Source organism: Lysinibacillus sp. BSL11 (assembly GCF_052928325.1).
This window is the reverse complement of the sequence record NZ_JAVGCX010000016.1, coordinates 57,672-115,342: the sequence shown is the minus strand read 5'-3', so window position 1 is coordinate 115,342 and position 57,671 is coordinate 57,672. Positions and strand designations below refer to the sequence as shown.

61 protein-coding genes and 1 riboswitch (2 of these 62 cut by a window edge) are annotated in these 57,671 nt (G+C 37.3%); of the genes, 21 read left to right on the top strand and 40 right to left on the bottom strand.

Going from position 1 to position 57,671, the window contains the following annotated elements; translation table 11 throughout:
* The 7 genes from RCJ95_RS18830 to mutY all read right to left on the bottom strand — a co-directional run.
* Positions 1–853, bottom strand: partial view of an ABC transporter substrate-binding protein gene (locus RCJ95_RS18830; RefSeq protein WP_257520547.1) — the 5' portion only. Its footprint begins 764 nt before the window's first position; only the first 853 of its 1,617 coding nucleotides appear in the window; its start codon is at positions 851–853; the stop codon falls past the left edge of the window.
* 30 nt (positions 854–883) lie between these two features.
* The gene (locus RCJ95_RS18825; RefSeq protein ID WP_221682838.1) at positions 884–1,864 is read right to left on the bottom strand and encodes an ABC transporter ATP-binding protein; all 981 of its coding nucleotides are present in this window, start codon (positions 1,862–1,864) and stop codon (positions 884–886) included.
* The gene (locus RCJ95_RS18820) at positions 1,839–2,852 is read right to left on the bottom strand and encodes an ABC transporter ATP-binding protein (protein WP_221682837.1); all 1,014 of its coding nucleotides are present in this window, start codon (positions 2,850–2,852) and stop codon (positions 1,839–1,841) included. The genes RCJ95_RS18825 and RCJ95_RS18820 overlap by 26 nt, the downstream gene beginning before the upstream one ends.
* A 295-nt stretch (positions 2,853–3,147) precedes the next feature.
* On the bottom strand, positions 3,148–4,893 hold the full coding sequence (locus RCJ95_RS18815; RefSeq protein ID WP_306828119.1) for an ABC transporter ATP-binding protein: 1,746 nt from the start codon (positions 4,891–4,893) through the stop codon (positions 3,148–3,150).
* A 179-nt stretch (positions 4,894–5,072) separates the two neighbouring features.
* Positions 5,073–5,624: a nucleoside tri-diphosphate phosphatase gene (ntdP, locus tag RCJ95_RS18810; protein ID WP_004230486.1), complete on the bottom strand. Its 552-nt coding sequence runs from the start codon at positions 5,622–5,624 to the stop codon at positions 5,073–5,075.
* Between the two features lie 318 nt (positions 5,625–5,942).
* Positions 5,943–6,122, bottom strand: a complete 180-nt coding sequence (locus RCJ95_RS18805) for a gamma-type small acid-soluble spore protein (RefSeq protein WP_004230485.1) — start codon at positions 6,120–6,122, stop codon at positions 5,943–5,945.
* Between the two features lie 78 nt (positions 6,123–6,200).
* Positions 6,201–7,250: an A/G-specific adenine glycosylase gene (mutY, locus tag RCJ95_RS18800; RefSeq protein ID WP_257520548.1), complete on the bottom strand. Its 1,050-nt coding sequence runs from the start codon at positions 7,248–7,250 to the stop codon at positions 6,201–6,203.
* Positions 7,251–7,447: 197 nt separating this feature from the next.
* Between mutY and RCJ95_RS18795 the strand changes: the two genes are divergently transcribed.
* Positions 7,448–8,434: a metal-dependent hydrolase gene (locus RCJ95_RS18795; RefSeq protein WP_313150624.1), complete on the top strand. Its 987-nt coding sequence runs from the start codon at positions 7,448–7,450 to the stop codon at positions 8,432–8,434.
* Positions 8,435–8,469: 35 nt separating this feature from the next.
* Here RCJ95_RS18795 and RCJ95_RS18790 read toward each other — a convergent pair whose 3' ends face one another.
* The 3 genes from RCJ95_RS18790 to recX are packed head-to-tail and all read right to left on the bottom strand — an operon-like array spanning position 8,470 to position 9,870.
* Positions 8,470–8,739 (bottom strand): YfhJ family protein, encoded by a 270-nt coding sequence (locus RCJ95_RS18790; protein WP_016995383.1) that lies wholly within the window; start codon positions 8,737–8,739, stop codon positions 8,470–8,472.
* Position 8,740: 1 nt separating this feature from the next.
* A complete protein-coding gene (locus RCJ95_RS18785) occupies positions 8,741–9,070 on the bottom strand; it encodes a YfhH family protein (protein ID WP_036076977.1) in 330 nt (109 codons plus the stop codon).
* Positions 9,067–9,870: a recombination regulator RecX gene (gene recX / locus RCJ95_RS18780; protein ID WP_036219262.1), complete on the bottom strand. Its 804-nt coding sequence runs from the start codon at positions 9,868–9,870 to the stop codon at positions 9,067–9,069. Before recX ends, RCJ95_RS18785 begins: the two co-directional genes overlap by 4 nt.
* Positions 9,871–10,075: 205 nt before the next feature.
* On the opposite strand from recX, the gene RCJ95_RS18775 reads away from it, so the two are divergent.
* From RCJ95_RS18775 to RCJ95_RS18755, 5 genes are all read left to right on the top strand, one after another.
* Positions 10,076–10,984 (top strand): TIGR01777 family oxidoreductase, encoded by a 909-nt coding sequence (locus tag RCJ95_RS18775; RefSeq protein WP_221682833.1) that lies wholly within the window; start codon positions 10,076–10,078, stop codon positions 10,982–10,984.
* Between the two features lie 67 nt (positions 10,985–11,051).
* The gene (locus RCJ95_RS18770) at positions 11,052–11,876 is read left to right on the top strand and encodes a polysaccharide deacetylase family protein (RefSeq protein ID WP_009371550.1); all 825 of its coding nucleotides are present in this window, start codon (positions 11,052–11,054) and stop codon (positions 11,874–11,876) included.
* Positions 11,877–11,913: 37 nt separating this feature from the next.
* A complete protein-coding gene (gene rlmD / locus RCJ95_RS18765; protein ID WP_221682832.1) occupies positions 11,914–13,302 on the top strand; it encodes a 23S rRNA (uracil(1939)-C(5))-methyltransferase RlmD in 1,389 nt (462 codons plus the stop codon).
* Positions 13,303–13,535: 233 nt separating this feature from the next.
* Positions 13,536–14,219: a Crp/Fnr family transcriptional regulator gene (locus RCJ95_RS18760; RefSeq protein WP_221682831.1), complete on the top strand. Its 684-nt coding sequence runs from the start codon at positions 13,536–13,538 to the stop codon at positions 14,217–14,219.
* A 135-nt stretch (positions 14,220–14,354) separates the two neighbouring features.
* Positions 14,355–15,014, top strand: coding sequence for a peroxiredoxin-like family protein (locus tag RCJ95_RS18755; protein WP_312129519.1), 660 nt, complete (start codon positions 14,355–14,357; stop codon positions 15,012–15,014).
* Positions 15,015–15,520: 506 nt separating this feature from the next.
* Here the strand turns inward: RCJ95_RS18755 and RCJ95_RS18750 are convergent.
* Entirely contained in the window at positions 15,521–16,156 is a 636-nt protein-coding gene (locus tag RCJ95_RS18750) for a hypothetical protein (protein WP_257520600.1), read from the bottom strand.
* A 239-nt stretch (positions 16,157–16,395) separates the two neighbouring features.
* Entirely contained in the window at positions 16,396–17,580 is a 1,185-nt protein-coding gene (locus RCJ95_RS18745; protein WP_221682828.1) for an MFS transporter, read from the bottom strand.
* A gap of 374 nt (positions 17,581–17,954) precedes the next feature.
* Here RCJ95_RS18745 and RCJ95_RS18740 point away from each other — a divergent pair, with 374 nt between their 5' ends.
* A complete protein-coding gene (locus RCJ95_RS18740) occupies positions 17,955–18,140 on the top strand; it encodes an SE1561 family protein (RefSeq protein WP_004230471.1) in 186 nt (61 codons plus the stop codon).
* Between the two features lie 40 nt (positions 18,141–18,180).
* Here the strand turns inward: RCJ95_RS18740 and RCJ95_RS18735 are convergent, their stop codons facing one another.
* Positions 18,181–18,981: a YwqG family protein gene (locus RCJ95_RS18735; RefSeq protein WP_405026510.1), complete on the bottom strand. Its 801-nt coding sequence runs from the start codon at positions 18,979–18,981 to the stop codon at positions 18,181–18,183.
* Positions 18,982–19,169: 188 nt separating this feature from the next.
* Between RCJ95_RS18735 and RCJ95_RS18730 the strand changes: the two genes are divergently transcribed.
* Together RCJ95_RS18730 and RCJ95_RS18725 are read left to right on the top strand one after the other, a co-directional pair.
* Positions 19,170–20,708 (top strand): fumarate hydratase, encoded by a 1,539-nt coding sequence (locus RCJ95_RS18730; protein WP_221682826.1) that lies wholly within the window; start codon positions 19,170–19,172, stop codon positions 20,706–20,708.
* A gap of 272 nt (positions 20,709–20,980) precedes the next feature.
* Positions 20,981–22,885, top strand: coding sequence for a heavy metal translocating P-type ATPase (locus RCJ95_RS18725; protein WP_312129518.1), 1,905 nt, complete (start codon positions 20,981–20,983; stop codon positions 22,883–22,885).
* Between the two features lie 175 nt (positions 22,886–23,060).
* On the opposite strand, the gene RCJ95_RS18720 is transcribed toward RCJ95_RS18725, so the two are convergent.
* Together RCJ95_RS18720 and RCJ95_RS18715 are read right to left on the bottom strand one after the other, a co-directional pair.
* Entirely contained in the window at positions 23,061–23,978 is a 918-nt protein-coding gene (locus RCJ95_RS18720; protein ID WP_004225576.1) for a YihY/virulence factor BrkB family protein, read from the bottom strand.
* A 22-nt stretch (positions 23,979–24,000) separates the two neighbouring features.
* A complete protein-coding gene (locus tag RCJ95_RS18715; protein WP_004225578.1) occupies positions 24,001–24,327 on the bottom strand; it encodes a hypothetical protein in 327 nt (108 codons plus the stop codon).
* A 177-nt stretch (positions 24,328–24,504) separates the two neighbouring features.
* Here RCJ95_RS18715 and RCJ95_RS18710 point away from each other — a divergent pair, with 177 nt between their 5' ends.
* Positions 24,505–24,726 (top strand): DUF1128 domain-containing protein, encoded by a 222-nt coding sequence (locus RCJ95_RS18710; protein WP_004225580.1) that lies wholly within the window; start codon positions 24,505–24,507, stop codon positions 24,724–24,726.
* Positions 24,727–24,792: 66 nt separating this feature from the next.
* Here the strand turns inward: RCJ95_RS18710 and motB are convergent, their stop codons facing one another.
* Both motB and motA read right to left on the bottom strand, forming a co-directional pair.
* Positions 24,793–25,545 (bottom strand): flagellar motor protein MotB, encoded by a 753-nt coding sequence (gene motB / locus RCJ95_RS18705; protein WP_004225581.1) that lies wholly within the window; start codon positions 25,543–25,545, stop codon positions 24,793–24,795.
* On the bottom strand, positions 25,529–26,332 hold the full coding sequence (gene motA / locus RCJ95_RS18700) for a flagellar motor stator protein MotA (protein WP_004225583.1): 804 nt from the start codon (positions 26,330–26,332) through the stop codon (positions 25,529–25,531). Before motA ends, motB begins: the two co-directional genes overlap by 17 nt.
* 191 nt (positions 26,333–26,523) lie before the next feature.
* On the opposite strand from motA, the gene RCJ95_RS18695 reads away from it, so the two are divergent.
* The 3 genes from RCJ95_RS18695 to RCJ95_RS18685 all read left to right on the top strand — a co-directional run bounded on the left by RCJ95_RS18695 (position 26,524) and on the right by RCJ95_RS18685 (position 28,783).
* Positions 26,524–27,765, top strand: coding sequence for an aminopeptidase (locus RCJ95_RS18695; protein ID WP_369578303.1), 1,242 nt, complete (start codon positions 26,524–26,526; stop codon positions 27,763–27,765).
* A 140-nt stretch (positions 27,766–27,905) separates the two neighbouring features.
* Positions 27,906–28,040, top strand: coding sequence for a hypothetical protein (locus RCJ95_RS18690; RefSeq protein ID WP_004225590.1), 135 nt, complete (start codon positions 27,906–27,908; stop codon positions 28,038–28,040).
* Between the two features lie 179 nt (positions 28,041–28,219).
* Positions 28,220–28,783, top strand: coding sequence for a beta-class carbonic anhydrase (locus tag RCJ95_RS18685; protein ID WP_004225593.1), 564 nt, complete (start codon positions 28,220–28,222; stop codon positions 28,781–28,783).
* A gap of 72 nt (positions 28,784–28,855) precedes the next feature.
* On the opposite strand, the gene RCJ95_RS18680 is transcribed toward RCJ95_RS18685, so the two are convergent.
* Both RCJ95_RS18680 and RCJ95_RS18675 read right to left on the bottom strand, forming a co-directional pair.
* On the bottom strand, positions 28,856–29,443 hold the full coding sequence (locus RCJ95_RS18680; protein ID WP_312129516.1) for a GNAT family N-acetyltransferase: 588 nt from the start codon (positions 29,441–29,443) through the stop codon (positions 28,856–28,858).
* A gap of 147 nt (positions 29,444–29,590) precedes the next feature.
* On the bottom strand, positions 29,591–30,415 hold the full coding sequence (locus tag RCJ95_RS18675) for a polyphosphate kinase 2 family protein (protein ID WP_004225596.1): 825 nt from the start codon (positions 30,413–30,415) through the stop codon (positions 29,591–29,593).
* Between the two features lie 199 nt (positions 30,416–30,614).
* On the opposite strand from RCJ95_RS18675, the gene RCJ95_RS18670 reads away from it, so the two are divergent.
* Entirely contained in the window at positions 30,615–31,328 is a 714-nt protein-coding gene (locus tag RCJ95_RS18670; RefSeq protein WP_312129514.1) for a hypothetical protein, read from the top strand.
* A 29-nt stretch (positions 31,329–31,357) separates the two neighbouring features.
* Here RCJ95_RS18670 and map read toward each other — a convergent pair whose 3' ends face one another.
* Complete coding sequence (map, locus tag RCJ95_RS18665) at positions 31,358–32,113, bottom strand: type I methionyl aminopeptidase (RefSeq protein ID WP_004225600.1); 756 nt, start codon at positions 32,111–32,113, stop codon at positions 31,358–31,360.
* A gap of 162 nt (positions 32,114–32,275) precedes the next feature.
* On the bottom strand, positions 32,276–32,836 hold the full coding sequence (thiT, locus tag RCJ95_RS18660; protein ID WP_009371558.1) for an energy-coupled thiamine transporter ThiT: 561 nt from the start codon (positions 32,834–32,836) through the stop codon (positions 32,276–32,278).
* Positions 32,837–32,970: 134 nt separating this feature from the next.
* A riboswitch (TPP riboswitch) is annotated at positions 32,971–33,078 on the bottom strand.
* A 125-nt stretch (positions 33,079–33,203) separates the two neighbouring features.
* On the opposite strand from thiT, the gene RCJ95_RS18655 reads away from it, so the two are divergent.
* Entirely contained in the window at positions 33,204–33,527 is a 324-nt protein-coding gene (locus RCJ95_RS18655; protein WP_009371560.1) for a DUF4870 domain-containing protein, read from the top strand.
* Between the two features lie 55 nt (positions 33,528–33,582).
* Positions 33,583–33,705 carry a hypothetical protein gene (locus RCJ95_RS18650; RefSeq protein WP_255601705.1) on the top strand — a complete coding sequence of 41 codons (123 nt, stop codon included), beginning with the start codon at positions 33,583–33,585 and terminating at the stop codon, positions 33,703–33,705.
* Between the two features lie 30 nt (positions 33,706–33,735).
* On the opposite strand, the gene RCJ95_RS18645 is transcribed toward RCJ95_RS18650, so the two are convergent.
* From RCJ95_RS18645 to RCJ95_RS18605, 9 genes are all read right to left on the bottom strand, one after another.
* On the bottom strand, positions 33,736–36,816 hold the full coding sequence (locus RCJ95_RS18645) for an AAA family ATPase (protein ID WP_446722621.1): 3,081 nt from the start codon (positions 36,814–36,816) through the stop codon (positions 33,736–33,738).
* Entirely contained in the window at positions 36,813–37,970 is a 1,158-nt protein-coding gene (locus tag RCJ95_RS18640; protein WP_312129508.1) for an exonuclease SbcCD subunit D, read from the bottom strand. The genes RCJ95_RS18645 and RCJ95_RS18640 overlap by 4 nt, the downstream gene beginning before the upstream one ends.
* 141 nt (positions 37,971–38,111) lie before the next feature.
* Positions 38,112–39,014 carry an SGNH/GDSL hydrolase family protein gene (locus tag RCJ95_RS18635; protein ID WP_446722620.1) on the bottom strand — a complete coding sequence of 301 codons (903 nt, stop codon included), beginning with the start codon at positions 39,012–39,014 and terminating at the stop codon, positions 38,112–38,114.
* Positions 39,015–39,044: 30 nt separating this feature from the next.
* Positions 39,045–40,274: an aminopeptidase gene (locus tag RCJ95_RS18630; protein ID WP_446722619.1), complete on the bottom strand. Its 1,230-nt coding sequence runs from the start codon at positions 40,272–40,274 to the stop codon at positions 39,045–39,047.
* A gap of 1 nt (position 40,275) precedes the next feature.
* Entirely contained in the window at positions 40,276–41,424 is a 1,149-nt protein-coding gene (locus RCJ95_RS18625) for a DEAD/DEAH box helicase (protein WP_004225614.1), read from the bottom strand.
* Between the two features lie 216 nt (positions 41,425–41,640).
* On the bottom strand, positions 41,641–42,342 hold the full coding sequence (locus tag RCJ95_RS18620) for an aspartate/glutamate racemase family protein (RefSeq protein WP_004225616.1): 702 nt from the start codon (positions 42,340–42,342) through the stop codon (positions 41,641–41,643).
* Entirely contained in the window at positions 42,339–43,571 is a 1,233-nt protein-coding gene (locus RCJ95_RS18615) for a carboxylate--amine ligase (RefSeq protein WP_004225618.1), read from the bottom strand. The genes RCJ95_RS18620 and RCJ95_RS18615 overlap by 4 nt, the downstream gene beginning before the upstream one ends.
* A gap of 55 nt (positions 43,572–43,626) precedes the next feature.
* On the bottom strand, positions 43,627–44,664 hold the full coding sequence (locus RCJ95_RS18610; RefSeq protein ID WP_255601704.1) for a C39 family peptidase: 1,038 nt from the start codon (positions 44,662–44,664) through the stop codon (positions 43,627–43,629).
* A gap of 172 nt (positions 44,665–44,836) precedes the next feature.
* The gene (locus RCJ95_RS18605) at positions 44,837–46,333 is read right to left on the bottom strand and encodes a class I adenylate-forming enzyme family protein (RefSeq protein WP_337976723.1); all 1,497 of its coding nucleotides are present in this window, start codon (positions 46,331–46,333) and stop codon (positions 44,837–44,839) included.
* Between the two features lie 244 nt (positions 46,334–46,577).
* On the opposite strand from RCJ95_RS18605, the gene RCJ95_RS18600 reads away from it, so the two are divergent.
* Positions 46,578–47,171, top strand: a complete 594-nt coding sequence (locus RCJ95_RS18600; RefSeq protein WP_446722618.1) for a metallophosphoesterase family protein — start codon at positions 46,578–46,580, stop codon at positions 47,169–47,171.
* A gap of 40 nt (positions 47,172–47,211) precedes the next feature.
* On the opposite strand, the gene RCJ95_RS18595 is transcribed toward RCJ95_RS18600, so the two are convergent.
* The 6 genes from RCJ95_RS18595 to RCJ95_RS18570 all read right to left on the bottom strand — a co-directional run bounded on the left by RCJ95_RS18595 (position 47,212) and on the right by RCJ95_RS18570 (position 50,897).
* Positions 47,212–48,963 (bottom strand): methyl-accepting chemotaxis protein, encoded by a 1,752-nt coding sequence (locus RCJ95_RS18595; RefSeq protein ID WP_446722617.1) that lies wholly within the window; start codon positions 48,961–48,963, stop codon positions 47,212–47,214.
* Positions 48,964–49,244: 281 nt separating this feature from the next.
* Positions 49,245–49,829 carry a DUF305 domain-containing protein gene (locus RCJ95_RS18590; protein WP_004225628.1) on the bottom strand — a complete coding sequence of 195 codons (585 nt, stop codon included), beginning with the start codon at positions 49,827–49,829 and terminating at the stop codon, positions 49,245–49,247.
* 102 nt (positions 49,830–49,931) lie between these two features.
* Entirely contained in the window at positions 49,932–50,105 is a 174-nt protein-coding gene (locus RCJ95_RS18585) for a cysteine-rich CWC family protein (protein ID WP_255601707.1), read from the bottom strand.
* 92 nt (positions 50,106–50,197) lie between these two features.
* Positions 50,198–50,395 (bottom strand): gamma-type small acid-soluble spore protein, encoded by a 198-nt coding sequence (locus RCJ95_RS18580; RefSeq protein WP_446722616.1) that lies wholly within the window; start codon positions 50,393–50,395, stop codon positions 50,198–50,200.
* Between the two features lie 14 nt (positions 50,396–50,409).
* On the bottom strand, positions 50,410–50,619 hold the full coding sequence (locus RCJ95_RS18575) for a hypothetical protein (RefSeq protein ID WP_221682809.1): 210 nt from the start codon (positions 50,617–50,619) through the stop codon (positions 50,410–50,412).
* Positions 50,620–50,663: 44 nt separating this feature from the next.
* A complete protein-coding gene (locus RCJ95_RS18570; protein WP_446722615.1) occupies positions 50,664–50,897 on the bottom strand; it encodes a hypothetical protein in 234 nt (77 codons plus the stop codon).
* Positions 50,898–51,032: 135 nt separating this feature from the next.
* On the opposite strand from RCJ95_RS18570, the gene RCJ95_RS18565 reads away from it, so the two are divergent.
* Complete coding sequence (locus RCJ95_RS18565; protein ID WP_274770277.1) at positions 51,033–51,527, top strand: L,D-transpeptidase family protein; 495 nt, start codon at positions 51,033–51,035, stop codon at positions 51,525–51,527.
* Positions 51,528–51,566: 39 nt separating this feature from the next.
* On the opposite strand, the gene RCJ95_RS18560 is transcribed toward RCJ95_RS18565, so the two are convergent.
* Positions 51,567–52,334 (bottom strand): DUF2935 domain-containing protein, encoded by a 768-nt coding sequence (locus RCJ95_RS18560; protein WP_257520612.1) that lies wholly within the window; start codon positions 52,332–52,334, stop codon positions 51,567–51,569.
* A gap of 178 nt (positions 52,335–52,512) precedes the next feature.
* Here RCJ95_RS18560 and RCJ95_RS18555 point away from each other — a divergent pair, with 178 nt between their 5' ends.
* Positions 52,513–54,186 (top strand): ribonuclease J, encoded by a 1,674-nt coding sequence (locus RCJ95_RS18555; RefSeq protein WP_257520613.1) that lies wholly within the window; start codon positions 52,513–52,515, stop codon positions 54,184–54,186.
* Positions 54,187–54,230: 44 nt separating this feature from the next.
* On the opposite strand, the gene RCJ95_RS18550 is transcribed toward RCJ95_RS18555, so the two are convergent.
* The gene (locus RCJ95_RS18550; protein ID WP_446722614.1) at positions 54,231–54,884 is read right to left on the bottom strand and encodes a hypothetical protein; all 654 of its coding nucleotides are present in this window, start codon (positions 54,882–54,884) and stop codon (positions 54,231–54,233) included.
* 211 nt (positions 54,885–55,095) lie between these two features.
* On the opposite strand from RCJ95_RS18550, the gene RCJ95_RS18545 reads away from it, so the two are divergent.
* Positions 55,096–55,485 carry a helix-turn-helix domain-containing protein gene (locus tag RCJ95_RS18545; RefSeq protein ID WP_004225641.1) on the top strand — a complete coding sequence of 130 codons (390 nt, stop codon included), beginning with the start codon at positions 55,096–55,098 and terminating at the stop codon, positions 55,483–55,485.
* Positions 55,486–55,526: 41 nt separating this feature from the next.
* Here the strand turns inward: RCJ95_RS18545 and RCJ95_RS18540 are convergent, their stop codons facing one another.
* Positions 55,527–56,402, bottom strand: coding sequence for a radical SAM/SPASM domain-containing protein (locus RCJ95_RS18540; protein ID WP_221682804.1), 876 nt, complete (start codon positions 56,400–56,402; stop codon positions 55,527–55,529).
* 196 nt (positions 56,403–56,598) lie between these two features.
* Between RCJ95_RS18540 and RCJ95_RS18535 the strand changes: the two genes are divergently transcribed.
* The gene (locus tag RCJ95_RS18535) at positions 56,599–57,012 is read left to right on the top strand and encodes a hypothetical protein (RefSeq protein ID WP_257520614.1); all 414 of its coding nucleotides are present in this window, start codon (positions 56,599–56,601) and stop codon (positions 57,010–57,012) included.
* 201 nt (positions 57,013–57,213) lie between these two features.
* Here RCJ95_RS18535 and RCJ95_RS18530 read toward each other — a convergent pair whose 3' ends face one another.
* On the bottom strand, positions 57,214–57,671 hold the end of the coding sequence (locus RCJ95_RS18530; protein WP_369578308.1) for a SpoVR family protein. 946 nt of this gene lie beyond the right edge of the window; the window shows 458 of its 1,404 coding nt (coding positions 947–1,404); its start codon lies beyond the right edge, outside the window; it ends in the stop codon at positions 57,214–57,216.

Here is a 57,671-nt window from a genome sequence, read left to right as displayed (position 1 = left end):
CATCGCCTTCAATTGTTCCTTTATCAGAAGGACTTAAGCCATCAGCTACATCAATATTGCCTGCTAATAAATCATTTAAACGTGCTGAGTTTTCTGGAATAGAACGATAAATTACTTTATCTAATTTAGGATACCCATCAATATAGTAATCTGGGTTTTTCTCAATTGTGATTGAGTCATTACGTACCCAGCTAACAAACTTGAATGGACCTGTTCCTACAGGATTTGCAGATAAACCTTCTTCATCTGCTTCAAATGCTGTTGGAGAAGCAATTGCAAAAGGAGACATTGCTAAATTTTTTAAAAATGGTGCTTGAGGTTGACTTAACTTAAAGACAACTGTGTAGTCTCCCTCTGCAGTTACTGATTCAATTACTTGCTTGTCACCAACGACAAATTGTGAACTAAAGTAAGGGTGTTTATCTGCACCTGTTTTCCAACGTTCAATATTCTTAACAACAGCCTCAGCATTGAAATCTGTGCCATCATGGAATTTCACACCTTCTTGTAGCTGGAAAGTATACGTTAAACCATCCTCTGATGCCTCCCATGATTTGGCTAAGCCTGGTTGAATTGTTACATCTCGTTCTCCAAAGTTTACAAGTGTTTCATAAATATTAGCTGTCACTGTGAAGGATTCACCGTCTGTAACAACAGCAGGGTCAAGTGCTACAGAATCTCCACCCCGACCATACACTAAAATTTTTGGTTCTCCACTGCTAGCTGTATCGCCACCAGTTGAAGTATCTTTACTACCCGTATCCTTGGTATCTGAGCCGCCACATGCTGCTAAGATTGTCGAGAGAATAAGGAGTAGCATTACACCTAAAGTCCAAAACTTCTTTTTCTTCATCGAATTTCCCCCTATGAGTTTTTATATCATTTAATGTTGGAGTGCCTCGTAAAGATGGCAAGCAACATAATGACCTGGTTTCACTTCTTGCATTTTAGGTATTACCTGTGAGCACTGATCCTTTTTAAACGGACATCTCGTATGGAACGTACAACCGCTTGGCGGGTTTGATGCACTTGGAATATCTCCTGAAATGATGATCTGCTCCCGTTCAAACGTAGGATCTGGAACAGGGACCGAAGATAAAAGTGCCTGTGTATATGGATGAAGCGGTTCAGCATATAAGTCCTCACTCGCTGTCAGCTCAACTAATTTACCTAAATACATAACGCCAACTCGATTACTAATATGACGCACAACCCCTAAATCATGGGAAATAAAAATATAAGTTAGCCTCAAATCCTTTTGCAGCTTTTGCAATAAATTCAAAACCTGTGCCTGGATGGATACATCAAGTGCAGATACTGGCTCGTCCGCAATAATTAAGCGTGGATTAGTCATCAAGGCTCTAGCAATGCCGATACGTTGCCTTTGCCCTCCACTAAATTGATGCGGATAGCGCTTGATATGATATTCATTCAATCCAACAATCTCAAGTAGCTCCAACACTTTCTGTTTTCGCTCTTTGGCATTACCTATCCCATGAACAATAAGAGGCTCCTCTAAAATTTTGCCGATGTTATGGCGAGGATTTAGTGAGGCATAGGGATCCTGAAAAATCATTTGAATATCTCTACGTGCCTTCCTCATTTCGTTATTGGATAATTCTGAAATCATTTTACCTGCGAATTCTATCTTACCTCCAGTTGGCTCCAGTAAACGCATTAATAAGCGACCCGTTGTGGATTTGCCACAGCCTGATTCGCCAACAATTCCTAATGTTTCTCCTTCAAACACTTCAAAGGAAACATCATCTACGGCCTTTACATCCCCGGCATGTGAATGAAGGACTCCTTTTCGAATCGGAAAATACTTTTTTAACCCCTCAACCTTTAATAACGCTTTCGACACGTTGCTCCACCTCCTGCTTCTCTAGTAAAAAACATCTCGATTTATGATTCTCTGCTGCTTCAAATAAAGGTGGTGTTTCCTGTAAACAACGTTCCATTGCATATTCACAGCGTGCCGCAAAACGACAGCCTACCTGAATACTTCCTGGTTTCGGTACACTTCCAGGAATGGAGTATAAATTTTCCTTTTTATAACGCATGTCAGGTACTGATTGAATGAGCCCTTGTGTATAGGGATGTTTAGGATTAGTAAAAATTTCATGAATCGGCGCCTCTTCCACTATTTGTCCTGCATACATAACAATCACTCGCTCACAAGTTTCCGCGACAACCCCCAGATCATGTGTAATTAACAACACAGCTGTATTCAATCGTTTATTTAAGTCTTTCATAAGCTGTAAAATTTGGGCTTGTATCGTAACATCCAATGCAGTTGTAGGCTCATCCGCAATCAATACTTGAGGATCACAGACAAGTGCCATAGCAATCATCACACGTTGACGCATACCGCCAGACAGCTGATGTGGGTAGTCCTTTAGCAATTCCTCAGCACGTGGTAGACCTACCAATTTCATGATTTCGACCGCTCTTGCAAACGCTTCCTTTTTTGTCCATTTTGGATTATGGATTAATATAGCCTCCTTTAACTGATCACCAATCGTGAACAGAGGGTTTAGCGAAGTCATGGGCTCTTGGAAAATCATTGCAATGTCTTTTCCACGTATTTTTTGCATTTGTTTATCCGTACATTTAGCAATATTTTTGCCATCTAGCAAAATTGCTCCACCCGTTATTTTACCTGGTGGTGATGGAATTAATCCCATGATGGACAGCGACGTAACACTTTTACCACTTCCCGATTCTCCTACAATCCCTAAAATTTCTCCTTCATGGACAGAAAAATCGATATCGTCTACAGCAGGAATTTGCCCATTATCTGTGAAAAAGGTTGTTTTCAAACCTTTTATTTCTAGTAGTTTTTTCCTCATGTGTAACGCCCCACTCTACCTATATTTTACTTAAATGTATAATAATATTAACAGAATACTATAACTTTCGTTAAATTCCTTATTTTCAGATAATTCTAACTAAAAATCCTTACTCTTTCAATCATTAATATTCTGCAAATTACATAGAATTTCTACAATAATCGCCTTCGATAATAATAAAATCTTATAAAGAGATAATTTTTAATATTTTTCAAAAAAAAATAGCCTTCCATTTTCGAATAAATGAAAGACTTTTTTGAAAAAAGTTCTTAAACCGTGTAATTTACGGAAAATTTTAATCTAAATGCTGCACTTGGAATAAATTATAATATGTCCCTTGACTGTCCATTAACTGTTCATGTGTTCCACTTTCGATTAATTGACCATGATCGATGACGAAAATCTTGTCAGCATGGGTAATTGTAGAAAGACGGTGCGCAATAATAATAGTTGTTCGTTCATGAGCAAGCTTGTCTAACGATTCTTGAATCAGTGCTTCACTTTCCAAATCTAATGCAGAAGTAGCCTCATCGAGGATTAGAATTGGTGGATTTTTTAAAAACACACGCGCAATGGCAACTCGTTGTTTTTGTCCGCCAGAGAGCTTTACTCCTCTTTCTCCAACCTTTGTGTCATAGCCATTAGGCAGACTCATAATAAAGTCATGGGCATTTGCCGCTTTCGCTGCTTCGATAACCTGTGCATCTGTTGCATCTGGTTTCCCCATTAAAATATTCTCTTTGACAGAGTCACTAAAAAGTATATTATCTTGCAGGACAATACCAATTTGAGATCGTAAGGAATGTAAAGTGACATCCCGTACATCTTTTCCATCAATGGTCACTTGCCCGCTTGTTGTATCATAAAAGCGAGGAATTAAACTGATAATCGTTGACTTACCACCACCACTCATCCCTACAAAGGCAACAGTCTCTCCAGGATTTATCGTTAAATCGATAGCATCTATAATAGGTGAGCCAGTTTCTTCATATTGGAAGGATACATTTTGAAAGCGAACCTGCCCATTTGCACGTGGGAGTTCAAGAGCATAGTCCTTATCCTTCACTTCATAAGGCTCATCTATTAAATCGAACATTCGATCCATTGAAGCAATTGACTGTGTTAAAGTTGTGGAAGAGCTAACAAGTCGACGAAGTGGGCCATACAGACGTTCAATATAAGCAATAAAAGCAACCATTGTTCCAACTGAAAGTGACCCATTTATTACTTGATAGCCCGCGTAGGCTATAACTAGTAATGGCGCTACATCTGTAATGGTATTGACGACAGCAAATGATTTTGCATTCCACTTTGTTTGATCAAGCGCTTTTTCTAAAAACTCACCGTTTGCTGAATCGAACAATTTTTGTTCATGCTTTTCTAAAGTAAAGCTTTTAATAATGCTCATACCAGCTACACGTTCATGTAAATAGCTTTGTACACCTGCAAGAGCTTGAGAACGTTTCCGTGTTAAATCTCTCAATTTGCCAAAAAAGTACTTCACACTGAAAGCATAAAATGGAAATGCGATTAACGCTACTAGTGTTAGCTTCACATCCATGGTTAGCATAATGGCAATCGCAATTACAATCGTCGCCAGATCTAACCAAACATTCATTAACCCCGTCATGACAAAGGTTTTTGTTTGTTCAACATCATTAATTACCCTTGAAATAACATCCCCTGCTCGTGTATTGGCATAGTACCTTAAGCTTAAACGCTGTAAATGTGCATAAATTTCCTTACGAATATCAAATAGCACCTTGTTGCTTACGTGTTGTGCAAAATATTGTCGATAATACTCAATAGGTGGACGGATAATAAAGAACACAATAATAGTGCCACCTAGCCAATAAAATAGTTCTTTTGTTTTTTCTACATCTGTTAAGTCATCTGCTGCAATAATATCGTCTAGCACAATCTTAATGAGCAGTGGAATAAATAGTGGAATAGCAAATTTTACTATACCAATGATAATCGTTAAAATAATTTCCCATGTATATGGTTTAACAAAGCGCATATATCGCTTAATGCTTCCCAATTTATCATCACATCCTTACAAAAAGAAACAGACATTCGAAGATGAATGCCCTAAGTATTATAGCAATATTTTGACTAAAATACAGTTATGATGACTTTATAGCGAACTATTTTACCTTTGCCTTACCAACACTCTGCTCCCCTCCAATAAAAAACACCTATTAGTTAAACTAATAGGTGTCATGATTGATCATCTGACTGCATATCAAGCTGGAACTTGTAACGATTTGTCCAGACATCGATGAAATCGGGTGCAAATGGTCCTCTTTTTTGTTGAATCCAGCTTATTAATTTATCGACATTGCGCTTTAAAATCTTATCTATGACATCAGGATAAGACATTTCCTTCCGATGGAGCTCATATTCATCCTCGTCTAAAAGTGTATAAGACATGTCAGGAAAAACTTTAATATCTAAATCATAGTCGATATATTTAATGGCATTATTATCGAAAACAAATGGTGAGCTTAGATTGCAATAATAATACACACCGTCTTCACGTAGCATACAGATGATGTTAAACCAGTGTTCCGCATGGAAGTAGCAAATAGAGGGCTCTCTCGTTAGCCATGTACGACCATCGGATTCTGTTACAAGTGTCCGTTCATTCGCACCGATTACGATATTTTTCGTTCCTTTTAAAACCATCGTTTCTTGCCAAACACGGTGGATACGGCCATTGTGCTTATAACTATGTATTTGTATCGTTTCTCCTTCTACCGGTAATGCCATTTTGTTAGCCCACCTTTTCGTCTATGCTACCTAAATCTAGCAGTCTCTAGTATATTATAGCAATGTGTACGCGAAAGGTGTAGTTAGAAAACCACAAATTTCACTACGCTATTTTGAATTTGTATAAAATTTAGTCAATTATAAGCGAATTTTAATATAATGTCAGCTTTGATGGGATTTTTTAGTTAATGCTATAGAGGATTTCCTTTTATGCTGACCATTTACTTACCTAAACAATTTGAAAGGGGCTGTCTTTTTCATCTTTTCGGATTTAAGACAGCCCCTTAGAGGTAAATGCAATTATGCAGTTACAAAGTGTTACTCACCTAAATCTTGGTTAGTTTTTGAGAAACGGCCAGAAGCTGGAGCTTTCTTTTGCTCTGCTTTCGCATTTTGCTTTTGCACTTCATTTACGTCCGTTTCATAACCAAACTCTTCACTTTGACGTTGCATGTTTTTATTCGGTTGGAAATTTTGGTTGTTTTGTTTTTTCATCATTCATTCACCTCCACGCTAGTTATTGTGTACGGAGGTGGTGACTTTTATGCTCATGAATCAGTGATTTTTAAGAAGGATTTATTTTCCTGCCGTTTGCTTTTTTACTTCATCCCAAATTTTTAGCATAGGCACAGGCATCGGTAAAAGTTCTATTTGCTCATAGTTTAGCCAATCACCTAGCTCAGTCGATTCGCATTTTATATAATAGCTATTTAAATGCCAAGTTAAATGTGAAAAAACATGTTTAAATGTAAGCAGTTCATATTTGGCCTGGACATTTACTGTATATTCCTTTGTAAAATTTTCTGCTGAAGATTGGCTTGTATCAATCATCGGAAATTGCCATAGATTAGCGAGCAAGCCTTCCTCAGGACGTTGTTGCATTAAAAATTGTCCTTTGTCATTTTCATATACGAGCACATCATATGTGAGATGCTTCATTTTTGTCTTTTTTGATTTGACAGGTAATTTTTCTGGTTCTCCCTCATTAAAAGCTGTGCAATACTCTCTTACTGGGCATAATAAACATTTTGGAGAGGTAGGTGTACAAATAAGTGCACCCAGCTCCATTAAGCCCTGGTTAAACGATGAAGCATGATCAGGATCAATTAGTTCCTCAACCGCACTTTCAAAAATTTTCTTCGTTTTGGGAAGAGCTATATCTTCATGTATATCAAGCACTCTACTTAGAACACGCATAACATTACCGTCAACTGCATGTTCAGGCTTATTATAGGCAATACTTAAAATAGCACCTGCAGTATAGGGACCAACACCTTTTAATTTAGAGATTTCATGGCGATTGTCAGGTACTATACCTCCGTAATTTTCTAACACCTCACGAGCACCTGCTTGTAAATTGCGAGCACGAGAATAATAGCCAAGACCTTCCCAATGCTTTAATAAGTATTCTTGGGGTGCTTCCGCAAGCAAATCTAATGTTGGAAAGCTTTCCATAAAGCGATTGTAATAAGGAATAACTGTGTCGACACGTGTCTGTTGTAGCATCACTTCAGATACCCAAATTTTATAAGGGTCTGTTGTGTGTCTCCACGGTAAATCACGCTTCTCTGTGTTAAACCAGTCAACTAATGATTGTCGAAATTCTGTTACATATGGGTAATTCACAGTGACCTCCGTTGTTTTTACGATTTAATTTATGATGAAAAGGGTATACAATGAAGAAAAGAATATTCGCGGAAGATCGACAACAATCGTCGCTTTCGCACGAATGTTAGAATATTTCAATATACCTTTTATTATGTTTGAAATAAAGTTGTATGCACATTGTACTCGATTTTAATGCATACTAGGAGTGGATATTTTTGGATTCAGGTACACATTTCGTTATGGGTATTGCCCTTGGCGGTCTTGCATTAGCTGACCCTGCAGTTGCCAATCATTCAATGACTTTTACAGCAGTAATGGCAGGTACAATTATTGGCTCACAAGCTCCAGATGTCGACACTGTGTTAAAACTACGTAATAACGCCATCTATATCCGACATCACCGAGGAATTACACACTCACTACCAGCTGTAGCTATTTGGCCTATTTTAATTACATTTGTTTTATCACTGATTTTGCAAGATGTGAATGTGTTACATTTATGGCTTTGGACATTTTTAGCTGTCGCACTTCATGTTTTTGTCGATATTTTTAACGCGTATGGAACACAAGCAATTCGACCTTTCTCTCGAAAATGGGTTGCGTTAGGTGTCATTAATACCTTCGATCCCATTATTTTTTCCTTACATTGTGTCGGTATTGTGTTATGGGCATTTGGCACAAATCCAGTATGGACATTCAGTATCATGTACGTGGTTATCGTGATTTACTATATTTTACGATTCGCTGTGCAAAAAGCGGTAAAAAACGCGGTGCATCATACTATTCAAGATGAAGAATATGTCATTGTAGCACCTACTATGCGCTTCTTCCACTGGCGAATCGCAGCCAAATCCAAAACTCATTATTATGTTGGCCGTGCTTATGGAAGGACTGTTAATATTTATGATAAATTTGAAATTAAGCCTTTGCCTAAAACTGCGCTTGTAGATGCTGCAATGAAAGATCCTAACTTAGCTGCATTTGTGTCTTTCTCTCCTATGTATCGATGGGAGATTTCCGAGCTTGAAAACGGCCTAATAGAAGTAAGGTTAATCGATTTGCGTTACCGTAGTGACAATCGTTATCCTTTCGTTGCTGTAGCACATTTAAATAATGCTAATGACATTATGACGTCTTACACAGGCTGGATCTTTACAGAAGATAAGCTTCAGAAAAAATTACAAATTGGTGCAAGTAATTAAGCAGTAAACCCTGACCAATATTGGTCAGGGTTTTATTATTGTACCATATCATCACTAGCATCTAGTAAATGTATATACTTCGGATTGCGCCCTGCAAAGGCATGTAGTTTATCACCATAGCTAGCAATTAATTGACGAACAAGATTTTCTGTATACTCTGCCCCACGATAATCATATCCTGCTTTCGCGGCAGTTGATTCAAAGTCACTCCATAACAACTCCACCCAAACCTGTGCCCGTCCAACAGACATCTGAGGATTCTTTGCAAGTAACTCTGCTGTTAATTTCTCAATTTTTTCATCCATTTTATTTGCCCACCTTTACTGGGGAAAGGATAGATACTGGTAGTGCCTCTTGGTATTTGTCTCCGCCTAAACGATGACCCCAAGCAAAGCGTCCCTTCAAATAATCTACTTGGAAAAATTCATTATCTGAACCATCAATACGATACATTTCTCCTGGAACGATCGTATCAAGATCCACTAAATAAGCCGCAGCCATTAAAGCTTTGCGTTCATAAACAGCAAACTCATTGATGATTCCTAGCTGTTCTGCCTTTCGAGCTTTCTCTTTTAGAAAGGCAATTTCCTCTCGCAATTCATGTTCAGACATAGCTGCATAATTTTTTTCACTCATTCTTCATTCTCCTTCTCTTCTATAAAACGATCTATTACTTCTATAGGAAAACCCTTTTGATAGAGCGCCTGTTTAACCTTCATTTTTAGCTCATAACCAGTATACTTCGATACGTACTTTTTCCAAACTTTTTCGCCTTGAGCATCAAGTAGCTGCTGCCAGTTGTCATCATCCTGCCCTATCTCAACTTGGCTAAGCACCTCTTCTACAATCGAGAAAGCATACCCTTTTCTTAATAAGTAATCCTGAATTTTGGTCTTAATTTGTGTTGGGGTCTTCTTGCTCTCCGCTCGAACAATTTTCTCTGCCAGTTGCTTCGCCAGTTTTACTTGTTCCTCAAAACTATATGTAGCAAGCACCTCATCCTGCAAGTTTTTCTCAATGCCTTTTTTGATCATGTCTTGTCTAATGGCTCTTGGTCCTTTTTTCATAGTAGCTTTCTTTGTATCAAGCAGAGCCTTTGAATAGTTTTCATCATTAATAAAGCCATAGGATTTTAACTTTTGGATTGCCTCTAACACTACAGCTTCTCCAAATTCTAAGTTGAGCAGTTTTTTCTTAACCTCATGCTCACTTCGCATTTGATATGAAAGGAAGTTTAATCCCTTATTAAATGCCTTACGTATCTCATCTTCATAGGCAATCTCTTGAATTTCGAATTCATCGAGCACCTTTCCCTTTGTTAAACCAAATTGAATGAGAATGGCTTCATCAACCGGAAAAGCATATTCTTCATTTAAATAGATATTATAGCGTTCAGGATTGTTTTTTTGACGTGCAATTTTTGTAATCATACGCATAGTAAACACCTCACTATTATCATTATAGCATTTCTTTATGGGGGAACTGACAAATAGCACGGTTAATTTTCCTATGTCACGGGCATTCTTTTCCCTTCCACGGGTAAACTTCCTGCTCTGCAATAAATGCCTAAAGATGTTTACTTTTTTGGTTACATGATAAACTTATTAGGAAGCGTTTTATTCGAGAAAAGAGGTGCATGTTATGAAAATAGTGATTGCAGGTGGCACTGGCTTTGTTGGAAAAGCCCTTATACAGCTTTTGCAGGACAACGGACATGACATTTTTGTCCTAACGCGTCATGAGTCAAGGCTCGAAAATGGCGTTCACTATGTTCAATGGCTACATCAGCATGAGCAAGCTTTGACAATCTTTGAAGGTGTAGATGCCTTTGTGAATTTAGCAGGTGTTTCATTAAATAATGGTCGTTGGACAAAAAAACAAAAGAAAGCTATCTATTGGAGCAGAATGAATGCCACATCAGAGATTGTACGAATAATGGACATGCTCACGATAAAACCAAAAGTCCTTGTCAATGCTAGTGCGGTTGGTATATACCCAACTTCCACACAAGCCATCTATGATGAAGATTTTACGGATTACGCAACTGATTTTTTAGGCACTACAGTCCACGATTGGGAGCGACATGCGAAACGAGCAGAAGCATTAGGTATTCGTGTGGCTCTTGCACGTTTTGGTGTCATTTTAGGTAGAAATAGTGGCGCACTTCCACCAATGCTATTGCCTTATCAAATGCATATAGGTGGCACGATTGGCTCTGGAGAGCAATGGCTTTCATGGGTACATATTGAGGATGTAGCACGTGCTATTTATTTCGCTATTACAAATGAAAATATTCATGGACCATTTAATATAACAGCACCGCATCCGATGAGAATGAAGGAATTTGGTCAAACGATTGCAGAAGTCATGGGCAGACGTCATTGGCTGCCTGTTCCTAGCTTTGCGATGCGTTTAGCTCTCGGCGAACAAAGCACACTTGTTTTAGAAGGACAACAAGTGCTACCAACCCTATTAGAACAACAACATTTTATATTTAAATACCCTTATCTAAAGCAAGCACTTGAAAATTTGTTAAAGGCTCAAAATTAGAAAAAATTAAGTTGGATAATTTTTTAATAATTACGCATTCTAATGAAAAAGAAAGGATGCGTTTTTTATGTGGAAACAACATATTGTTGGTGCGGTAATTGCTACTTTTATTATTGCCGCAGGAATTAGCTTTAATCCATTTTTTGCTGCTGGTTCTGATGAACACCATTGGGGCTTTAAACGCGCTAAAAACGGTGAGCAGGCAGAGGCAGGAGCACAGCTCGATCAGTTACTCGACAAATATGGTGCGATTTATAAAGGGAAGGCAGATAAAAAAATTGCCTATTTAACATTTGATAATGGCTATGAAAACGGCTTTACTGAAAGTATTTTGGATACATTGAAAAAAGAAAATGTACCTGCTACTTTCTTTTTAACAGGCCATTACTTAGACAGTGCTAGCGATTTAGTGAAACGCATGGTGAAGGATGGTCATACTATCGGGAATCACTCCTATGGTCACCCTAATATGGCTCGACTTTCGCCAGATGGCATGCGTGCAGAATGGCAAAAGTTCGATGGCAAGTTACGTGAATTGACAGGCATCGATCGTACAACATATGCTCGTCCACCTGAAGGAATTTTTAATGCAAAAGTGCTAGAGGTGGGCAATGCAGAAGGTTATCGCCATATTTTCTGGTCTGTGGCCTTTAAGGATTGGATGAAGGATGAGCGTCGTGGTGCAGATTATGCTTATAATGCACTTATGGAACAACTGCATCCTGGTGCTGTTATTTTAATGCATACAGTAGCACAGGATAATGCCGAAGCATTACCAATGTTTATTGCAGAAGCTAAAAAGCAAGGTTATACTTTCTTATCGCTTGACGATTTAGTATTAGAATATGAAGATTTTCCTGTTGCTTTGCAATCGCCTGCTCCTTCGCTATAATGGGGAGATGACAATATAGAGCAGGGACGTGGAACGTTTGACGCAGCAAACAACAATGACCGTGGGACAAAAATTCCCACTGACAATAAAAAGGCTAGGCATTAATGGTGAAGGTGTAGGTTTTTATAAACGTAATGTGATATTTGTAAAAGGAGCCATTCCTGGTGAAGAGATCACAGCTCAAGTAACAAAAACACAACGTAATTTTGCTGAAGCAGAAATTTTAGCCATTCGTAAAGCTTCAAAACATCGTCAGGAAGCACCTTGCCCAGTGTACAATGAGTGCGGCGGCTGCCAGCTTCAGCATATGACCTATGAAAAACAGCTAATAGAAAAACGAGACATTGTTATACAAGCATTAGAGCGCTATGCCAAACCTTTACTCGAAACAATTGAAGTGCGAAAAACCCTTGGTATGGATGATCCTTGGCATTATCGTAATAAAAGCCAATTCCAAGTACGTAAAGAAGGCAAGCGTGTTTACGCAGGTTTATTTGCTGAAGGAAGTAATAAACTGTTAAACATTAATGATTGCCTTGTTCAGCACCCAAGTACTTCTAAAATCACAGTTGCTACTCGAAAAATTTTGCAAAAGCTAAATATCACTATTTACGATGGTCGTACGCTAGATGGTTTAGTGCGTACGATTGTTGTACGTACAGGTATTCGTACTGGGGAAACACAAGTCGTCCTTGTCACAACAAGGAAAGAAATCCCTCATTTAGCTGAATTGATTACACGTATTAAAAAAATTGATCCGAGTATTGTATCCATTGCACAAAATATTAACCGTGAAAAAACATCCTTAATCTTCGGTGATGAAACTGTTGTACTTGATGGCAAAGAAACCATTCATGAAGAGCTTGGCGAATTGGCTTTTGATTTATCTGCCCGCGCCTTCTTCCAACTAAATCCAACACAAACAGTTCATCTATATAATGAAATTAAAAAGGCTGCTGCTTTAACGGGAAAAGAAACAGTGGTTGATGCATACTGTGGCGTTGGCACAATTGGATTATGGTTAGCAGATAAAGCGAAGGAAGTTCGTGGAATGGATGTCATTCCTGAAAGTATTCAGGATGCTCGTAAAAATGCTCGAAACCATGGCTTCAAACATACGAAATATGCAGTCGGTACAGCGGAAAGTGTCCTAGCGAAATGGCGCAAGGAAGGATTTACTCCTGATGTGATTACGGTAGATCCACCACGTACAGGACTAGCACCAGAATTTATTCGAACAGTCCTTAAACTAAAACCTAAACGTTTTGTTTATACCTCCTGTAACCCATCCACTTTGGCAAAGGACTTACAACAGTTAACGAAGCTTTATGATGTTGAATATATTCAACCCGTTGATATGTTCGCACAGACTGCGCAGGTGGAATGCGTTTGCTCTATGGTTCTTAAAACTGAACATCGAAAATGATATTTACTTTGTAAATTTTGGTGACCTTGATTAGGCGCAGTCTGCATATTGTAGACTGCGCTTTTTTCTTTTTTGATAGTCTTTTCTAAAGTTTTATTGTCTAAGAAAAAATAGCTAAACATCTGAAGAACAAAATAAAAAATATTGAGTGATGTCACCGATTCACGATTGATTTCAATGTGTTTACATTATGTTATAGTCTTGTTGGGCCCATGCAATTTTAAGGAGGAAAAATGGATAACATTCAATACTTATCACAATTTAATCTGCTTAATTCGCTCTCGATGGAAGATTTAATAGAAATGGAACAATTAACTTTAATAACAACCTTTCCGAAAAACACTTTTATTCAAACACCGGAAACTTTTTCGGAGGGACTTTACTTTGTTAAAAAGGGGAAGTTGCGCCTGTATAAAGTAAATGCTCAAGGTAAGCAATTTACTTCGGATATACTTAACGAAGGTAATGTATTTGGGGAAATGGATATCATTTCATTTGGTACTCGAGATAATTATATTGAAACGATAGTGGAAAGCCACATTTGTTTGATGAATAGGGAAAGATTTGAAGGTTTTTTAATTCAGCGGCCTCAATTTATGATGACATTATTAAAAGTACTAAGTAATCGAATTATCGATATGAGTCAATTAACGCAAAATCTAGCTCTTGGGAAACTACATGACAAAGTTTTATATGCACTTATTAAGCTCTCGGATCAGTTTGGACTTACTGGCGATAATGAATATTACAAAATAGATTTGCCTCTCTCACATCAAGAAATCGCCAATTTAGTTGGTGCAACCAGAGAAGCTGTAACTGGGGTCTTACAAGAGCTTGTTAAAGAAGAAGTCATTAAGACAGGATTTAAAACAATCTATATCCATCGAAAAAAGCTTTTGGAGAGAAACATTTCATAGGCTGAAAAAATGCAGGATAGTATCAAGTAACATAGACATTTTTAAAATGAGTTGTAAACAATATTACATCTTCCTCCAAGAAAAAAATGTATCGTATAACTATATACAAAATATATACGATATGGAGATGAGATAATGGAAAACACACCATTTCAAAAATTGCAACGAGAATTAGATATAGCAGCTACACATATGGAAGAGATGCTGTCAAAGGAAGTGCTAGATATATTCGAAAAAACGATACATGATATACGAATATCTGATTCGGGTAGGGGTTTAATAGCTGGCGTCAAAGCGCCTGACTTCACTTTAGTGAATTCTACAGGTCAAAAGATAACATTGTCTGAAGAAATTTTGAAAGGTCCAGTTGTTCTTATATTTTACCGCGGTATATGGTGTCCATTTTGTAACCTTGAGTTAAAAGCATACCAGCGAATGAATGAGGACATTAAGGCAATTGGAGGCCAATTGATTGCGGTTAGCCCGCAAACCTCAAACTATTCTGCATCTGTGCAAGACAAGAACGAATTAAATTTTCATGTTTTAAGTGACTTGCAAAATAAAACAGCTGAAAAATATAAGCTTAAATTTAAATTACCTGAGTATGTCTATCCTATCTACAGATCGCTCGATATTTCACTCGAAACATTTAATGGCGATCATTCTTGGGAACTTCCCGTACCCGCTACTTATGTAATTGATAAAGAAGGAATCATCCGTTTAGCTAGCGTGGAGGCAGACTATAAAAAACGTATAGAACCTAGTAAGGTGATGCAAATTCTCCAGTCACTTTAATAGCATCTTAGAATTATAAAAATATTATGAAAGACTGTCTCTCTGTTACCACATTCGTTTGGGATAACAAGGAATCGATTGATAATCGTCAAATTAAACATTAAAATAATCTTTACCAACTGTGATTTTACAATATATTATTAATCAAAGCTTAAAACCAATGTTGTAAAAACACATCAGTATGAAAAAGGACGTTTCTTATAGAAACGTCCTTTTTCTAATGCACAGCACAAGCTGCCTGGTGGATGATGGATGGTCCAGAAAAGTCGATACCTTAACCAATAACCCAGGATTTACATGATTATTAAATGTTAAATTTTCAGCTTTTATCCAAAGAACTTTCAAACGTAAGCTTTGTACTTTCACCTTTTACCTTTGAGCTTTCAAATCAGTTTAGTTGAAAGTTACCATTGGAGTAAGGCATGTTTTACGTTTTAACTCGCACACATGCCTTGAAGCGCGAGCGACTTTTCGTTTTCCATTTTCGCTAGGACATGCAAATCTTGTTAAACTTGTACTTCAATAAAGGTTGTGGCATTCGACTCTGATAAGACAGCGTCAACCTCTGATTCAAATTCTTCAATCCGATTGCTCAATTTCTCAATTTGTTGTTTAACATTTAGGGGATCAATGATTTCAAACTCATTTCTTTTCATAAATGTTTCGGTATGTAATTTGACTTCCTCTGGTGATTGTTTATCTTTATTGCCCAATATGTTAACTAAATAGGTTTCCAGCTTTGCAGGTAATGCATCATTTTCTTTGGCAACCGAATTGATAGCTGAACGATGCTGATGTTGTATAACTTCTAGCAAATTCTTTTCGTATTGAATAGATTGTTTCCGTTCAATTGCCTCCGCTACAGTCATTTCCTCTTTGCCTACCATCACCTTTGTGTTTGCATTGGACTGCACAACTAGCGCCTTTATTTTATTTCGATAGGAAATTAAACCTACCACTTTATCATAGGATGCTTGCATTTGTTTTTCATATTCAGGAATGTCTACACCATTAATTTTACGATTGCTTTTTCGATTAGCTACGACTGCGCTAACCTCATTTGTTGCTGCTTCAATTCGTAGAGTCAGCATTTTTAATTCTGTTAAAGCACGGTGGATAGATAGTTTTTTCATTTCTGTCATGACAAAAACCTCCTCTTTAAGCCAGTGTTCTTTTATTATAAATAGAAAGATGGATAATGTCCAAAAATATCCATTTTAATTTTTATTGCTTTCATTAGAACATGTCTGTATAATAATTTTCTAGGTGCCAAACCTATGTAACTTGGACGGAACATCCTTGTTACGCAAAAAACGCCATAACAGCACGGATTTGCTGGGCGTTTTTTTGTTTTTTGAGCGGGAGATGAGCCCCGCTCTTTTTATTTAGCCATCATTGGGTGTTGATGCTTGTGGCGTCCAAATATAAGTAAAACGATTGCAACGGCTAACAAAAGCATTGCCACAAGTAAAAGGAAGCTATAATTTTTTACATATTCTAAATAAACCCCACCTAAAAATGGCCCTGTTAAGCTACCAATACTTAAAGCAATTCCGCAAAGTAAATTCCCCGTAGGCAGTAGCTCCTTTGGTGTCAAATCAGCCATAAATGTAATCCCTAAAGAAAACATCGAGCCAACCAGCGTACCCGTTAAGAAAAATGCGACAGCCACAGCGAATTGTGAATGCTCTAAAAAGCTTGCAATAGCGAAAATAATTGCGCCACCAAATGACCCAATCATCAAAATATTCCTTCTCCCTACTTTATCTCCTAGTGCACCAAGCGGCACTTGCGTTAAAATACCACCAAATGTAAACACAGATAAAATGATAGGAATCATGCCGACTTCAAAGCCCTTGCGTAATGCATAGACAGGAAACAAGGCATTTAGTGAAGATTCCAGAAAACCATAGACAAAGGGGCCTAAAAAGGCAATCCACCCAAATAAAATAGCCAGTTTATACCGTTGCCATCCTCTGGCATTTAAGTCACCTGTTAAACGCTCAGGCTTTTCATTTTGCAAGAGAAATACAAAGGACCATGCAAATAGGCACATGATTGAAGATACGATAAACGGTAGCGCTTCAGCAATTTCAATGAGCTTCACCATAAGTGGTCCAACAGCAAAACCTATGCTAAATGATAAGCCATAGATGGCCATTCCCTTTCCTAAGCTTTTATGATCTGCTGTACTAGTAATCCATGTTTGTGTCGCATAATGCAAGGCATGATCGCCTACACCAATTAATAAACGAAGGACAAACCAAAAGGTCACACTTTTCCATAGAGGAAATGCAAGTAAAGACGCAAAAACTAGAGCTCCACCAATTAAAATAATCGGTTTATAGCCCCATCTGCGTAACGGCTGCTCGATAAATGGTGAAATCAGCAGTGTTCCTATGTATAAGCCTGTTGCATTCAAGCCATTCAATGCAGAGGATACCCCATCACGTTCAAATATTATCGAAATAAGCGGTAATAGCATCCCTTGTGAAAAGCCTGATATGGATACAATTACTACTAAAATGGTAAATCTTTTTGTGCTGTAATCTGAGAAGTACGTCATTTTTTCCTCCAATAACTAGTCATTCTTCCAAAGAACAGCATACCAAAAAGCCTTAGCGCTCACCACATGTGATTTTACGCTAAGGCTTAACTAATACTTATCCTCATTTAATTGTATAAACACGATTTTCGGCTTTTGAATATTACCGATTACTTGTTTAAACTCCCTCCTTTTCGAGTTAGCGTTGGTCAGATGACTTTTTTCAATCAGCTCCTTTACTTTATCTTAAAACAACTTTAACATACATCCTCAATATTGTAAATATTCTGTCTATTGTTTTTTTAAAATTAATCTCTTAGTCCTAGGTGTTTCCCTAAACATTGAAATTTAAGCTCAAATCGGCTACGATGAAAGGGATGAAATGAGGTGTACGAATGTCAAAGCCAATCACTGATAAAGAGCAACAAGTAACCTATTTAAAAGAGCGTCTTGAGATGTTTCTAGAAGTATTAGATGCCCTTGATCCTGAAACAGCTGAGTTAGAAGATATTGATCGCTTAATCCAAATGATGGATGATTTAGAGGACAAAATGGAGCAATTTCAAGCTCGTGAACAATAATGAATAAAAAACAAGCGAGCATCGTGTGCTCGCTTGTTTTTTAATGGCAATCCCAATTATAAAGAACCTTGCTAAAATCTTTATTCATTAACTCTTCCTCTGTGATAAAGAAATTGCCAACGCCACAATCGCCCCAAAGAATATTGTCGTCAACACTATCAATCTGTAACAGCATAATGATTGAATCTTTATAATCTCCATATGCTCGAGGATCTTCTTGCGTAAAGAATGGATACCCTCCAATTTTATGACCATCACCCGTCATAGCATCATAGAAGCTGTCTTCTAATGCTTCGTCATCCTCCAAAGCTTTTAAGATGCTAGCATACTTGTCATTGCTTCTAAAATCATCAATCGACATCGGCTCAACGCCTGTAGTAAAGGATAATGCCATTTCACGCTCGACAGGAAAATATAATTCCTCATCATCTATTTCGATAAAAGAAAAATCTTGAATAAGCTGTGCTTCATCTTGCATAACTTGTTCATGAAATATTACACGAAAGCCTTCTTGATTTTGTCCATTATCAAAATCCATTCCTAAAACATCGTCATAACCATCAATATAAAACTGCAATATTCCCTCTTCTGGGAAATTGGGTAAATGCATAGGAACCTCTGCAAAGTTAATTTGAGCTAATAACTTCAACGGTTGTCCCTTCATATTTTTTGGATATTCCATACCCAATGGGAAATAAGGATCTCCTGCAAACTTACTTTGAAATAAAGTTGTTTTACTTATCTCCGTATTAACCATTACAACAGGCTTCATTGTCCCTTCTATTAATGGTCTATATTGCTCGAATGCTTCTGGTAATTCAAGTAAAGTTTTAGCAGCCATGCAAGTTCCTCCTAATATTGGATTTATTCTATTTTAGAACAAACGTTCTACAAAATCAATACTCTCCTTCTATATTATTAAAATATGCTTTAATTTAGCAGTCTCAGATAAGGACTCTTTTTTTCATTAGTTGAAAAGAGTATAATGTAACGTGGAAATAATCAATTTTTCTATGGGGGGCAATACCAATGAATCTACAAAATTTGGAGAAGAGTCTTTACGATTTAATTACTGAAACATCTACGAATTTACCTAAGGATGTACGTCGTGCTATTAAAAAAGCAAAAGAAGCTGAAAATGCTGGTACTCGTGCAGCAATGAGCTTAGACACAATCGCAAATAATATTATTATGGCAGAAGATAACGTGTCACCAATTTGTCAGGATACAGGGCTACCAACTTTCAAAATTTATACTCCTGTTGGCGTAAATCAATTAGAAATTAAAGCTGCAATCAAAAAAGCAATCAATGATACAACTGCAGATGCAAAATTACGTCCTAATGCGGTGGATTCACTATCTGGTGCAAACAGTGGTAATAATCTTGGTGATGGTTTGCCAGTAATGAAATTTGAACAATGGGAAAAAGATTACATTACAATTAAGTTAATTCTCAAAGGTGGCGGCTGTGAAAATAAAAACATTCAATACAGTCTACCATGTGAATTAGAAGGTCTTGGTCGTGCAGGGCGTGACTTAGATGGTATTCGTAAATGTATTTTACACTCTGTATACCAAGCACAAGGTCAAGGCTGTTCTGCTGGTTTCATTGGTGTAGGTATTGGTGGAGACCGTTCTTCTGGCTATGATTTAGCAAAAGAGCAATTATTCCGCCATGTTGAAGATACAAATCCAAATGCAGATCTTGCTAAATTAGAAGAGTATGTGGTTAAAACGGCTAACACATTTGGTATCGGTACAATGGGCTTCGGTGGTGAAGCAACATTATTAGGCTGTAAAATTGGCGTAATGCACCGTATTCCTGCCTCTTTCTATGTATCAGTAGCATATAATTGTTGGGCTTACCGTCGTATGGCTGTGGACATCGATCCTCAAACTGGCGAAATTTTGAATTGGCACTATCAAGAAGGTGAAAAAATTACCTTCAAAGAGAATGAAGTAGCTGCTACAACAGAAGATACAACTACAGATGTAGTAGAACTTACTGCGCCAATTACTGAAGAACAAATTCGTTCATTAAAAGTTGGTGATGTCGTTTCTATTACTGGTCGTATGTATACTGGCCGTGACGCCATCCACCACCATTTAATGAGCCACGATGCACCAGTTGATTTAAATGGACAAGTTATTTATCACTGTGGACCTGTAATGGCTAAGGATGAAGATGGCAATTGGACAGTGAAAGCAGCTGGTCCAACTACTTCAATTCGTGAGGAGCCTTATCAAGGCGATATCATGAAAAAATTCGGTATCCGTGCTGTTATTGGTAAAGGTGGGATGGGACCAAAAACATTAAAAGCGCTTAATGAGCATGGTGGCGTTTACTTGAATGCAATCGGTGGAGCAGCACAATACTATGCGGACTGTATTAAAGGCGTTGATGGTGTTGATTTAATGGAATTCGGTATTCCTGAAGCTATGTGGCACTTAAATGTTGAAAAATTTACAGCAGTTGTGACAATGGATTCACATGGTAACTCACTACATGCAGATGTGGATAAATCATCATTAGAAAAACTTGCTTTGCATGCAGAAAGAGTCTTCTAATTAAATAATAGATAGCAGTAGTAACTCGTTTTATTGCACAATTTTGTAAGGCACAGAATATTCCTAGTGAATAGACTGTGCTTTTTTCAATCCTTTTGCAAATTGTTTAAAAATCTCCATCAAACTTCCTACTTTATTTTTATAAATTCCTTTGTTATAATAATTCTAAATAAAAGAGATGGTAATTGAAATCCATTTTCAATTAAACAGCTCAAAACAATGCTATTTTATAAAGGTTTTGATATTGATTTTCATTATCAGGAGGGATAGAGATGGAATACTCTAATCGAGAAAATATAAGAGTAATTGAGAAAGTAAAAGAACATGCAGAACTAATTGCCGCATTAATGGCTGGAATTTTCATCTTACTAGCATGGCGTTTAGACACAAATGGACAAACAACGGCTTCTGTTCTACTATATTTAATTGCCTTTTGTGTAGGTGGTTTCGCGAAAGCAAAAGAAGGCATTGAAGAGACCATAGTAGAGCGAAAGCTAAATGTTGAGCTGTTGATGGTATTAGCTGCAATTGGCTCAGCTGCAATTGGCTATTGGACAGAGGGAGCCATTCTAATATTTATTTTTGCAGTAAGTGGTGCACTTGAAACGTATGCGATGAATAAAAGTCATCGCGAAATATCTGCCCTTATGAATTTACAGCCCGAAGAAGCCTGGTTAGTGCGTGGCGGATTTGAGCCTATGAAAGTATCAGTTTCCACATTACAAATCGGGGATCATTTATTGATTAAACCGGGTGAACGAATTCCAGCAGACGGCATTATTTTTAAAGGCCAATCTTCTATTGATGAGTCAGCTATTAGCGGAGAGCCACTGCCAATCTCAAAAAGCGAAGGGGACGAAGTTTTTGCAGGCACAGTCAACTTAAATGGTGCTATTACTATGGAAATGACAAAGGCGAATTCAGAGACCCTTTTCCAAAAAATTATACAGCTCGTTCAAAGTGCCCAAAGTGAAAAATCCCCCTCTCAACAATTCATCGAAAAGTTTGAAGGGACTTATGTAAAATTTGTTTTACTTGGTGTTGCCATTATGATGGTTCTTCCTCACTTCTTACTCGGCTGGGACTGGACAACAACCTTTTACCGAGCAATGGTGTTATTAGTGGTTGCTTCACCTTGTGCACTCGTTGCTTCCATTATGCCTGCAACACTCGCTACTATATCAAATGGTGCAAAAAATGGTGTGCTATTTAAAGGTGGTTTACATTTAGAGCATCTTAGTGTGTTACGTGCATTGGCTGTCGATAAAACAGGTACTTTAACGCAAGGAAAACCAGTTGTTACAGATTTTATTGTCCGTGATGGAGTAGAACGTGATACGGCTTTAGCAATTCTTGCAGGAATTGAATCTCAATCCAATCATCCCCTTGCCCAAGCGATTACCTCCTATGCTAAGGCTGAAGGAATCGACATACTACCACAAGCAACTATTGAAGATATTCCTGGCTGGGGTATTAAAGGAACGATTCAAAACAAGGAGTATCAAGTAGGCAAACCAGAATTTGTTGATGTGCAACTTGCTAACAATTTTGCAAATAATGCTGTAACTAAACTTGCAGCAGAGGGAAAAACAGTTATTTTCATTCGTGATCAACACGGTATTGTTGCATTAACAGCATTAAAAGATACTGTACGCTCCGAAGCTAAGAAAGCTGTTACATTATTAAAAGAGCTTGGTATTCAAGTGGTGATGCTTACAGGCGACAACGAAAAAACAGCCAAAGTTATCGCGAAGGAGGCTGGCGTTACTGAATTCGTCGCAGAATGTTTGCCAGAAACGAAGGTAACTGAAATGAAACGCCTACTTACACAGCATCAATTTGTTGGTATGGTCGGCGACGGTATTAATGATGCCCCTGCATTGGCTACAGCAACTACTGGCATAGCGATGGGTGAAGGCACAGACGTGGCGCTTGAAACAGCGGATGTCGTGCTAATGAAAAATGACTTATCAAAAATCGCCTATGCTGTTCGTTTATCACGCAAAATGCAACGTATTGTGAAACAAAATATTTTCTTTTCTATCGGGGTTATTGTCTTATTAATCGCCTCTAACTTTTTACAAGTTGTCGACTTGCCTTTAGGCGTAATCGGTCATGAAGGTAGTACAATTCTAGTTATTCTAAATGGTTTACGTATGCTCAATAAAAATGTTTAACATCAATTAAACCTCAGCATAATTGCGTCCAGCTTGCTTGAAGCTACTCTTCCTGCGACATGCGCTGAGGCTTTTATTGAATATTTGATGCATTTAATCAGGTAAAATCAAGTAAAAAGAGCCTCGCTACTCTTTAGGAGTTTAGCGAGGCTCTTGTTAATGAATGATCATTTCATTATCGACGAATTTCCTTTTGAAGTGCTCTTTTCTGCATTGTAGCATTTAATACGCCACCAAAGATTAAAATGATTCCCGTAAAATATAACCAGAGCATTAAAATAATGACGCCACCAATACTACCGTATGTAGCAGAATAATTTGCAAAATTATTAATATAAAAAGAGAAACCATATGTGACTGCTAACCAAGCAAGCGTGGCAAATAACGCTCCTGGCCATACGCCCATTATTTTCAAACGAGGACTTGTATTTGGCACAAACCAGTAAATGCCCATTAATACGATGAAAATCAATAATGGCGGGATTGACCATCTTAATCTATGCCAAACAGATTCAAATTGCTCCTCTATTCCGACGATCGAGAATAGGAAATGCCCAATTTGCTGACCAAAGACCGGTAATAAGAGCGCAACGGCAATAACAATAACGAGAGCGATTGTAAAAACAAGTGATAAACCCCTATCTAATATGCCTGCTCTCCCTTCTGTATCATAGGCTTTATTTAAAGCACGAAGTAATGCATTAATGCCTTTAGATGCAGACCAAATAGTACCTAAAACCCCAATGGACAGTAAACTACTGTTGCGATTAGTTAAAATTTCATTCAGTGTATTTTCAATAAGCTTATACACTTCATCAGGTAAGATATTCACTAAAAATGAATAGACCTGAGTGGTTTCTAAGTTAAGATATGGTAATAGTGTCACCAAGAAAATAAGTAAGGGGAAGAACGATAGTAAAAAGAAATAAGCCAATTGTGCAGCAAGCGCAGATATTTCAACACGCTTGAGCCGACCTATTAAATCTTGGATAAAGCCTTTGGATGTCATAATATCAATCGCTCCCTCCTCTGGAGAGACAAACGATTTTACAAACCCAAAAGCGTTATGCAATGTTGCTTTATTCTTTTCCATACAATTCCTCCTAAAACGCCCTTTACTCCTTATGAGGTAAAGTAAAGGCTGATTTCGTATCTTCAATCATTCCCTGTATCGTGGAAGGTAAATCCTTAAATTCATCCACCTTTTCAGCAATAGTGTTGACATTATCTGACACACTTTCACAAAGCACCTTTGCCGCGAGTACCTTTTCCTCTACCAACACCTGCAATTCTTCTCGATTTGCTGCATAATATGAGACGGCTTCCTTCATCTTTTTAGTTGAGGCAATTGTTTTTTCTCGTGTAGCGCGATCTAACATACTTAATGCTGCTCCTACTGCTGCTCCTGCTACAATAGATGCTAATAATTTACTTTGACCCATATTAAAACCCCCTGCTTGTATAGTTGCATATTCCCTATTATTTCATAAATAAACAGTCTTCTGCACTTATTCTACCCAATAACAGTCTATTTTTAAAGCAATGCCCAAATACGGAGTTGACATTTTTTTTATTCAATGAAATGATATGTGCGAGGATTACGAAAGGTAGGGTAAAAAATGGATTTATCAGTTCCATCTAAAGAAAACGTTATGTATATGGTTGATCAAATGAAGGACAAGCTTCGTATGGTGAATGTCGATGCAATGAAATCAGAAAACTTCGATGAAGCAAATTATGAAGATTTAGTGTATCTATATGAAATGGTTATGAAAAGAGAAACTTTTAGTCCAAGCGAAATGCAAGCGATTGTTGCTGAATTAGGATCTTTACGAAAATAGGTAAAACGAAAAGCTATTAGCCTAAGACATTTGTCTGTTGCTAATAGCTTTTTATTACTGTGTACTCTAAGTTTCTGAACCATCCTCAGTAACTAATGGTTGAATTAATACTTCTACACGACGATTCTTTGCGCGTCCTTCGGCTGTGTCATTTGGTGCAATTGCACGATACTCACCGTTTCCTTTTGCACTAAAGCGCGTAGGATCTAATTTGTCATTACTTTCAATAAGCAGTTCTAAAAATTTAGTTGCACGCATTACAGATAACTGAAAATTCGATGTAAAATTCGGACCTGCTGGCACATTATCTGTATGACCTGTGATGACAATATTTCGAGCTGGATCAGATTCCAGCATAGTTGATAGCTCTTTGGCAATAGGGACGTACTCAGGTTTAACTGTTGCCTGCCCTGGATCGAATAAAATACTATCACGGATTGTGACAAGCAACCCTTCATCCGTCATTTCTGTGGCAAACTGATCTTCCATTTCATTGACTGCAATAAAATTATCGACACTATCTTTTATTTCAGCTAACTCCTGTTGATCCTTTAAATAGGCAGAGTTTTGCTGTGGCGTTTGGTCGCTATCTGCATTCGGAGTAGGCACTGGTGCAGGTTGCTCTAGAAAACTAGTTCCACCATCAAAGACTTGATTAAAAACTGCCGACATTCTTTCTAGCTTTTCTTGATCGACTGAACTTGAGGCAAACAAAATAATGAATACGGCTAGCAGCAAAGTTAAAATATCTGCGTATGGCACTAACCAAGATTCATCAATATGTTCATCATGCTTTTTTTTCTTAGCTTTCTTTGCCAAGGCCACCCGCCCCGCTTTCACCAGAAATTTGACGACGTTCTTCCATCGTTAAGTATGATGATAGTTTCTGTTCAATTACACGTGGAGCCTCCCCTTCTAATACTGAAAGGATACCCTCAATCATCATTCTCTTTTGTTTTACCTCTAAAGCAGATTTACGTTTTAGCTTGTTCGCAAATGGATGCCATAAAACATACCCTGTAAAGATACCGAGTAATGTAGCCATGAATGCAGCTGAGATAGCATGTCCTAGCTTTTCGATATCATTCATATCAGCCAATGCGGCGATTAACCCTACTACTGCACCAAGAACCCCTAAAGTAGGTGCATATGTACCTGCTTGTGTAAAAATAGCTGCTCCACTAGTATGTCGCTCTTCCATCGCTTCTACTTCTTCTGTTAAGACATCACGTATGTAGTCAGCATTTTGACCATCAATTGCTAATGTAAGGCCATTTTTCAAAAATGGATCTTCAATCTCTGAGGCCTTACTTTCAAGTGCTAATAGCCCTTCGCGACGAGCTAAGTCAGCCCATTGTGAAAACATTTTAATAATCTCTATATCATTTGCTAATTTTGTTTCTTTAAAAAGAATCTTAAATAGCTTCGGCACACGCTTTAACTCCTGCATAGGAAAGGCAATTGTTACTGCGGAAATAGTACCAAAAATGATAATTAGGATAGCTGCTGGGTTATAAAATGCAGATAAACTTACACCCTTCATTACCATCCCTGTTAATAGTGCTACTAAAGCAAGTATTAACCCTATAATCGACGACTTATCCATTCTAGAACCTCCAAATCTACTATCTAATGTTATTTCGTCTTTTTTTCCATATTTTAAATATATATATTCCTAGTATAAATGTATTTCATATATTTTTCGATGTAATTAATGCTTTTTATTCACATTTCGACCATTTTTGATTATATTGAATTAAGAATATTACACTTAACTGTCTTAAATTGAAAGGGGATATGATTTTGTTATTATCGTTTGACACAAAATTACTAAAATATGCCGAGTTAGCGGTGAAAGTAGGAGTAAATATCCAAAAAGATCAGTATCTTTATATAAGCTGTTCGACTGATAACCTAAAACTCGCACAAATAATTACTAAAATTGCCTATAAAAATGGTGCTAAACAAGTTTTTGTCGATATATCCGATGATGAACTTGTACGTGCTCGCTATGAAGGGGCACCAAAAGACTCATTTGATTTCTTCCCACCTTGGAAAGTGCAGGAACGTGAATGGTTAGCTGAACATGGTGCTGCTTTCTTAAGCATTAGCTCACAAAATCCCGATTTATTAAAAGGTATTGAGCGTGATAGAATCATGGCATTCCAAAAAGCATCTGGCCAAGCACTTGCCAACTATTATCAATGGTTACAAGCAGATAAGTTTAGCTGGTCTGTCATTGCTGCTCCATCTAAAGCTTGGGCAGCAAAGGTCTTTCCTCACCTTCCAGTAGAACAGCAAATGGATGCATTATGGGAAGCTATCTTTGCAGCCACACGTATAGACCTTGAAAATCCTGTTGAAGCTTGGCATGCCCATGATCAGGAATTACATAGCAAAGCTGATTATTTAAATGCAAAGCAATTTAAGTCACTACACTATACTGCGCCAGGCACAGATTTAACAATTGAGCTGCCTCCACACCATGTGTGGACAGGGGGTAGTAGCATAAGTACACAAGGCCAAACATTTATGGCCAATATGCCAACGGAAGAAATTTTTACAGCACCGCTAAAAACAGGTGTTAATGGTTATGTATCAAGCACTAAACCTTTAAGCTATGGCGGCAATATTATAGATAATTTCACATTAACATTTAAAGATGGTCGAATCATTGACGTCAAGGCGGAGCAAGGCCAAGAAATTTTAGCTTCTCTTATTGAAACAGATGAAGGTGCTCATTACCTTGGTGAAATAGCATTAGTACCACATCAATCACCTATTTCACAATCCGACCTATTATTTTACAATACATTGTTTGATGAAAATGCATCCAATCATTTTGCCATTGGTAGTGCCTATGCTTTTTGCATTGAGGGCGGCAAAGAAATGACTTCTGAGGAACTAAGTGCACATGGTCTCAATCAAAGCTTGACACATGTAGACTTTATGATTGGCTCTACCAAAATGAATATAGATGGAATAACACATGATGATCAAATAGACCCGATATTCCGTGATGGAAATTGGGCATTCTAAATAATCCATTCCTACTAATAGTATTCTAGGCTAAGTATGTTAAGGTTGTCATAAATTATCCTTAGATTTTCCTAGTAACCTATTGTATAATTGTTTTAGGGAATTTTAGTAGATCATTTAAGTAGAGAGGAGCTCTAATAATGTTCATTACAACTGTTCTTGGCTTTTCAGCAGTTTTATTAATTTCAACGGGATTCTTCATCCACTACCTACAAGTTGGTTTAGATAGCAAGTCTTCAGTAACTGTAGATCCAAAGCCAAACGAAAAATTTTAATGTGTAAAAAACAGCTACTATTATAGGTAGCTGTTTTTTTATAGCTTACAAGGTATTTCATCTACTAAAGCGTATGAAACTGCTCCTTTATTGTAAAAATTATCTGAATAAAGTCTTTATTGTTTGCATATTGAAAATTTTGCTCTACAATATTTTTTGTAAGGAAGGGAGCAATATTCATGACAATGTTACAAGATATTCTAGAATTTAACAAAGAGTTTGTACAAGAAAAAAAATATGAGCCATTCATCACTACGAAATATCCTGATAAACGTATTGTTGTTTTATCTTGTATGGATACTCGTCTTGTAGAGCTTTTACCAAAAGCGATGAATTTGCGTAATGGCGATGTAAAAATAGTGAAAAGTGCTGGTGCGTTAGTGAGCCATCCTTTCGGTGCAGTTATGCGTAGTTTATTAGTCGCTGTCTATGGCCTACAAGCTGATGAAGTGTATGTTGTTGGTCATTATGACTGTGGTATGAGTGCGGTTGATCCTGATGCCATGCTTAGCGAAATGGTACAACGAGGCATAGATCCAGAAACAATTAAAATGTTGGAATATTCTGGTTTTGATTTAAAGGAATTTTTACGAGGTTTCGGTGATGTAGCAACAAGTGTTAAGAAAAGTGTCGATACAATTCGTAATCACCCATTAATGGTAAAAGACGTACCTGTCCATGGTTTAATAATTGATCCAAATACAGGTCATCTAGATTTAATTGAAGATGGAAATAAACAATAAAATTATTTCTTGATACATTAATAAAAGAACAAGTGCCTATCCTCACTATGTGGAAGATAGGCACTTATTATTCTATTCATCCTCTAAACGTGCATACATATAGTGATCTATCCAATGACCATTGATATACAGTAGCTTTCTTAGCAGACCCTCCTGCTGGAATCCAGCCTTCTCTAATACACGCATGGAGGCAGTATTTTGTGTCGATACATAGGCCTCTACACGATGCAGACCAATTTGTTCAAATGCAAATCGGACCACCATATTCACAGCTTCTGTGACAATGCCCTTTCCAACATAAATCTCATCCATCGCATAGCCAACAAATGCACTCGAGTACGGTAAGCGTTTGACAGCATAAAGTGCAATATGCCCTATTAGATTATTTGTACCATGCTCAAAAATACCAAAAGTAAATTCACGCTTTGACTCCATTAAATAGAGACTTTCTTGAATTTTTTTGTATTGAGCATCGACTGTATAGTATTCAGGTCTTTGAAGTGGCTCATAAATAGACCAAAAGTATTTATTACGGCTTACGAGGCCCGTTAAACTTCGTGCATCTTTTTCTTGGAATGTGCGGATGTAGCATTTTTCCCCCTTTATTGTTACCACATTCCCACCCTTTTTTCTTAATAGATTCCAAATTTTAAGCACCATTTCTCCACACTAGCCTTCCAATAAAAATCAATACATTTCTCTTTGTTACATTGGCTATAAACTCTATTTATATTTCATTGTATGTAAAAAAACAGGCTGCTACAACCAAAACAGCTTATGTCTTATTGTCATAGCAGCACAATTTAATTATTTAGTTTTTTGTTCTTTCTTTTTCTCGTTTACTATTTCTAAGCTGGAGGAATCAGCATCTTCTAGTTGTGTATTGTCTAATACATTTGTTAAATGAAGACCACGTCTTTGAGCCTCTCGTTCAATGTGTGCAATAGTTTCCTGTAGCACCTGAACACGTGCATACTTTTTGTCATCTCCAGCGACTAAGATCCATGGTGCATCTTTTTTATCTGTCTTTTCAAACATCGCATTTGCTGCATCAATATACTGAGGTGTTTTATCTCGATTGCGCCAATCCTCGGCTGTTAACTTCCAAGATTTGTAAGGGTTTTGTTCACGTTCTTTAAAGCGTTTTAATTGCTCCTCATCTGAAACATGAAGCCAGAACTTAATAATTATGTAATCTCCTGCAGTTAAAATCTTCTCGAAATTATTAATTTCTTCATAAGCACGAGACCATTCATCCTTTGTTGCGAATCCTTCGATGCGTTCTACTAATACGCGACCATACCACGAGCGATCAAAAATAGCGATTTGCCCATGTTGAGGCAATTTTCTCCAAAATCGTTGTAAATAATTGTAGCGTAATTCATGAGCTTGAGGGGCAGAAATAGGATGTACAACATAACCGCGGGGATCGACACGTTCGATTAATCGTTTAATAGCGCCACCTTTACCAGCCGCATCCATTCCTTCGAATACCAAGATCAAGCCAATCTTGTTTTTTAATAAAAATTGTTGTGCATTCAACATTTCATATTGGAGTACTTTTAATTTCTTTTTATACATCTTTTTGTCTAGTTCAACAGTTAGATCTAGATTCTTCAAATTTTGTGTCATGAAACTTCACTCCTTTTATTTGGCTATTCTTATTGTACTAAAGAAATATATGGATGCCTATCAGACATGGTAAATTGTAGGTATTAATAGTAAAACAACACGATACATTGTTGGAAATTTCCGTTATAATAAAAAAAGTGACAGTACTATACTTATTTGTCTTTTCCCTATACAATCTAACACGAAGGGAGAGGAAAACATGCCTCGGTTTATCATGATGACAATCTCTTATCTTGTCTCAATCATCCTAACCTTTTCATCCTTTTTCGTGAACATCAACGGTCAATCTTCGCTAGAAATCGCTAATCGTTTTTCTGTAGTATTTGCACCAGTTAGTGTAAGTCATGTAATTTGGATTATCATTTATTTTTTACTCGGTTATTGGTTAGTTATGAACATGAAAAAGACAACTTTGAAACAGTCTGCGCTTTTTAGTTGCATAAATATATTACAAGCATTAATGATATATGTCTGGCACCATGAGTTATTTATTGTTTCTCTTGGCATTACATTACTCTTAGTCTTGTATTTGTTTATGTTGTATAATACGTACCCTCTTCAGAACAAATCCTTGTTTGGTCGTATTCCTTTCTCTATTTATTTAGCATGGATGACATTTATTTTTATCACAAATACAAGCTTTACGTTAACGGCTTATGGTTGGAACGGCTTTGGTCTTAGTACGCCTCTTTGGGCAGTGATTTTACTTACTTTAGGAGGAGCCATTGCGCTACATATCCGTTTCCATCACTTTGATGTTATGTATCCAAGTGTTTTTATTTGGGCTTATATTGGAATCGCCATACATAATGGTTTTGATGAGCTACTTGTCACTACAGCCGCTTTATTTTTATGCGGTGTTCTCTTTGTTGGCATTTTTTTTATTAAAAAAAATCCTGCCTACCAAAAATAATTTGGTTAGCAGGATTTTTTCATTGCATCCTATTCTTCGTCTAATGACGTTAAGATAATTGGTTTATCTTTTGTTACAATGACTGAATGTTCGATTTGAGCTACAAGTGATTTATCAGGTGTCACGAATGTCCAGCCATCACCTGCTTCTACGATATGCTCTGCATTTGCTGAGATAAATGGCTCAACCGCAAGGACCATACCTTCTTTCATAATAGTAGAATCCCATGCATCGTAATAATTTAAAATATGGTTTGGTTCATCATGTAAAGATTGACCTAAGCCATGACCTGTTAAATTCATAATAACAGTTAACCCATTAGCATTTGCCTCGCGTTCAACAGCTTTACCAATTTGATTTAATTTAGATCCAGCCTTTACTTTTGTCATTGCTCGATCAAAGGCACTTTTAGCAACACGGCAAAGCTTTTCTTTGTCCTCATAGCCATCACCCACAACAAATGAAATACCTGTGTCAGCAAAATAGCCATTTAAAGAACCAGAAACATCAATATTTACGATATCTCCTTCTTGAATAACACGCTTTCCTGGAATACCATGTGCTACTTCTTCATTGACACTAATACATGTATACCCTGGAAAATCATATTCTCCCTTTGGTCCTGAAATAGCGCCAGCCTCTGCAAACATGCGACCAGCAATTTCATCAAGCTCAAGTGTTGTAACTCCTGGCTTTGTTGCAGCTTTCATCGCTTCGCGAATTTCAGCACAAATGCGTCCTATTTTTTTAAAAGCTTCAATCTCTTCTTGCGTTTTTACAATCATGTATAACGTCCCTTTCATCTAATATCTATTCTTTAATATAACATAACTTTTTATGCGTATAACGATAAACGCTTTAAATATTGTATGCTTTCCTACTTTGCAAAGTGCTAAAAGAGCTATTCACGATAAAAAAGCCCCTCCACTCATGTGAAGGGACTTGCATTAAGCTTTTCTTTGCATTAATTGTGGAGCGGCTGTGAATAAAAGAACACCAACGATTGCCGTTAAAATGGTTGCTGGTAGCATATATGTACCATTGTAGATGATGGAATAGATCCATGCATTTTGGTCACCGGCATATTCGGCAAAAAATACAGCACCAGCAATTGTATGTGCTGTGTATCGTAAGAAGCCTGCGAAAACGGTACCTATGATTATATAAAGTGCCATTTTTGTTTTGTTCATATGTTTAGCAGCGTCTAACACTGGTCCACGAACAACCGCCGCTAATCCTACAACTGTAAAAGCAACTCCATAATCCAGGAATCCTTGTAGCCAGTGCACAATCGTAGCACCAAACATGGTTTGCATTACACCTACGAGTAATCCAGTTGTTAGCCCAGCTACTAAGCCCCAGCGAAATGCTATTAACATAATTGGTACCATAACAAGACTAACTGAGCCGCCTTGTGCCCATACTTTAAAGGAAACCTGATCCAGTACGAGACCAATCGCTGCAAAAATCGCAATCTCCACTAGCATTAATAGTCTTTTTTTGTCCATACATATTCTCTCCTTTGTTCCGATGTAGGATACAAGAGCAGGAATAGAAAAGCGCTGATATGTCTCTTTCTGACACCTTTTTTCCTTTAAGGACGAAAAAACGATGTCAGGACAGAGCCTCACATCGTACAAGTGTCGGTTTCTATCCACATCCCTACGCAAGCGTTAACTTACAGGTTCGAAGAGTCAAGGCATTACGTGCCCAGTCTCAGCTGACATCATCAGCTCCCCTTGTGGTCGTTACATCTGAATTTATTTGAACAATCTCATTGTACGCAAAGGATTGAAGGATTACAACCTTCCATACATCATTTTTTTGAAACTTTGCTGTTTTTCATGCGTAAATATTTAAAAAGGAGGTACAACTATGGAGAATCAAAAAATTTTAGCTGCCTTTAGTTATCTTAGTATTTTCTTCGCCCCTTTTATCGTTCCATTAATTGTATATTTTGTGACAAAAGACAGTGATGTAAAAAGCCATTCGATTCGTGCACTTGTCTCTCATTTAATACCTTTTGTTTTTGGCATTCTATTCTTTATTGTCTTTGTTTTTTCCACATTTAGTTTAGATCCAACCTCCAATAACAAGACGGTGATGATTATTTGGTTTGCTTCATTCGCCATCTATGCTCTCGTCTCACTAGGTATTGTGATTTGGAATATAATTCAGGCTGTTCGTGTTATCCGTTAATGTTTTATTTTTAAGTGAAACAGGTAGTAGTAATTGTAAAAGGAGCTGTTTTGGGATGAAAGTATCAAACGTTGTAAAAACTGCCGTCAAGTTAGCACCTATTGTTATTCCTATCGTAAAAAAAGTAATGGCTGCAAAAAAGGGCACAACACCTAATACCACCACTCGAAAAAAATAAAACGAAGGCGTATTCCTATACGCCTTCGTTTTATTTCACTTCAAAATGGGTTTGACTATGGCCATTCAATGTTTTTTCCACGTGTAAAACTGCTGGCATCGCAGATTTCAATTCAGGCACATGAGAAATAACGCCAATCATACGACCAGAATCCTGTAAATCAATTAATGTATCAATTGCTTTATTTAGTGATTCCTCATCGAGTGAGCCAAAGCCCTCATCAATAAACATCGTTTCAATATGAATATTACCTTGGAAGCTTTGAATCACATCTGCCATCCCCAATGCAAGGCTCAATGAAGCATTAAATTTTTCGCCACCTGATAAAGTTTTGACATCTCGTAATTGATCCGTATAAGCATCATAAACATCAAGACCAAGGCCACTTTGCTTCGCATGCTTTTCTAATCTATCTGAACGTCTAAGCTCGAATTGACCGTTTGATAAATGATACAGACGTATATTGGCAGCTTCTGTAATTTGATCTAAGTAGTTAATTTGTATATACCGCTCAAAGGATAGCTTTTTCGAGTTTTGTCCATTTAATAATCCATAGAGCTCCTTTACTCGCCCTGCTTCTTGTTCAAGTAAATGAAGCTCTTTCGCTATTTCTTCCACCCTTTCACTAAAGCCTTGGCATGCTTGTATAAAGCCATTCATCTGTTGCAAACGTTTAAATGCTTCCTCATAGGAAATTCGATGCTGTTCTACTCTTGCTTCAAGCGCCTCTAAATCTTGCTTCTCTTTCCCTTGAAGATAGGTAGCCCCTTCGGTAATCTGGATTTGCAACGTGTGTACTTGTAAAGCATAGTCACTGCATGCTTTTCGAAGTGCATCTAATTGTATGGCACTCCGTTTAGCAGTAGCATAAGCCTCATAGCTTTCGAAACCTAATTCTTGCATATTTGCTGTAAATTGCTGAAGCTTTTCATTCATTTTAAGCTGTAATTCCTCAAAGGACTGTTTGGCAATTTCTACAGTTAGTGTTGCATTGCTAGCTGTTTCCTTTGCTGCATGCAAATTTTCCTGACTCACTTGCCAACTTTTTTGAAGCTCTTCTTTCTGTTTGCTAACTTCATTCAGTTGTTGCTTTAATTGCTGTAAAGTTGGTAAATTAGGAGGCATCTGCTTAAGTTGTTCGTCTACAACCGCTTGTAATTTTGTCCATTCTTTTATCTGCTCTGCTAAATATTGCTCTAGCTTCATATGTTTATTTCGTAGCTGTTCTATTCGCTCATGCTGATGCTTTATTTTCAATCGCACATCAGCTAATTGATGTTGAATAATTTTTAATGCAGCAATCTCTTGTTCCACTTCATGTAAAGTAGCGGTGATCTGTGATTGGTCTTCTTGTTTAATATGCTGTGCCTCAAGTTGTTGCCATGTATCTTGAAGAAGTTGCTGCGCTGATGCTAAAAATGCCTCTTTCTCTAAATACTTACGCTCGTCTGATGATGCCTTCGCTCTTAATGCTTCCACTTGAGCAAGCTCAATAACTTCCAGTTGTTCATTGTGCGCTTTCTGATGTGTCATACTACCACAAACAGGACAGGCTTCTCCTTCCTTCAGCTGTTCTGCTAAAATACTAGCTTGACTCGTCAGCCACCGTTGCTGCAAAAGTTGAAGAGCCTCTTTACTATCTTGATAGAGACTGTCTGAAGCAACTACATCCTGCTTAGCTAACTCTACGGCATATTTATATTTCTCCGCTTGCTTGATTAAAGCAACTTGTTCCCGTAGTTTCGGTAATTGCTCTAAATAGCTTTCATAGGGTTCAACCAGTTTTTCATAGCCTTCTAACGATCGAGAAAAATGCTGGAATTGCTCTTGTTCATTTTCCAAAAGTTTGAGGTTATCATTTACTGCTCGTTTTGCATTTTCAGCATATTGCTCCGCTATTTGCAGCTGCTGTATATTGTTTTCATAGGCTTCAAATTTCGGCAATAGCGCTAGCATATGCATTTCCTGCTGTAAGACTTGCTGTCGTTCAGATTCTTTAGCCTGCTCTATCTCATATTTTTCTTGTGCGTCTTGCAACTTTTCTTGTGACTGCTGTTGCTTAACCTTTGCTTGTTGAAAAGCTAGTTCTTTTACATTCAGTTCAGCACGTAAATCCTTGCATTGTTGTTCTAGTAGCACAAGTCGCTCTGCTTGTTCTGCTAAAGCAATCTCCTTCTCCTTTGCTTGGTATAAATCCTGCTGTTGTAAAAGCATTTGCAGCCGTTGCTGTCGAGTAGCTTGTTCATCAAATTGCTCATTTAGCGTTTTTGCTAAGCGATAATATTCCTGCTCTTTTTGATGAAGGCTATATGCTTCTTCATAGTATGACTGTTCATCTTCTCCACATTTCTTATAGTAGCTAAGCTCCTCATCAAGTGCCTCTGTTAGTTGATGTAAATTTTCCGTATTATCAGCAATCAATGTGAATAAAGCGGAAGAACGCTGTGGTAAGGCGCCCACAATTTGACCAAGTAAATGTTCTTTTAATTGTTTGGCACGTTCAAGATCCCTTTCTGCTTCTTTACGCTTGGCATCAAGCTTTTTTGCCATGACACCGAAACGATCTGTTTTAAAGATTTTCCGTAAAATTACTTCTTTATTTGTTGAATCAGAGGTTAATAGTTTTCTAAATTCACCTTGAGGTAACATGACAATTTGGCTAAATTGATCTTTTGTGAGACCTATAATTTCCTGCAATTTCTTATCGACTTCAAGCGTTTGCTGTTTCTCTACAATGCTATAATCCAGCTTTCCCTCTTTTACTTCTGCTAACTCTACTTTCTTTCCAGTAACCGTTTTATTTTTTTCTTTAATATGACCTGGCTGTCGTACTATTTGATAGACTTTTCCATGCATTTCAAAGACGAGTTCTACAGCTGTATAAACTTCATCATGTGCAAAACCGCTTCTTAGTAAAGCTGTATCCTGTCGATCCTCCCCACTACCTGATCCGTAAAGAGCATAGCAAATAGCATCGAAAATGGTTGTTTTACCTGCACCAGTTTTTCCAGAAATGGCAAACAATCGATGCTCCCCTAGCTCTTGAAAATCAATTACTTCCGTGTCTTTATATGGACCAAACGCAGTAATTGTTAACTTTAATGGCTTCATTTTACAGTCTCTCGCTCCTCATCTAATAACTCCTGTAACATCTCTGTGAATAGGCGTTCCGTATCTTCATCAGGCTGAATGCCAATAATATCAGTGAAGAATGAACGGAATAAATCAATATCCTCTAGTTTTTCAGCTTCTACTACTTGTAGTTCACGTGGCATATCTTGTCTTAGTACCTTCCGCTCCACATGCATAGCGTGCGGAAATACACTACGAATACGTTCCATTGGTGAAGTCACAGATAGTTTATCCGTCAATCTAACAAATACATAATCCTCACTTGGTGTGAGCGTTAATAACTCCTCTAATTGACCTTCTACTACTCGTAGATCTCTTCTTGGCACAAGCTTTCTTTTACTTACTGTGGTGTTACCTTGCTCGTCTAATTCGATGATTAAAAAACCTTTCTCATGTAAATGCTCAGATAACGAGTATTTTAAGATAGAGCCGGCATAACGTATAGTTTCGTTTAAAACAAAATGTGCCTTATGTAAGTGCCCAAGAGCCGTATAGTGAAAAGGTTTGAATAAAGCTGCATTCACACAATCTGAGCCTCCAATGGAAAGTGGTCGCTCGGAATCACTAGTATTTGCTTCCTCCTCACCATACTTCGTCACAAAAGCATGTCCAACAAAAACATGACGCTTACTTGTGTCCATGTCTTCTGTGATATGCTCAATAATTTTTCGCATGGCGTCTTGATGAGAACGGATTGACTCATCTTCAAAGATGTTGCGAATAGCAGCTGGCTCCGTATAGGGCACTAAATGAAAATGTACTTCTCCATGTTGATCATTCAAAGCAATAGGTGCATGATTTTTTGTAAATTGGCCCTTAATATATAAACCACTATCACGCATTAAACGACTACCAAAATTTAAACGACCTGCACTATCATGATTTCCCGCCACTGCTAGAACAGGAATCTTCTTTTCTAATACTATTTTCGCTAATACATCATTTAGTAAATTAACTGCCTCAATAGGAGGCATCGAACGGTCATATAAATCACCTGCGATGATAATTACATCTGGTTTTTCCTCATCTATCGCTTGTATAAATTGTTGAAGAATATAATGTTGATCTTCTGTCATATAGACACCTTGAACAAGCTTTCCTAAATGCCAATCTGCTGTATGAAATATTTTCATTCTAGTACCTCCTAGTCTTCTCTATATTTTAGCATGACTATTCCCCATCTAGTGCACACTAAAGGTTTAGTAGTTCTAGCCAAAATTGGTTTTCATAGAAAAAAGCATCTTAATAGGTAAGATGCCTTAGATATCGATTATTTAGATGTATTTGATAAATGCCTTATATCCTGGGAATCCCTGAATTACGTAAGTCATACGAGGAGATTGATGTTGTGCCACATTTTGCTTCCGAGGCTTCGCTGATGATTGTTGCTTTAGGATTTCCTCAAATGATTTGGGATTTGGCTCTGGCAATTCTGCTGAAGAGATGTTTAAAGCATCTCTCCCACTATAAATCTGTAAAAATGAGTTAGCCATTTGTCGATAGCCTTCAATATTTGGATGAACATCGGCACTATTTGGTAAGTAGTTGGTTGCATTCAATCCAAAGGCATCATAGACATTTATATAAGCTGCGCCAGCTTGCTCTGCTTGTTGTTGTAAAATCGTATTTAATCTAACTAACTGGGTGTTTGTTCCTTCTTTTTGCGTCGGATGAACTGTTGGATACGCAAAATAATACCCTATGACATAGATTTTTGCTTTAGGCGCACGTTCTTCTAATTCATCCAAAATCGATATCATATTTTTTCTAGTCAAATTTAAAGCGTAATCTGCCTGAAGCTGTGAAAAAGCTAAGGTCCCTGCATGTGGGTTTACCTGGACAAGACGTAATAAATCATTAGCCCCTGCCGAAATTGTAATAAGTGTCGCATTTGCTAATAAATTTTGCGCTTCCTCAGATCGTATTCGTTCTAATACATCTGCAGTAGTAAAGCCAGGAAAAGCAAGTTCTTTTGTATAAAATGATAATTGACCAATGGAACTTAATTTCATGGCAATCAAATCACTATACCCTACATCAATTTCTTTGTAGGGTGTTTGACCTGCTGCTAAGGAATCGCCAATAGCCACATAGGTTTCTTTTTGAGCAAAAGCAGATGAAACCCAAATTGTCATGAATAATACTGTCATACCTAGCAAGCTACATAATCGTTTCATCTGCTTCCCTCTTTTCTTATTGACTAAAAATTAAAAAGCCCAGCTACCCTTGCGGAAAATTGGCTCAACCGTACCATCTGGTAAAATACCATCGATGTCCATTTCACCACTGCCAATCATGAAGTCTTCGTGTGTCACAGAAATATTGGCACCCAATGCTTCAAGTTGACCGTTTTCTAGGTCTCTACCACCCTCTAAGCAAGTCGGATATGCCTCACCAATAGCTAAATGGTTTGAAGCATTTTCATCAAACAGCGTATTGAAATATAAAATCTCCGAAGCTGAAATTGGTGACTCGTGTGGGACAAGTGCTACTTCACCTAAGTAGCTCGAGCCTTCATCCACTTGAATAAGCTCTTGCAATAAATCATGTCCTACTTCAGCCTCTGCCTGAATAATTTTGCCCTCTTCAAATGTTAATTTAAAGCCATCGATGATATTGCCCTGATAGACTAATGGCTTCGTATTACTAACATAACCGTTTACACCTTGTTTCATTGGCAGTGTATAAACTTCTTCTGTTGGCATATTGGCCACAAAGACATTATCTTCTGGTGTTTTACTACCACCAGTTAGCCATTTATGTTGTGGTGCTAAAGCGATTGTTAAATCTGTACCAGGTGCTGTATAGTGAAGCTTTGCATACTTTTTATTATTTAAAAGCTGTGCACGAGATTCTAAATTAGCTACATGCTGACGCCAATTATCAACTGCATTGCCTTCTCCAATATGAACCGTTTTAAAGATAGCTTCCCATAATGCAGGTACTTGCTGCTCCTCTGTTAATTGAGGGAAAACCTTTGCTGCCCATTTAGCTGCAGGAACTGCTACAATGGACCAAGCAATTAAATCCTTCATGACTGCATTGCGATAGTTTTTCAATGCTGCCCCTGATACTTTTTGATGTGTTGCTAGTCTGTCTGCTGGAATTCCTGTTAGCTTATCAGGATCTGCTGCATCAATCCATAAAAGAGCTCCTTTACGTTCAATCAGTTCATCACGCATTTTCACAACCCATTCAGGGAAGCGATTAAATTCCTCATCGGAAGCATGCTCAAAATAAGCACGATCCAATTCATCATCGGAAAAATTTACATGAACACGGCCTGCTCCAGCCTTATAAGCCTCTTTTACAACTAAACGGGCAAAATCTAAAGCATCCACAGATGTATTGACTAATAAGTACTGACCTGGTTGGATGTTCACACCAACTTTTACTGCAAGCTCTGCATATGCCTGTAATTTCTCTTCAAATGTCATACTATTTCCCTCGCTTCTGTCCAATTGTTTTAGAATTACCCTCAATCAGCTCGCCATCATGCCATATTTTTTGCACAGGCTTGCCTGGAATTTCCCTTGTCCATTTTTTATAGGTTTTTTCATCACGATAAGATAATAAGGTTAATACTTCACCATCTGCTCCAGCACGCCCAGTACGACCAGAACGATGCAAATACTGTTCAATTGTTCGTGGGACATCAACATGAATAACATGTGTTAAACCAGCAATATCTAAACCACGAGCTGCAATATCTGTTGCAATTAAAATACGTGCGTCTCCTTTACGGAATGCATCTAACGCTTTTTTCCGTTCTTCTTTCTTCATATCAGAGTGGAGCGTGACAATCGGTGCTGAACGGTATTGTAGTTTTGTTTCCTTCATTAATAATTGATCGATATTATTAACAAAAGCCAACGCTCTTAAACCCTCTGTATGGGAAAGTCGGCGGAGGAAATCCGTTTTATCACGTTCTTCTACCTTCACAAAAGAATGGACAACTTTACCAACCTTTAACATGTCCTCAGGCTTAATTTTAAAACGCAGTGGCTCAAACATCATACGACTCGCCACTAATTCAATTTCCTCTGTAATCGTAGCCGACACAACAACAACTTGTCGGCCATAGGCAGAACCTTCGATAAAGGATTTGATAACAACACGGTATTCACGACTTAGTAATTGATCACATTCATCTAAAATAACTGTTTCGACTTCTTTGAGTTTTAATTTTCCTGCTCGTGCTAATTCGTTTAAACGACCAGGTGTGCCAACAACAATCGTTGGCTTTTTCTTCAACTTTTCAATTTGACGAGCAGAATTGGCACCACCAATCAGCTGTTGAACAGTAATGTCTGTTCCAGCCGTCCACTCACGTATAACTTCTACGATTTGCATAGCAAGCTCTTGCGAGGGAGCTACGATCAGTCCTTGCGTTTGCTTTTTTGCCCCATTCACTTTATTTAATAATGGTAAGACATATGCTAACGTTTTACCTGATCCTGTAGGTGATTCCGCGACAATATCTTTGCCTTCAAGCATAGCTGGTATCATTTCATCTTGAATTTTCATGGGTGTTTCAAAGTTCCATTTTGCTTGTAGTTCTTCTTTTAATAAATTAATGACTGACATGTTATTTCCCACCTTCTATCTACTTGACACTAGTTTAACACACTCCGTAGGTTCCTACTTTATATGTACGTAAGCAATTATCTAATCGTTTCAAGAAAACATTGCTTCCTTTCATAAAAAATCTGCTTCACTCAACACGGAAAAGTAAGCCTGTCCACAACTCTTTCAAGAATTGTAGCTTACCCGTGAAAAGCAAGCAGATTCTTTTCAATTCAACTAATCGATTAATTCATAACCACAAGCTAAAATGGCACATTCCGCTAAAACGATTAATGAATCAATATAAATGTCACTTAGCTTCAAATCTCTATTAACAATAGAAAGCTCTGTACAACCTAATACAATTCGATCACAATTTAATGCTAGCATCGCCTCTTCTATCGGTTGCCAGTCTTCTAGCGTAACATCCTTCCCAGCCTTGACATAATCATAAATGATTGACATCACATAGGATCTCATTTCATTATCTGGAACAACTGGTGTAATACCAAACTGCTCAAGTGCTTCCTGATACATCCGTGATGTTAACGTGCCTGTTGTTGCTAAAATACCTACTCGCTTTGCTCCTAAATCAGCAGCACGCTTCGCTGTTTCGCGAATCATATGCAAGACAGGTATAGGAGAACCCTCTTCAATTTCTTGATAAAACGTATGCGCCGTATTACAAGGGATCGCAATTATGTGTGCTCCTACCGAAGCTAGTTTTTTTGCATCCTCAATAATGACTGGTACCGGATTCTCCTTTGTATTATCTAAAATATAAGCCGTACGGTCAGGAATATTTGTATCATTATCAATAATGGTATGTAAATGGTCCTGATCTTTTTGTGCCTTTGTACGCCTTACAATCATTTCTCCTATAAACATTGTTGCAAGTGGACCAACGCCACCAATAATACCTAAAGTTTGTTTTTTCATGTGTTAGACAGACCTTTGTTATTAAAATATTTCTTATAGCTGCGATAGAAGCTTAAATTATCAAGCGTGACATTCAACCAACGTTTTGCATTCATATCCTTATAGTTAAAAATAGAATCTGTAGCCATCCCTTGTCGAATTAAACTTTTCGCCTCCATTACTAGTTGTTCATTTTGAACATATTTGAACAGCACACCATTCGGTACGATTGTCCAAAGATGCTTGTTCTTCAAATATGTTAGTTGTTGTTTACTTCCTCGAACATAATCGTCCGCTACATACTGCATTAAATTAAAGCCACTGGCCGTCACATAATAATTGGAAAGTTCATTATGTAATTCAATACTCAACAATTTATATTGACCGTCACGATCATCATATTTCATATCAAATGTGGCAAAGCCATGGAATTGTATCGCTTCGAGAAAGGACTTAACATTATCCATTAATTCCTGATGATAGGTTGTCATAATCGCTACATAACGTCCTATCCCTTTTGGAGAATGCTCTTCTAAAATAGGGTTTCCTACGGCAAGAAGTTTTGCCTTCCCATCTTGTCCTATATATGCATTAACAACCCGCATGTTAGCATCTTCTCCAGGAATATATTGTTGAATCATCAAATCATCACGATATGCTGATTCCTTATAGATAGCACGTAATATACTGTCCTTTTCATCCTTATCATATGCAATATATACTTTTTTCTTACCAGGAAAAATGCATGTAGCATATTTTGTCATATTCATCGGCTTAATGACAATTGGATAATCAAATGGCATGTCGTAGTCTTCATAATCATTCACCGTGCATACATGTGTGGCAGGGTATTGAAAACCAAATTGTGCGCATAGTTCATACATACTTTCACGAGTTAAAAGTTGATGCGCAAGTGGGGCGTCTACATAAGGAACTAGAAAATTCTCTGCTAACTCCTCTTTATGTTCAACGATTTTTTTGACATAAAATTCATCACAGGCTAATAACAGTAATTTTTTGTCTTGGAACTCCTCCGCAATAGCTTTTAAAGCGGTCACAAACCTTTCTTCGATATGAAGTCGCGGTATCTCACGAAAAGTCCATAAATCACTTTGTTGAATTTTTTCCATATTCGTATGGTTTAGTGCAAGTGGCTTCACACCATAGGCTTCGTAAAATGCTCTGGCCATGCCATAAGCATTCATTTCATCTCCAAGTAAAACAGGTAAAAAAACGTGCTCAATGGCCATTCTACTCAACTCACTTTTACTTTTTTATTAGTGTAACATACTAATGATTTATAGCTTATTTATGAACAGCTACAGCTTGTTTGCCTAATTCCTGATAACTTTTGAAAAATTGATCGACATTGTAAGTCACATACCCTTTTAAAGGATCCATTACGACTACCTTATCACCTAAATGTCCCGTTAAGACGACTGCATGTAAGTTCATAAAAGCATCATGTGGAGTCGTTTCCCCTGTATAAATCCAGCCTCTTTCTGCTTTTCGTTTAGGCTTCGATAGATCTAGTGTTACCCATGTCACGACAGGAATACCTTCACGCACAAGCTGTAAAATATCATCCTGTGAGGCGTTACTCATATTTTTGACATGTAGGTCAGCTTGTTTATCTGTAATAACTGCCTCAGCCGCTTTGACAATTGGAGCAGCAAAAACATACATGCCTCGAGCTTTATCACGAGGGTTACCTGCAAAAGCTTCATTGGGATTTGGTCCAAAACGTTGATTGCCTACAGTTCGTATTTCTTGCTTTGGTAAATACTTGTCAGTCATTTCGAGTTTTGACACATTCATTCCAAAATAATTTAATACGGCTGTAAGTGAAGTAATTTCACAGCCATGTGGCAGCTCAGGATTTTGCATGACAACAGGGACATCTAACTCCTGATCGTCTCTTAAAAAGTGTGTTTGCAATCGATAATAGGGCTTAGTTGTATCGTAAGTGAAATTCTCGATTGTTGTATACCCATTATTTGTCGTACTATTTTCAAGTGTCGTTGCCGCAATTGCATATTCTCTCCCTGCCTTTAGCTTCGAAAAGATAGCTTCTCCCTCTTCTGAACCAATCGCTTCTTCCACTACATCACCTGTTTGTACATCTGTAACCGTAAGGAAGAGATTTGGAATAGGTGCCCCGCTATTAAATTCTACTGTTAAAACCGTTAATTGATTTTTTTGTTCAGCATCTTGCTGAGAAAATGGCTGACAGCCTGAAAGTAACATAATAATCAAAATGCCAATAAGTAAAAGGCGTTTATACCCCGTCCACAAGACAAATTCCGCTCCTATTCTAAGGCGAAGAGCAGCCCCCTTCGCCATACTCATTATTCCATTTGTCGTAGACTCTATTATACGATACTTTCATAGCCGTTCCTATTTTATCTTGATTTAATAACTATATTTTGTACTAATAGCGAGTTTCACAAGACTCTTTTGCGAGTAAACTCCAAAAATCTGGATAGCAATTATGCCAAAGGTTAATTGAACTGTCTTAAATCGTTGTTACTTTCGGTCGTAACGTATGTTTTAGTACCTTCCCAGAGGCATTACGTGGTAATTCTATTAAAAATTCAATTTCATAAGGTACTTTATATTTGGCAAGTCGTGTTTGACAATAGGATAGTATCGAATTTTCATCAAGAGACTTCCCCTCCTTTAACACCACAAATGCTTTTGGTACTTCTCCATATACTTCATGTGGCAATCCAACCACTGCTGCTTCTAAAATTTCTGGCATTTGATATAGAACTTCTTCTATTTCGATTGGGTAAATATTTTCTCCACCGCGAATAATCATATCTTTTTTTCGATCTACAATATATAAATAGCCTTCCTTATCAAAGCGTCCTAAATCGCCTGAGTACAGCCAGCCATCCCTAATCGCTCTTGCTGTTTCCTCTGGATTGCGCAAATAGCCCTTCATTACTTGTGGACCTCTTACGCAAATTTCGCCCACCTCTCCAGCTGGAACGGTCTTTCCTTCACTATCAACTACACAAACCTCTGTCTGTGCTAATGGTTTTCCCACTGAGCCAATTTTCGTCAATGCATCTGTATCTAATAGAGAGGTAGCTGCAGGTGAATTTTCAGTTTGACCATAAAGATTTTGAACCTTTACATTTGGAAATGCTTCTTTCACTTGCTTTACAAGCTCATAAGGCATTGGGGCAGCCCCGTAACATAATAAACGTAAATGCTTAAAGCTATGTTCCTTGAAGCCTGGAGTATTTAATATGATCGTATACATAGATGGAACACCAAAGAAAATTGTCGTTTTAGTAGCTACAATTTGAGCTAACGTTTTAGTTGGTGAAAATGCTTCTTCAATGACCACCGTTCCTCCTTGATAAAACATAGGCATAGCAAATACATGAAGACCTGCACAATGGAACAAAGGCGTACAAATAAACATTTTGTCCTTGCTCGACATATTCATAGAAGACGACCAAATATCTGCTGTAGCCACGATATTCTGATGCGTTAGCATGACGCCTTTGGGTTTACCTGTTGTTCCTGACGTATACATGACCACTGCCGTATCGTCAGCCTCTAATTGCATAATTTTTCTAGCATGATTATCATGCTCAATTATGTTTTTCATTTCTTGAAATCCGATGGTATGTTGGAATGAATAGGAAACGTCCTCTAATACCTCTGTTAATCTTTCATCAAAAATTAAGCCCCTTGCTTGTGAATGATTAAAAATAAAATCGACCTCAGGAGCAGCTAATTTAGTGTTAATAGGCATCACAATAAATCCAGCTAATTGGACACCTAAATAAGCGATTAAAAATAAATCTGAATTGAGCGTATATAGGGCAATCACATCATCTTTTTCAAAATCTTGTTCCTGCAAGTAAGCCGCAAATCTTTCTACACGTTGATAAAAATCATGATAACTTAATGCCTTTCCATCATACAATGTTGCAATTGCATTTGGTTGCTGCCCTGCATAGTCTTCAAGAATATCTGTCATAAACTTCGTCATTATAAGCCCTCCATACATTCATTTTATTATTACTGAATAAACAAGAATGGGAAACTATTAAACTTCTTAAAATTCAGAAAATTATGATTATATTTTATCAAGCAATGTATTTCTTGGCAATTTTTCCACACATTCAAAATATGTAGCTGAAGTAACAAAATATTCTTAGACATTTTACTTTTCTAGCAATTTCTATTGGGTGTATGATACTTGTACGATTATTATTAGGAAAGGCCGGGTTTAAATGCTTTATGCACTTTTAGGAGATTTACATTCTAATATAGAAGACACTAAAGCTGTTCTAGCTCACATTCATCAAACAGCAGAGGAAGCAAAAATCATTGGATTAGGGGATTTATATGAATGCACTGTAAGTAAGAAAAAGGCACAAAACATATCTGGCTTACCTTTGCAAAAGGCGGCCATAGTAGAAAGTGAGTTTGAAAGACTACTAACCTTCCCCTCTATTCGAGGCAATCAAGAAGAACGTATTACTCAGGTCACTGGCATTGAACGTTTTAGAGCTTTACCTGAGACAATAGAGATTGATGGAGCCACGCTTATGCACGGACATCAATTTAAGTGGAATGTAAGCTGGCAACCGACTTTCCCACCCTTTCAAAAACCATTATTTTTCTTTGGGCATAGTCACGAATCAGGCCTTTATCATCAACAAAAAAAGCTGCCGATTCGTATTCGGTACGGGCAACCAATTGCGTTACAAGACAAACAATATGGTGTGAATGTAGGCTCTGTTATCAATCACCGTGAATGGTGTCTTTATGATAGCCAAAAACGTACAGTGACATTTATGTGTGTTCCACCTATTAATCTATAAAAGAGCAAGCTAGTATGTAGACTAGCTTGCTTTCCATTTTTTAATGAATATATTGCTTTTTCTCGCTCAATAAAATTTCCTTTAACTCTTTTAATTTTTCAATTACAACATACGATTCATCCGTAATTTCTTTCAGGTATTTTTCAGCGCCCGTTTTATTGCCTACATTGTATTCACGCACTGCTTTTTTTGCTATATCATGGACGTGGATAAATGGTTGTTCTAACTCTGTATAGACACGCTCATCACCCAACAATTTCTTTCCTGTGCCGTAATACCATTCGCCAAGGCGTGATTCTTTTGGAGACCCTACATCCTGCTCCGTCATCGTTTCAAAGCCTAGTAGCAAATTGTAGATTTTCCATCTCCACAATAGATGGTCGGTAATAGCTAATTCAATAATATCCTCTTGGCTAATAATAAAGTTTTTAGAAATTGTTGTGGATCGGTATCCATCAATCATTTTACTTAACTTATAAATGGCAGAGCCCATATCAAACACGATTACCTTACTTTTTTGCATGCTCTCTGTAATTGTATGGTTACGTTCAGAAATAGTAGTAGCAGATTGTGCCTGAACCTTTGCCGTTGTAGCTATTTCCTCAAAGCGCGCCCCCTGCTGCTGTAAGTTTTTATTTAGCTCAGCTAGCGTCTGTGATATATATAAGGTATCTGTAACACCTTGATGTAAATCTTGGGAAAATTGAGTCGTCAATGAACTAATATTATGGGTAATATGAAGTAGCTCCTGTATATCTGTATGTATAGATTTGACAGATGTACTTGTATCATCAGCAAGTTTCCGAACTTCCTCTGCAACAACCGCAAAACCTTTTCCTGCTTCTCCCGCACGAGCGGCCTCTATTGATGCATTTAAAGCCAACAAATTTGTTTGATCTGCAATTTTTTTAATTAATTCCATTAATTTCGCTACACTATTTACACGTTCAACTAAACGCCTAATGTCTTCCTGCATTGATTTATGGCCTTCATCGGTCGTCTGTAAAATAGATGATACTTGTTGTAATGATTCCAAATCCTGATTTAATTTTTTAAAGGCATGCTTTGTTTGCTCTGAAATATCACCAACTGATGTGGCAATTTCTTCAATACTTTCGTCTAACTCATGCATTAATTGATCTGCTGCAACAATCTCCTGTTGCTGAATCTCCTGAAATTCAATCAGTTCCTTAATGGTATCTAACTGTGTATTATAAGTAATTATTTCACCTAATCCATTTACTACAGATCCTGCTTGAATTTCAATATAGGTCTCTAAAATTATTTGTTGATCAATTGTTACTAAGCTATCGTAAGACAATAAAACATCCAGCATTTTTTCTTCATCACGAGATAGTTCTTTGACAATAAGTGGAATGATTAATTGATTAATCAGTGTATAGGCAGAAATCATCCAATTCGGTAGTACACCAATTCTTGCATGAACATATGCAATTTTACGACGCTTAAAGACATAATCTAAATCTAATTCATCATCAAATAAGCTAATGAAATGGGTATCAAACAATCCTTTTAAGCGCTCTACTGTGGAATGTGTATTGATGACCTGATTAAACTCTGGGATTTCCAGTAGACGAGCATAAAAATTATCGAGTATATGCTGTCGATTATTCTCGTAAATTTTACGTAAAAACCCAACAGATTCTCTTCTAATTCTAGATAAAGCAAGGAAATCCAATTTTTCTTTAAAGCGTTCATTTGTTTCGATGTCTGAATTTTTCGTAGCCGAAAAATAATCATAACTTTGATTAATCTTCTTCCTTTTGAACATAGCTCCCACTCCTAGTTGTATTCAAGTAAAATAAAATTACCAATATTTTAAAGACAATTATAGATTTCTCTTCATTACCTTCAACTAATAAAACATATATATTTTACCAACAATAGAGTGGCAAAAATAGATTCTCATTTAATTCTTTACACTTTATTATTTTTCCGTCCACTTTATTGACAATTTCTTATTTTCTTAGTTAAACACTGTCTTTATGCAGAAAAAGCGCTAAAATCCTGATTGATTTAGCGCCTTCTTCCCATATAAACTTCTCGTTAGTGCTAGCACTCGCAATCGCAATTTTGTAAGCTATCCAGTAGCTTTTCCATGGCTTCTAGTTGCTCACACAGCGTTTGAATCATGCAACGTAGGATTGGAATTAACTCTTGACAAATGCAGAATCTAAGCACATTTTGTGCCAGTCGTATACCACCCTGATGATGGACGATCATTTCCCGAAGATAATTGATATTAATGCTATTAGAGACTGGTGGAGCACACATTGCATTGAACATAGCTTCTGTAATTTCTTTGTAAGCACACATATACTCGTATAATTCATACTCTGAGTTTTGTACGACACAACAACGATTTTGTATCGCTTCAAGACTCTCAACCATTTCTGTATGTGTGCGAATGATTTCTAAGGCGAGATTTTGCACAGGTATATTCGTTGTATAACGTAAAACATTTTCAGACATTTGGATTGCTGCAACTTGATGAGGGATGATTTGCTTAATAAAATTTTCTGAGATACTACAAGTAATGGTAACATAGGTCATACCCTGCATCATTTTTTTGAGGATTCGCTGATATTCCTCTAAATATGCCTTTGTCACATTACTGAGTTCAATTGGTTTAGCCATTAGACACACTCCTTTCAGAGTAATGTATGCCTGCTAGGTTGTTGTGCGATAGACAATTGTACCAATTGCTCAATTTTTACCAACCTTTATCATCGCAAAAAACTATACTTGTTCTTTCTTATATGTATCTATGCATGTTGAACAAATGCATAGATTTGGCTCTCTTTGCACTGTAGTTAACAGGGTTTCTGGAATGCTAACTGTCATACACCAGCACTCTTTTTTGCCTTTTGCCACGCCACAATGGTTTTCGCCTCCGCATAATGGACATCTCATTTCTCCAGTTGACATGATTTACAACTCCTTTATTTTTCACCATTGTAAAATAAAAAGGGAAGAGCGCTCAATACCTTGCTCCTCCAAAACGTTTATTGTTGATGTTTGTGTATCTCTTGTTTGACTTCATCAATGTCTGTGTCGCTATAAATAGACGTACCATGTCCACCACTTTTAGCTAACAACGCCTTTACTTCATTATAGGATAATCCTGCCTGTGCATTTTTTTGCTTCACTTCATTAATATTTGTTCCTGCAGCTGTAAATTGGACGTCTTTTTCATGATTCATTGATTTTTTACCTCCTATAATTCATCTGGCTGCATTTCAATTAATTCGTCGCCTTCTCTTTTGACTCGCTTATTGAGTTCCTCTATTGGAATGGCATCTACAGTTTGCATATCCTCATGCAAATCGAAAAGACTAATCGTATCTGATTCAACCATGTCAGGCTTGTCCTTACTATTTAAATTCATGAACATTTTCTTTTCATGTGGTATTTTTTCCATATCCATTCTGTCACACTCCTTTTCCTATAATGTGTGTAATGCTGAACAGATTATGTGTCATTCTCATTCGCACTTTTATCAATTCGATGATACTCAGCTATTTGAATAACTCGTACATGTTTTGTGTGCAATTCATGGTATATCCCCCTACTATCCGTAAAGGAGATATATTGATCACGTTCATTTTTCACTAATTTTTCTGCCTCTTGTTGTGATTCAATAAAAATGAACCTTCGAACATAATGTACCTCATCAAAGAAATACGTAATTTTAAATTCCTTCATCTTTATGCCCCTTAATCCTGCAATGTCACCGCTTATTCTGTCCAGAAACTGAAAAACCTTGCATTCCTAAAATTACATAAAACATTCTGAAGCATATAGTAGAGCAATAAACCTTTGCAATGGAGGGACTAAAAATTGATTCATACAGTCAAAGCTGGTGAAACCCTTGTTCAAATTTCTCAAGATTACCGTATACCTTTGTCATCTATTCTCGCTGCTAATCTAGGAATTCAGCCTGACCATCTTTTCAATGGTCAACAAATTATCATCCCCGGCTTGCCCGACCCCGAAGCAATTCCTTACCATATCGAGATATCCACCAATAATCGCTGGCTCCGTTTATATAAAAACAATATCCTTCAAAAACAATACCCAATTGCAGTTGGACGCATGCTTCACGAAACACCAGTAGGTAGTTTTATTATCATCAATAAAGCGCCAAACCCTGGCGGTCCTTTTGGTACGATGTGGATGAGTCTTTCTAAAGAACACTACGGAATTCATGGCACAAATGATCCTAGCTCTATTGGGCATGCTGTTTCACATGGGTGTATCCGCATGCAAAATCGAGATGTTGAAGAGCTAGCCAGTATTGTACCAATAGGTACAGAGGTAGTAATTCATCCCTAACCAAAAAGGCTATCTAGTCAGCTTAGATAGCCTTTTGTTTTAATTATCTTGTTCTCTAGCCTGTGCAAGCTTTGTTAAATAGTATTGCTCTTCACGCCACATATGATCCGCCATCGGAGCTGTAAATGTACCTAGCACCTCTGCACTTAGCTCCATTTCTTCTAATTCTCTTAAGAATGTTTTAAATAATGTCATTTCAAGCTCAACATCTTTATTAAAGCGTTTTAAAGCAGGAAAGGAATCCATATTCGTACGTAAATAGCCTGTTAATTCTACGGCCTTTAAGTAAAATTGTTCAAAGTGTTGAGCAAACTCATGACTCTTTTGCTTCAAACGCTTCTCAACACCATCTAAATCATCATTAATAATGCCTGCGTGTCCAGAGGCATCTAAAAGCCAAACTAAATGATGATGAAGCTCATGAAAAATCGGTGGTGCTTCTCCTTTTTTCAAGTAATTCAGCACATTTTGGTATTCTTCTAATTCATTGACCATATGGTTGACAAACGTAGGCGTTAAATGAATTCCAATATCCCCCAATAGTTGATGTCTGAGTAGATACAGCTTGAACTGCTTAAATTGCTCAACCTTGTCGTCCACGGACACTGAAAAAGATACAGCATTTGAATCATCGAGCGAAGGTACATATGCAAGTAGCTCCGAGAATTGATAAATATACGTATAGGCTCTTTGAATATCATCCTTTTCTGAGGGATAGAGGGCGTCATGAATAAATTGAGCGTGATTTTGCATGATTTCTAGCCAAAATCTATGCTCAAAAATAGCATGTTGCACAAAACTAGACAAAGCTTTACCTCCTTTTAATTTGATTTTAGAGAAATATTCTTGTTATCTCTCCATTCTATTCTTTACATTTTACAATTAGTCGTATTGCAAATTTCGTATAGGATGAAATGCTAAAAGCTATACTACTTATGGCAAAAGCATTTAGATGGCTTTATTTAAGACTATAGGAGGGAATACGTTGTCAACAAGTAAACAGCTATTATCCATATTCGCCCTTGGTGGGATAAATGAAATTGGTAAAAATATGTATGTAGTACAATATGCAGATGACATAATTATTATTGATTGCGGAGCAAAATTTCCTGATGAAACCCTGCTCGGAATTGATTTAATCATTCCAGATATTACGTATTTACTTGATAATAAGGAGAAAATTAAGGCATTAATTGTCACGCATGGACATGAAGATCATATTGGTGGTATTCCTTACTTACTAAAAAAATTAAATGTCCCTGTGTATGCTACCCGATTCACACTCGGACTTATTGAATTAAAGCTTAAGGAACATAAACTTTTACGAGGAACCGATTTAATTGAAATTCATGCAGACTCAGCTCTACATTTAGGACAATTCGATGTTAGTTTCTTTAGAACCAATCATAGTATACCCGATTGTTTAGGAATTGTTTTAGCCACTCCCGAAGGAAACGTTGTCCATACTGGAGACTTTAAATTTGACCTAACGCCTGTTAACAACCAATTTGCTGATATTCATAAAATGGCTGAAATCGGTTCAAATGGCGTGCTAGTTCTTATCTCGGAAAGTACAAATGCGGAAAGACCAGGTTTGACACCTTCAGAGCAACTTGTAGGGCATCATATTGAGGAAGCCTTTTTACATGCTGAACGAAAAGTAATTATCTCTACCTTTGCTTCAAATGTTAATCGTATTCAACAAATCGTACATGCAGCAATTGCCACCAATAGGAAGTTAGCTTTAGTAGGGCGTAGCATGGTCAATGTCGTTGATGTCGCAATTGAACGAGGTTATTTATTTGTACCAGAAGATCTGTTAATTGATGCACGAGAGGTCAAATACCTCCCTCCAGAAGAGGTGGTGGTCCTCTGCACAGGTAGCCAAGGCGAGCCTCTAGCTGCACTTGCAAGAATAGCAAATGGTAATCATCGTGAAATTAAAGTTTTACCAGACGATACAGTCATTCTTGCCGCTTCACCAATCCCCGGTAATGAAAAGGGTGTTTCTCGTATTGTGGACAATTTGTTTCAGCTTGGTGCTAAAGTTATTTATGGTTCTTCCAGTCATACAGGTATGCATGTATCAGGACATGGTCATCAAGAGGACTTGAAACTTATGCTGACGTTTATGAAGCCTAAATTTTTCATACCTATTCATGGTGAGTATCGTATGTTACATCAACATCGTTTATTAGCAGAATCTATTGGCGTTCAAAAGGGACATACATTTATTATGAAAAATGGGGATGTTGTTGATATTGAAAATTCAAAGGCAAGGCAAACACGGAAAATTCCTGCTGGGGATACCTATGTAGATGGGATTGGCATTGGTGAGGTCGAAGGAATTGTCCTGCGTGATCGCAAGCAACTTTCAGAAGATGGAATGCTTGTTATTGTATTGACACTCAATAAAGCTGATGGTGCTTTTATTTCGGAACCCGATACCATTTCACGTGGTTTTGTTTATGCTAAAGATTTCGAGGCACTGTTAACTAAAGTCAATGTGCTTACCAAAGAAATCGTCAATGAGCTTCAAGAAGAGAGCAGACAGCAAATACATGTTCTTCGCCGAGAAATTAAAAGAGCTGTTGGACAATATTTATTTACCCAAACAAAACGTAAGCCCATGATTTTACCAATTATTATTGAAATTTAACAAGTCGGTGCAAGGATTGCCCAATCCATTTGCACCGACTTATGTTAATTGCTCAACCTTTGAAAGGAATCATTTAGGAAATCTCCATTATAAACCTTATGTAACATATCAGCATATAGATATTGGAGCTGATCAAAGCTATGATGTAAGTTTTTTGCATGCTGATTTACTTGTTTTGACACATTATCGAAATACTGTGGAAGTTTTTCTACCGCTGTGACTAAAGAATCTTTATTCATTAATAAATGCTGAATAGCGTTTAATAGTTGAGCTGCTCTATGCTGTATATCAAGAGGAGGTAATTCAATTATTAAACGAAAGATATGACGTTTCTCTTTATTTATTTGATACCATTTAAAAAAGTGAAATAAATAGTCACTAACAACAATGGATTCATTTGGAATAATGGCAATGATATCATGACCGATGCACACAGCTTTTTTACATTGATAAATAATGGTTTCCTTTAAATTTAATTTATTGAGTAGAATGCTTTTTGCAGGCACTAGTGACAAATTTAATGAATCAACCGTGTGATCAACCTTTGGCACTTGACTAGCATCATCATCTACCAATAATTTCAATAGTGTTGCTTTGGTGATAAAAGGCGTACCTTCCCTTTTAAACCATTGATCGTTCGCAATTAAATGACCAATTTGGACTTTTGCTATTTCTTCTAAAAAAAACTGCTTCACCATGTATGAACCCTCCAATCCTCTGTCCCAATTAATACCCTGAATACAATCTTCATTAACGCATACCTAGTTATTTATTTAGATCATTTGTCTGGATAAAAGTATTACTCTAAAGATTGTACCATTTTAATGTAACTTTTTCTCTATTATACCACTATAATAGTATAGTCATTTTCATTGTTTTTCACTAGCTTTTAACATAGAGGTGAATCATATGTCAGATTTTTTAAAGCTAGTAGGTGAACAACTTCGGATTATTCGATTATCTAAAGGACTTAGCCAAGAAGAAGTGGCTGAAAGAACAGGGAAGTTAGGTTTCAGTAAAGGAAGAGTTTCCAATATTGAGCATGGACAATCTAATATTACCTTAAGTACTTTGGAAACAATCATGAAGGCATTAGACATTACCCCTGAGGAGCTATTTAATTTTCAAAAATTATCTGGCGTTACTGATATTGAGGAGAAAAACCTCATGCTAGACATTCATCGCTCATTATTAAGAGAACGAAATTTAGACGAGGTAAAATATGTAGTTCGTATAACGAAGGATTTTTTAGATACGATTGATTCTCAATCAAAGAAAAACAGCTCTAACGGTCAATGACCATTGGAGCTGCTTTTTTATTTCAAAGTAACTTTTAGTAGCTACATACCAAATTTTTGACGATAGCCGCATTTTCTACATAATTCTTCCACAGCTTCTCTTCTTGAGAAGCCTTCAACAATCTTGTTGGCACGCTCCCCTTCTACAATGTCGGAGAAGGATTTTTCATGTACATTTCCTAAATTAATGACACCTTCCCCATCCAAACAGCAAGGTACAACGGTACCATCCACCAATATAGCCGCTTGACTACGCAGTGCATGACAAAAACCCTTGCCTTCATCCTCTGGCTCTAGAAGACTTGGCCATCTAAACTCATGATCCTGATTTAAATACACATGAGGGGCAATTTTTACCCCTTTCCCAGGTTCTACTTTTTCTTCTATACGATAATCAAGATGATACTCATTTTCTAATATTTCTAAAGTCTCGCGGTTGCGACGAGCTGCAACATCCGAAACATGATCCTGTTGTAGATTCCATAAACGATAGGAAATAATCGTATTGAATTCCCTAGAATCTCGCACAAAATCCAAAATATCCCCTAAATATTTTTCACGATTTTCGGAGCCTTCATGCCCATCAAAGCTATGCAACGAGAAATTAATTTGACGTAACGCTGGCTTTCCTAATATTTTCTCGCGATTTTTTTTGATTAGCGTACCATTCGTTGTAATATTGACTTTGAATCCTTTTGCATGGGCAGCATCTAATAGCTGATCAATTCTTGGATGTAGTAATGGCTCTCCTTTCACATGCAAATAAATATATTTTGTATGTGGACGAATTTCATCTAATATTTTATTAAATTGTTCGACTTTTATAAGCCCCTTTGCACGCGCTGTAGGTGGACAAAAACTGCATGCTAAATTACAAACACTCGTAATTTCTATATAAACCTTTTTAAATGTTCTCAATGTTGCTTCTCCGTTCCCATTCACTAAATAATCAAATCTCATTCATTTTAACAAATTTATTGGATAGATAGCAAAAATCGTTGAGCTTCCCTCTGGACTCTCCTACCTTTTCTCTAGGTAACATGGCTACACGTACAGGTGGGTTCAAGAAGCGCTAATATCTTAATAGTAATAGGAAAGGAAGGGAGGAGAAACGATGTCTGGTTTTAATTCTAAAAAATTTTATGGACCTGACGAACCTGAGCAGGAATCCTCTAACAAGCAAGGGAAAAATCATATAACAATAAATTTTACATTCAATATAGGAAATACTGATTTTCACTTTGAGCAACGTGCAGAAGGCGGAGGCCAAATCAATCATGATGTAGGCACAAATGCCAACCAAGGTGGACAAAATGCTAGTAACGGTAGTCATACACGCAACGTCAATTCGCAATTTGCTGACGGTAATGGAAGAAGTGGTATTGCTGGTAATGATAATGACGAGGCTGGTGGGCAACAAGGCATTAAAGTACGGGATAGTCTTGTCATTGAAAGTGATATTCATTCATCCTCTAACCATAGTGAAAGTAATGAAGAAACTGATGTATTAACTGAAGAAGATGAGTAGATTGGTTTCAAAAAGATCATGTCAGTAGCAAAAAAAGGCCATTTGACACGAAGAGGCTCTGTGCTCTGCCACTGGAAAGCAAGTAGCCTGCAACCGATTGTTGAACTTTCACAAAAATACTATTGATGGTTTTGTTTTTCAACACGATGAAAAAACTTCTATCTGCTTGATGGTACCTTCAACAGATAGAAGTTTTTTTTATTATACATTGCGTTTATAGTTTTTTGTGCCGTCATATGAATAAAGCATCGGCTTTTTATCCACATAGGTTTCTAAATGAACAGGACGTCCCCACAGCTGGTAAATATAAGGCAATACATTTTCTAAATAGTGTGGATCTAACTCCATCCCTTCATAGCCATGAACTAAATATAGCTCGCCATTCCTCAAATAATCACCATTTTTTACTACAATGTATGGAAAGCCACCGTTTACACGCATGGATACAAGTTGATCGCGAACCATCTCGTGATCCTTATCCGTTATACGATATTCATTCCCTTTCTTTTGGAATAAGTACAAATCTTCACGCTTCGCTAAATCCTTTGTTAAATAGTTTCGAATAAAGGAAATATCTGATTCTACTTCTCTTACCTCAAAAATCTTTTCACGTCCCGTATTTGGCAAAACACCTAACCGTTTCATTTCCTCAGTAGGGT

What these genes read in the sequence shown, in the direction of transcription:
- RCJ95_RS18820 (WP_221682837.1), bottom strand. Translation starts at nt 2,852, where the DNA reads ATGAGGAAAAAACTACTAGAAATAAAAGGTTTGAAAACAACCTTTTTC.
- ntdP (WP_004230486.1), bottom strand. Translation starts at nt 5,624, where the DNA reads ATGGCATTACCGGTAGAAGGAGAAACGATACAAATACATAGTTATAAG.
- RCJ95_RS18805 (WP_004230485.1), bottom strand. Translation starts at nt 6,122, where the DNA reads ATGATGAAAAAACAAAACAACCAAAATTTCCAACCGAATAAAAACATG.
- RCJ95_RS18790 (WP_016995383.1), bottom strand. Translation starts at nt 8,739, where the DNA reads ATGGATGAAAAAATTGAGAAATTAACAGCAGAGTTACTTGCAAAGAAT.
- RCJ95_RS18785 (WP_036076977.1), bottom strand. Translation starts at nt 9,070, where the DNA reads ATGAGTGAAAAAAATTATGCAGCTATGTCTGAACATGAATTGCGAGAG.
- recX (WP_036219262.1), bottom strand. Translation starts at nt 9,870, where the DNA reads ATGCGTATGATTACAAAAATTGCACGTCAAAAAAACAATCCTGAACGC.
- RCJ95_RS18775 (WP_221682833.1), top strand. Translation starts at nt 10,076, where the DNA reads ATGAAAATAGTGATTGCAGGTGGCACTGGCTTTGTTGGAAAAGCCCTT.
- RCJ95_RS18770 (WP_009371550.1), top strand. Translation starts at nt 11,052, where the DNA reads ATGTGGAAACAACATATTGTTGGTGCGGTAATTGCTACTTTTATTATT.
- RCJ95_RS18760 (WP_221682831.1), top strand. Translation starts at nt 13,536, where the DNA reads ATGGATAACATTCAATACTTATCACAATTTAATCTGCTTAATTCGCTC.
- RCJ95_RS18755 (WP_312129519.1), top strand. Translation starts at nt 14,355, where the DNA reads ATGGAAAACACACCATTTCAAAAATTGCAACGAGAATTAGATATAGCA.
- RCJ95_RS18750 (WP_257520600.1), bottom strand. Translation starts at nt 16,156, where the DNA reads ATGACAGAAATGAAAAAACTATCTATCCACCGTGCTTTAACAGAATTA.
- RCJ95_RS18745 (WP_221682828.1), bottom strand. Translation starts at nt 17,580, where the DNA reads ATGACGTACTTCTCAGATTACAGCACAAAAAGATTTACCATTTTAGTA.
- RCJ95_RS18740 (WP_004230471.1), top strand. Translation starts at nt 17,955, where the DNA reads ATGTCAAAGCCAATCACTGATAAAGAGCAACAAGTAACCTATTTAAAA.
- RCJ95_RS18735 (WP_405026510.1), bottom strand. Translation starts at nt 18,981, where the DNA reads ATGGCTGCTAAAACTTTACTTGAATTACCAGAAGCATTCGAGCAATAT.
- RCJ95_RS18730 (WP_221682826.1), top strand. Translation starts at nt 19,170, where the DNA reads ATGAATCTACAAAATTTGGAGAAGAGTCTTTACGATTTAATTACTGAA.
- RCJ95_RS18725 (WP_312129518.1), top strand. Translation starts at nt 20,981, where the DNA reads ATGGAATACTCTAATCGAGAAAATATAAGAGTAATTGAGAAAGTAAAA.
- RCJ95_RS18720 (WP_004225576.1), bottom strand. Translation starts at nt 23,978, where the DNA reads ATGGAAAAGAATAAAGCAACATTGCATAACGCTTTTGGGTTTGTAAAA.
- RCJ95_RS18715 (WP_004225578.1), bottom strand. Translation starts at nt 24,327, where the DNA reads ATGGGTCAAAGTAAATTATTAGCATCTATTGTAGCAGGAGCAGCAGTA.
- RCJ95_RS18710 (WP_004225580.1), top strand. Translation starts at nt 24,505, where the DNA reads ATGGATTTATCAGTTCCATCTAAAGAAAACGTTATGTATATGGTTGAT.
- motA (WP_004225583.1), bottom strand. Translation starts at nt 26,332, where the DNA reads ATGGATAAGTCGTCGATTATAGGGTTAATACTTGCTTTAGTAGCACTA.
- RCJ95_RS18695 (WP_369578303.1), top strand. Translation starts at nt 26,524, where the DNA reads ATGATTTTGTTATTATCGTTTGACACAAAATTACTAAAATATGCCGAG.
- RCJ95_RS18690 (WP_004225590.1), top strand. Translation starts at nt 27,906, where the DNA reads ATGTTCATTACAACTGTTCTTGGCTTTTCAGCAGTTTTATTAATTTCA.
- RCJ95_RS18685 (WP_004225593.1), top strand. Translation starts at nt 28,220, where the DNA reads ATGACAATGTTACAAGATATTCTAGAATTTAACAAAGAGTTTGTACAA.
- RCJ95_RS18680 (WP_312129516.1), bottom strand. Translation starts at nt 29,443, where the DNA reads ATGGTGCTTAAAATTTGGAATCTATTAAGAAAAAAGGGTGGGAATGTG.
- RCJ95_RS18675 (WP_004225596.1), bottom strand. Translation starts at nt 30,415, where the DNA reads ATGACACAAAATTTGAAGAATCTAGATCTAACTGTTGAACTAGACAAA.
- RCJ95_RS18670 (WP_312129514.1), top strand. Translation starts at nt 30,615, where the DNA reads ATGCCTCGGTTTATCATGATGACAATCTCTTATCTTGTCTCAATCATC.
- map (WP_004225600.1), bottom strand. Translation starts at nt 32,113, where the DNA reads ATGATTGTAAAAACGCAAGAAGAGATTGAAGCTTTTAAAAAAATAGGA.
- thiT (WP_009371558.1), bottom strand. Translation starts at nt 32,836, where the DNA reads ATGGACAAAAAAAGACTATTAATGCTAGTGGAGATTGCGATTTTTGCA.
- RCJ95_RS18655 (WP_009371560.1), top strand. Translation starts at nt 33,204, where the DNA reads ATGGAGAATCAAAAAATTTTAGCTGCCTTTAGTTATCTTAGTATTTTC.
- RCJ95_RS18650 (WP_255601705.1), top strand. Translation starts at nt 33,583, where the DNA reads ATGAAAGTATCAAACGTTGTAAAAACTGCCGTCAAGTTAGCACCTATT.
- RCJ95_RS18645 (WP_446722621.1), bottom strand. Translation starts at nt 36,816, where the DNA reads ATGAAGCCATTAAAGTTAACAATTACTGCGTTTGGTCCATATAAAGAC.
- RCJ95_RS18640 (WP_312129508.1), bottom strand. Translation starts at nt 37,970, where the DNA reads ATGAAAATATTTCATACAGCAGATTGGCATTTAGGAAAGCTTGTTCAA.
- RCJ95_RS18635 (WP_446722620.1), bottom strand. Translation starts at nt 39,014, where the DNA reads ATGAAACGATTATGTAGCTTGCTAGGTATGACAGTATTATTCATGACA.
- RCJ95_RS18630 (WP_446722619.1), bottom strand. Translation starts at nt 40,274, where the DNA reads ATGACATTTGAAGAGAAATTACAGGCATATGCAGAGCTTGCAGTAAAA.
- RCJ95_RS18625 (WP_004225614.1), bottom strand. Translation starts at nt 41,424, where the DNA reads ATGTCAGTCATTAATTTATTAAAAGAAGAACTACAAGCAAAATGGAAC.
- RCJ95_RS18620 (WP_004225616.1), bottom strand. Translation starts at nt 42,342, where the DNA reads ATGAAAAAACAAACTTTAGGTATTATTGGTGGCGTTGGTCCACTTGCA.
- RCJ95_RS18615 (WP_004225618.1), bottom strand. Translation starts at nt 43,571, where the DNA reads ATGGCCATTGAGCACGTTTTTTTACCTGTTTTACTTGGAGATGAAATG.
- RCJ95_RS18610 (WP_255601704.1), bottom strand. Translation starts at nt 44,664, where the DNA reads ATGGCGAAGGGGGCTGCTCTTCGCCTTAGAATAGGAGCGGAATTTGTC.
- RCJ95_RS18605 (WP_337976723.1), bottom strand. Translation starts at nt 46,333, where the DNA reads ATGACGAAGTTTATGACAGATATTCTTGAAGACTATGCAGGGCAGCAA.
- RCJ95_RS18600 (WP_446722618.1), top strand. Translation starts at nt 46,578, where the DNA reads ATGCTTTATGCACTTTTAGGAGATTTACATTCTAATATAGAAGACACT.
- RCJ95_RS18595 (WP_446722617.1), bottom strand. Translation starts at nt 48,963, where the DNA reads ATGTTCAAAAGGAAGAAGATTAATCAAAGTTATGATTATTTTTCGGCT.
- RCJ95_RS18590 (WP_004225628.1), bottom strand. Translation starts at nt 49,829, where the DNA reads ATGGCTAAACCAATTGAACTCAGTAATGTGACAAAGGCATATTTAGAG.
- RCJ95_RS18585 (WP_255601707.1), bottom strand. Translation starts at nt 50,105, where the DNA reads ATGAGATGTCCATTATGCGGAGGCGAAAACCATTGTGGCGTGGCAAAA.
- RCJ95_RS18580 (WP_446722616.1), bottom strand. Translation starts at nt 50,395, where the DNA reads ATGAATCATGAAAAAGACGTCCAATTTACAGCTGCAGGAACAAATATT.
- RCJ95_RS18575 (WP_221682809.1), bottom strand. Translation starts at nt 50,619, where the DNA reads ATGGATATGGAAAAAATACCACATGAAAAGAAAATGTTCATGAATTTA.
- RCJ95_RS18570 (WP_446722615.1), bottom strand. Translation starts at nt 50,897, where the DNA reads ATGAAGGAATTTAAAATTACGTATTTCTTTGATGAGGTACATTATGTT.
- RCJ95_RS18550 (WP_446722614.1), bottom strand. Translation starts at nt 54,884, where the DNA reads ATGGTGAAGCAGTTTTTTTTAGAAGAAATAGCAAAAGTCCAAATTGGT.
- RCJ95_RS18545 (WP_004225641.1), top strand. Translation starts at nt 55,096, where the DNA reads ATGTCAGATTTTTTAAAGCTAGTAGGTGAACAACTTCGGATTATTCGA.
- RCJ95_RS18535 (WP_257520614.1), top strand. Translation starts at nt 56,599, where the DNA reads ATGTCTGGTTTTAATTCTAAAAAATTTTATGGACCTGACGAACCTGAG.